The organism is Bacillus sp. J14TS2, from assembly GCF_018333015.1.
Classification (GTDB): Bacteria; Bacillota; Bacilli; order Bacillales; family Bacillaceae_C; genus Lederbergia.
In genome coordinates, this window is sequence record NZ_BORE01000012.1 from 1 (window position 1) to 57,671 (window position 57,671).

General features: G+C 37.6%; 52 protein-coding genes, 2 pseudogenes and 2 CRISPR repeat arrays. Of the genes and pseudogenes, 11 read left to right on the top strand and 43 right to left on the bottom strand.

Translation table 11 applies throughout. The features are described 5' to 3' along the window. Positions 1 to 138: 138 nt before the first annotated feature. The 3 genes from KI375_RS17815 to KI375_RS17825 all read right to left on the bottom strand — a co-directional run bounded on the left by KI375_RS17815 (position 139) and on the right by KI375_RS17825 (position 2,078). Positions 139 to 753 (bottom strand): GNAT family N-acetyltransferase, encoded by a 615-nt coding sequence (locus KI375_RS17815; protein ID WP_212974795.1) that lies wholly within the window; start codon positions 751 to 753, stop codon positions 139 to 141. Between the two features lie 324 nt (positions 754 to 1,077). Next, positions 1,078 to 1,749, bottom strand: a complete 672-nt coding sequence (locus KI375_RS17820; protein WP_212974796.1) for a DUF1129 family protein — start codon at positions 1,747 to 1,749, stop codon at positions 1,078 to 1,080. A 2-nt stretch (positions 1,750 to 1,751) separates the two neighbouring features. Then, a complete protein-coding gene (locus tag KI375_RS17825) occupies positions 1,752 to 2,078 on the bottom strand; it encodes a PadR family transcriptional regulator (protein WP_212974797.1) in 327 nt (108 codons plus the stop codon). Between the two features lie 512 nt (positions 2,079 to 2,590). Here KI375_RS17825 and KI375_RS17830 point away from each other — a divergent pair. Next, positions 2,591 to 3,064: a zinc ribbon domain-containing protein gene (locus tag KI375_RS17830; protein ID WP_212974798.1), complete on the top strand. Its 474-nt coding sequence runs from the start codon at positions 2,591 to 2,593 to the stop codon at positions 3,062 to 3,064. A gap of 165 nt (positions 3,065 to 3,229) precedes the next feature. Here the strand turns inward: KI375_RS17830 and KI375_RS17835 are convergent, their stop codons facing one another. The 7 genes from KI375_RS17835 to KI375_RS17865 form a co-directional block, all read right to left on the bottom strand. Beyond that, positions 3,230 to 3,718, bottom strand: coding sequence for an NUDIX domain-containing protein (locus KI375_RS17835; RefSeq protein WP_212974799.1), 489 nt, complete (start codon positions 3,716 to 3,718; stop codon positions 3,230 to 3,232). A gap of 186 nt (positions 3,719 to 3,904) precedes the next feature. Continuing rightward, positions 3,905 to 4,867: a helix-turn-helix transcriptional regulator gene (locus KI375_RS17840; RefSeq protein WP_212974927.1), complete on the bottom strand. Its 963-nt coding sequence runs from the start codon at positions 4,865 to 4,867 to the stop codon at positions 3,905 to 3,907. Positions 4,868 to 5,148: 281 nt separating this feature from the next. Further along, the gene (locus tag KI375_RS17845; protein WP_212974800.1) at positions 5,149 to 5,613 is read right to left on the bottom strand and encodes a DinB family protein; all 465 of its coding nucleotides are present in this window, start codon (positions 5,611 to 5,613) and stop codon (positions 5,149 to 5,151) included. Positions 5,614 to 6,007: 394 nt separating this feature from the next. Beyond that, positions 6,008 to 6,457, bottom strand: coding sequence for a DUF1569 domain-containing protein (locus KI375_RS17850; RefSeq protein ID WP_212974801.1), 450 nt, complete (start codon positions 6,455 to 6,457; stop codon positions 6,008 to 6,010). Positions 6,458 to 6,639: 182 nt separating this feature from the next. Further along, on the bottom strand, positions 6,640 to 7,155 hold the full coding sequence (locus tag KI375_RS17855; RefSeq protein WP_212974802.1) for an AAA family ATPase: 516 nt from the start codon (positions 7,153 to 7,155) through the stop codon (positions 6,640 to 6,642). 76 nt (positions 7,156 to 7,231) lie between these two features. Beyond that, on the bottom strand, positions 7,232 to 7,747 hold the full coding sequence (locus tag KI375_RS17860; protein WP_212974803.1) for a DinB family protein: 516 nt from the start codon (positions 7,745 to 7,747) through the stop codon (positions 7,232 to 7,234). Between the two features lie 231 nt (positions 7,748 to 7,978). Next, complete coding sequence (locus KI375_RS17865) at positions 7,979 to 8,470, bottom strand: hypothetical protein (RefSeq protein WP_212974804.1); 492 nt, start codon at positions 8,468 to 8,470, stop codon at positions 7,979 to 7,981. A 713-nt stretch (positions 8,471 to 9,183) separates the two neighbouring features. Here KI375_RS17865 and KI375_RS17870 point away from each other — a divergent pair. From KI375_RS17870 to KI375_RS17885, 4 genes are all read left to right on the top strand, one after another. Continuing rightward, a complete protein-coding gene (locus KI375_RS17870; protein WP_212974805.1) occupies positions 9,184 to 10,674 on the top strand; it encodes a carboxylesterase/lipase family protein in 1,491 nt (496 codons plus the stop codon). Positions 10,675 to 10,943: 269 nt separating this feature from the next. Continuing rightward, positions 10,944 to 11,399 (top strand): DUF2269 family protein, encoded by a 456-nt coding sequence (locus tag KI375_RS17875; RefSeq protein ID WP_212974806.1) that lies wholly within the window; start codon positions 10,944 to 10,946, stop codon positions 11,397 to 11,399. Between the two features lie 144 nt (positions 11,400 to 11,543). Next, positions 11,544 to 12,119 (top strand): TetR/AcrR family transcriptional regulator, encoded by a 576-nt coding sequence (locus KI375_RS17880; protein WP_212974807.1) that lies wholly within the window; start codon positions 11,544 to 11,546, stop codon positions 12,117 to 12,119. A 69-nt stretch (positions 12,120 to 12,188) separates the two neighbouring features. Next, the gene (locus KI375_RS17885) at positions 12,189 to 13,736 is read left to right on the top strand and encodes a serine hydrolase domain-containing protein (RefSeq protein ID WP_212974808.1); all 1,548 of its coding nucleotides are present in this window, start codon (positions 12,189 to 12,191) and stop codon (positions 13,734 to 13,736) included. Positions 13,737 to 14,258: 522 nt separating this feature from the next. On the opposite strand, the gene KI375_RS17890 is transcribed toward KI375_RS17885, so the two are convergent. Next, entirely contained in the window at positions 14,259 to 14,903 is a 645-nt protein-coding gene (locus KI375_RS17890) for an N-acetylmuramoyl-L-alanine amidase family protein (protein ID WP_212974809.1), read from the bottom strand. A 153-nt stretch (positions 14,904 to 15,056) separates the two neighbouring features. After that, positions 15,057 to 15,959 carry a D-alanyl-D-alanine carboxypeptidase family protein gene (locus KI375_RS17895; RefSeq protein ID WP_212974810.1) on the bottom strand — a complete coding sequence of 301 codons (903 nt, stop codon included), beginning with the start codon at positions 15,957 to 15,959 and terminating at the stop codon, positions 15,057 to 15,059. Between the two features lie 647 nt (positions 15,960 to 16,606). On the opposite strand from KI375_RS17895, the gene vanR reads away from it, so the two are divergent. Then, the gene (gene vanR / locus KI375_RS17900) at positions 16,607 to 17,314 is read left to right on the top strand and encodes a VanR-ABDEGLN family response regulator transcription factor (protein WP_212974811.1); all 708 of its coding nucleotides are present in this window, start codon (positions 16,607 to 16,609) and stop codon (positions 17,312 to 17,314) included. After that, positions 17,307 to 18,410 carry a sensor histidine kinase gene (locus KI375_RS28010; RefSeq protein WP_374706867.1) on the top strand — a complete coding sequence of 368 codons (1,104 nt, stop codon included), beginning with the start codon at positions 17,307 to 17,309 and terminating at the stop codon, positions 18,408 to 18,410. Before vanR ends, KI375_RS28010 begins: the two co-directional genes overlap by 8 nt. A 128-nt stretch (positions 18,411 to 18,538) precedes the next feature. On the opposite strand, the pseudogene KI375_RS17910 reads toward KI375_RS28010, so the two are convergent. The 13 genes and pseudogenes from KI375_RS17910 to KI375_RS17970 all read right to left on the bottom strand — a co-directional run. Next, a pseudogene (locus KI375_RS17910) lies at positions 18,539 to 18,927 on the bottom strand (chromosome condensation regulator); the annotation flags it as partial. 369 nt (positions 18,928 to 19,296) lie between these two features. Further along, entirely contained in the window at positions 19,297 to 19,500 is a 204-nt protein-coding gene (locus KI375_RS27485) for a GNAT family N-acetyltransferase (protein WP_244852807.1), read from the bottom strand. Between the two features lie 355 nt (positions 19,501 to 19,855). Then, on the bottom strand, positions 19,856 to 20,308 hold the full coding sequence (locus KI375_RS17920) for a DinB family protein (RefSeq protein ID WP_212974812.1): 453 nt from the start codon (positions 20,306 to 20,308) through the stop codon (positions 19,856 to 19,858). A 732-nt stretch (positions 20,309 to 21,040) separates the two neighbouring features. Then, positions 21,041 to 21,895, bottom strand: a complete 855-nt coding sequence (locus KI375_RS17925; protein ID WP_212974813.1) for an aldo/keto reductase — start codon at positions 21,893 to 21,895, stop codon at positions 21,041 to 21,043. Positions 21,896 to 22,257: 362 nt separating this feature from the next. Further along, positions 22,258 to 22,504 (bottom strand): annotated as a pseudogene (locus KI375_RS27820) (DMT family transporter); the annotation flags it as partial. A gap of 93 nt (positions 22,505 to 22,597) precedes the next feature. Beyond that, a complete protein-coding gene (locus KI375_RS17935) occupies positions 22,598 to 23,341 on the bottom strand; it encodes a hypothetical protein (RefSeq protein ID WP_212974814.1) in 744 nt (247 codons plus the stop codon). A gap of 34 nt (positions 23,342 to 23,375) precedes the next feature. Beyond that, entirely contained in the window at positions 23,376 to 23,963 is a 588-nt protein-coding gene (locus KI375_RS17940) for a TetR/AcrR family transcriptional regulator (protein ID WP_212974815.1), read from the bottom strand. 247 nt (positions 23,964 to 24,210) lie between these two features. Next, positions 24,211 to 26,013 (bottom strand): glutamine--fructose-6-phosphate transaminase (isomerizing), encoded by a 1,803-nt coding sequence (gene glmS, locus KI375_RS17945; RefSeq protein ID WP_212974816.1) that lies wholly within the window; start codon positions 26,011 to 26,013, stop codon positions 24,211 to 24,213. A 560-nt stretch (positions 26,014 to 26,573) separates the two neighbouring features. Then, complete coding sequence (locus KI375_RS17950) at positions 26,574 to 27,110, bottom strand: class I SAM-dependent methyltransferase (RefSeq protein WP_212974817.1); 537 nt, start codon at positions 27,108 to 27,110, stop codon at positions 26,574 to 26,576. A gap of 165 nt (positions 27,111 to 27,275) precedes the next feature. After that, positions 27,276 to 28,004, bottom strand: coding sequence for a twin-arginine translocase subunit TatC (gene tatC, locus KI375_RS17955; protein WP_212974818.1), 729 nt, complete (start codon positions 28,002 to 28,004; stop codon positions 27,276 to 27,278). A gap of 11 nt (positions 28,005 to 28,015) precedes the next feature. Beyond that, the gene (gene tatA, locus KI375_RS17960) at positions 28,016 to 28,237 is read right to left on the bottom strand and encodes a twin-arginine translocase TatA/TatE family subunit (protein WP_212974819.1); all 222 of its coding nucleotides are present in this window, start codon (positions 28,235 to 28,237) and stop codon (positions 28,016 to 28,018) included. Positions 28,238 to 28,251: 14 nt separating this feature from the next. After that, positions 28,252 to 29,967, bottom strand: coding sequence for a GMC family oxidoreductase (locus tag KI375_RS17965; RefSeq protein ID WP_212974820.1), 1,716 nt, complete (start codon positions 29,965 to 29,967; stop codon positions 28,252 to 28,254). Positions 29,968 to 29,984: 17 nt separating this feature from the next. Continuing rightward, the gene (locus tag KI375_RS17970; RefSeq protein WP_212974821.1) at positions 29,985 to 30,776 is read right to left on the bottom strand and encodes a gluconate 2-dehydrogenase subunit 3 family protein; all 792 of its coding nucleotides are present in this window, start codon (positions 30,774 to 30,776) and stop codon (positions 29,985 to 29,987) included. A gap of 214 nt (positions 30,777 to 30,990) precedes the next feature. Here KI375_RS17970 and KI375_RS17975 point away from each other — a divergent pair, with 214 nt between their 5' ends. From KI375_RS17975 to KI375_RS17990, 4 genes are all read left to right on the top strand, one after another. Beyond that, positions 30,991 to 31,350, top strand: a complete 360-nt coding sequence (locus tag KI375_RS17975) for a DoxX family protein (RefSeq protein WP_212974822.1) — start codon at positions 30,991 to 30,993, stop codon at positions 31,348 to 31,350. Between the two features lie 295 nt (positions 31,351 to 31,645). Next, positions 31,646 to 33,907, top strand: a complete 2,262-nt coding sequence (locus tag KI375_RS17980; RefSeq protein ID WP_212974823.1) for a DEAD/DEAH box helicase — start codon at positions 31,646 to 31,648, stop codon at positions 33,905 to 33,907. A 174-nt stretch (positions 33,908 to 34,081) separates the two neighbouring features. After that, on the top strand, positions 34,082 to 34,957 hold the full coding sequence (locus tag KI375_RS17985) for an Abi family protein (RefSeq protein ID WP_212974824.1): 876 nt from the start codon (positions 34,082 to 34,084) through the stop codon (positions 34,955 to 34,957). A 244-nt stretch (positions 34,958 to 35,201) separates the two neighbouring features. After that, positions 35,202 to 35,393 carry a YbxH family protein gene (locus KI375_RS17990; protein WP_212974825.1) on the top strand — a complete coding sequence of 64 codons (192 nt, stop codon included), beginning with the start codon at positions 35,202 to 35,204 and terminating at the stop codon, positions 35,391 to 35,393. 98 nt (positions 35,394 to 35,491) lie between these two features. On the opposite strand, the gene KI375_RS17995 is transcribed toward KI375_RS17990, so the two are convergent. The 18 genes from KI375_RS17995 to KI375_RS18080 all read right to left on the bottom strand — a co-directional run bounded on the left by KI375_RS17995 (position 35,492) and on the right by KI375_RS18080 (position 57,627). Next, positions 35,492 to 36,280 carry an alpha/beta fold hydrolase gene (locus tag KI375_RS17995; protein ID WP_244852809.1) on the bottom strand — a complete coding sequence of 263 codons (789 nt, stop codon included), beginning with the start codon at positions 36,278 to 36,280 and terminating at the stop codon, positions 35,492 to 35,494. A gap of 90 nt (positions 36,281 to 36,370) precedes the next feature. Continuing rightward, a complete protein-coding gene (locus tag KI375_RS18000) occupies positions 36,371 to 37,129 on the bottom strand; it encodes an ABC transporter ATP-binding protein (protein WP_212974827.1) in 759 nt (252 codons plus the stop codon). 65 nt (positions 37,130 to 37,194) lie between these two features. Further along, the gene (locus tag KI375_RS18005) at positions 37,195 to 39,786 is read right to left on the bottom strand and encodes an ABC transporter permease (RefSeq protein ID WP_212974828.1); all 2,592 of its coding nucleotides are present in this window, start codon (positions 39,784 to 39,786) and stop codon (positions 37,195 to 37,197) included. Positions 39,787 to 40,224: 438 nt separating this feature from the next. Beyond that, positions 40,225 to 40,833 carry a sugar O-acetyltransferase gene (locus KI375_RS18010; RefSeq protein ID WP_212974829.1) on the bottom strand — a complete coding sequence of 203 codons (609 nt, stop codon included), beginning with the start codon at positions 40,831 to 40,833 and terminating at the stop codon, positions 40,225 to 40,227. Positions 40,834 to 40,946: 113 nt separating this feature from the next. Continuing rightward, entirely contained in the window at positions 40,947 to 42,356 is a 1,410-nt protein-coding gene (locus KI375_RS18015; RefSeq protein WP_212974830.1) for a DHA2 family efflux MFS transporter permease subunit, read from the bottom strand. Positions 42,357 to 42,548: 192 nt separating this feature from the next. Next, a complete protein-coding gene (locus KI375_RS18020) occupies positions 42,549 to 43,541 on the bottom strand; it encodes an LLM class flavin-dependent oxidoreductase (protein ID WP_212974831.1) in 993 nt (330 codons plus the stop codon). Further along, positions 43,541 to 43,843, bottom strand: a complete 303-nt coding sequence (locus KI375_RS18025; RefSeq protein WP_212974832.1) for a DUF3219 family protein — start codon at positions 43,841 to 43,843, stop codon at positions 43,541 to 43,543. Before KI375_RS18025 ends, KI375_RS18020 begins: the two co-directional genes overlap by 1 nt. A gap of 391 nt (positions 43,844 to 44,234) precedes the next feature. Next, positions 44,235 to 44,810, bottom strand: coding sequence for a Uma2 family endonuclease (locus tag KI375_RS18030; protein ID WP_212974833.1), 576 nt, complete (start codon positions 44,808 to 44,810; stop codon positions 44,235 to 44,237). A gap of 148 nt (positions 44,811 to 44,958) precedes the next feature. Beyond that, a CRISPR array of direct repeats spans positions 44,959 to 45,577; the repeat unit is 32 nt; unit sequence ATTTCAATCCACGCACCTAAGTAAGGTGCGAC. A 167-nt stretch (positions 45,578 to 45,744) separates the two neighbouring features. Further along, a complete protein-coding gene (cas2, locus tag KI375_RS18035) occupies positions 45,745 to 46,035 on the bottom strand; it encodes a CRISPR-associated endonuclease Cas2 (protein ID WP_212974929.1) in 291 nt (96 codons plus the stop codon). 9 nt (positions 46,036 to 46,044) lie between these two features. After that, a complete protein-coding gene (cas1c, locus tag KI375_RS18040) occupies positions 46,045 to 47,076 on the bottom strand; it encodes a type I-C CRISPR-associated endonuclease Cas1c (RefSeq protein ID WP_212974834.1) in 1,032 nt (343 codons plus the stop codon). Further along, the gene (cas4, locus tag KI375_RS18045; RefSeq protein WP_212974835.1) at positions 47,073 to 47,732 is read right to left on the bottom strand and encodes a CRISPR-associated protein Cas4; all 660 of its coding nucleotides are present in this window, start codon (positions 47,730 to 47,732) and stop codon (positions 47,073 to 47,075) included. Before cas4 ends, cas1c begins: the two co-directional genes overlap by 4 nt. Then, positions 47,722 to 48,582 carry a type I-C CRISPR-associated protein Cas7/Csd2 gene (gene cas7c, locus KI375_RS18050; protein WP_212974836.1) on the bottom strand — a complete coding sequence of 287 codons (861 nt, stop codon included), beginning with the start codon at positions 48,580 to 48,582 and terminating at the stop codon, positions 47,722 to 47,724. The genes cas4 and cas7c overlap by 11 nt, the downstream gene beginning before the upstream one ends. Positions 48,583 to 48,584: 2 nt before the next feature. Beyond that, positions 48,585 to 50,492 (bottom strand): type I-C CRISPR-associated protein Cas8c/Csd1, encoded by a 1,908-nt coding sequence (gene cas8c / locus KI375_RS18055; protein ID WP_212974837.1) that lies wholly within the window; start codon positions 50,490 to 50,492, stop codon positions 48,585 to 48,587. A gap of 12 nt (positions 50,493 to 50,504) precedes the next feature. Then, a complete protein-coding gene (cas5c, locus tag KI375_RS18060) occupies positions 50,505 to 51,212 on the bottom strand; it encodes a type I-C CRISPR-associated protein Cas5c (RefSeq protein ID WP_212974838.1) in 708 nt (235 codons plus the stop codon). Between the two features lie 88 nt (positions 51,213 to 51,300). Beyond that, positions 51,301 to 53,727 (bottom strand): CRISPR-associated helicase Cas3', encoded by a 2,427-nt coding sequence (gene cas3, locus KI375_RS18065; protein ID WP_212974839.1) that lies wholly within the window; start codon positions 53,725 to 53,727, stop codon positions 51,301 to 51,303. Between the two features lie 360 nt (positions 53,728 to 54,087). Next, positions 54,088 to 54,840: direct repeats of the CRISPR family, unit length 32 nt; unit sequence ATTTCAATCCACGCACTCATGAAGAGTGCGAC. A gap of 274 nt (positions 54,841 to 55,114) precedes the next feature. Continuing rightward, positions 55,115 to 56,698: a PTS sugar transporter subunit IIABC family protein gene (locus KI375_RS18070; RefSeq protein WP_212974840.1), complete on the bottom strand. Its 1,584-nt coding sequence runs from the start codon at positions 56,696 to 56,698 to the stop codon at positions 55,115 to 55,117. Positions 56,699 to 56,904: 206 nt separating this feature from the next. After that, positions 56,905 to 57,294, bottom strand: a complete 390-nt coding sequence (locus KI375_RS18075; protein WP_212974841.1) for a hypothetical protein — start codon at positions 57,292 to 57,294, stop codon at positions 56,905 to 56,907. A gap of 87 nt (positions 57,295 to 57,381) precedes the next feature. Then, positions 57,382 to 57,627, bottom strand: a complete 246-nt coding sequence (locus KI375_RS18080) for a DUF6429 family protein (RefSeq protein ID WP_212974842.1) — start codon at positions 57,625 to 57,627, stop codon at positions 57,382 to 57,384. Positions 57,628 to 57,671: the final 44 nt, after the last annotated feature.

Consider the following 57,671-nt stretch of genomic DNA (forward strand, 5'->3'; position numbering starts at 1 on the left):
CATATTGATCATCCTTTTTTCCTCTCTCCATGTAGAATAGATAGTCACTTTCTATCATAAGAGAGATTGATAAAATTGGAAATCAGTGGCTCATTTTTATGTGATCGAACCATTTAAAAGTGGCTCATTTTTAGATTATCAAATACAATTGTCCCATGAGGTACTGTATAGTGCAATCCGCCCCTGACTTTGTATTTCAGCAGCCCAAGCATTTGCAACATCTATCGCATATGCTCTTCCACGGAATTTTTCAAGTGTTGCTAGACTTGCCTCAGCCGCTTCATTAGTCTGCCTTGCACTACAACAAATCGAAACAGCTGTTTCCCTTTCAATAATGGCAAAGCAAGGCTGTCTATATTCAAGCTCGTCGACGATATGGGGAAAGTTTAGCTTCAGACAATCTTTATTGGATTCGGTTATTTGTATGGCATTCGTTAATCTCCCGCTCACATTCGGAAATAAGAATGCAGGTCCAGTCCAAAAATTACTTATTTGTTGGACTCTGCTTAAAATGCCAATTACTCCTCCTAGGTCGACACCAGTGTCTGGATCAATAACTTGTTCCAGCTTCTTTATTATGCCTTCATCCGGTCTGTTTGAGTATCTTACTACATTACCCAATCGAGTGCCGCCAACGAAAATATATGGTGCAGTATCGTATGGAGGCTCATTCACAGCTGTCATTCGTTTTTTATTATCAGTTTTAAACAACACGTTTACATGATGTTCCATCAATTCGATATCAGATAACAATAAAACATCTCTCCCTTCACACCAGCTAACCCTCTATTGTTAAAGCGGAATGTTTTGAAAGAATGGAATGGTCATTATTAGTATTGATAGGGATCCCGCAGACATTAAAGTTATGATTTTACGACCATTCGTCTCTTTTGATGGCTTTACAAGCTCCCGGGATATTGCAATCCATATAACAATAGAAATTATTGCTACTATAACATTAGTATACATATTTTATATCTACTTTCTTCGCTTTAACCATATTTCCCTCTAATTTTTAGTTGTATCAAAACTTTTATGAATCTCATACTATTTTAAATTAGCCTATTTTGTTGAATATCATGATTTCCTCTTTTTCACGATAAAATGGAATAACCACAGAATTGCTCCCAAAATTATAGATACCCACCAATTGAAGGTAAAAGATGGCCCAATATCAGGAGTGAATTTTGCTATCACTAGGACAACCGCCATACTTGCAGCAGCAAATAGTCCGACCTTAAGCATGTTCTTTTTAAGACTACGTTTTTCATTAAATAGGGAACTTTTTGTTAGCTTCAACATAAACCAAATATTAATAATAATAAAGATCCCAATAGCCAACGCAACGACTGTTGTCCCGAACAAGTTAATATCAGTATTTACTTCTGTAAATTGAGAGAATGAAACTAAGATAATGCCACGAATAATAAGTAACCAACTAATTATATTTACTACGATTCCACCAACAAATGGAATAATATTTCTCTTTTTTTCTTTTGGTAAAAGTTCAATGATTTCATCTGTATAGGAAAGAGGATCATCTCCAAATATATCTTTAGCTGTTTTTCCCTCTTTCTGTCCTTCAATCAAATGGTCAAGCATTTCCATCAACACTTCTTCAGATTGCTGTTCAGATAATGAAAAGTGTAAACGAATATAAACGAGCAAATCATCGTAGTATGCTTCGTTTTCTTTCGTTAATAACTTTCTTTTTTTATTGTTTTCTTCTATTAATAGTTTTGCATCCAATTTTAGTTCCTCCCTTTTAATAATTCATTGACAGGGGCTGATATCTGTTGCCATTCCTCAATAATCGTTTGTAATGCCCCCTTCCCATCATCCGTCAAAAAGTAATATTTGCGATTCGGTCCAAAATCTGATGGTCTCATTTCGCCACGAATGAATCCATTTTTCTGTAGTCTTAATAAAACAGGATAAATCGTCCCTTCGCTTACATCTTTGAGACCAGTCTCCTGAAGTTTTTTCGATAGTTCATATCCATAAACAGGCCCCTTTTCGATGACTGCCAATACACATCCATCAAGAATTCCCTTTAATAGCTGGCTTCTTGCCGACATATACGTCCCCCTCTCCACCTAACTTGCTATACATGATAGCAAAGTAAAAATCAGCTACTTGATTATACAAGATAGCAAATGAATAAACTGCTACTTTGTATAACAAAGTAGTTACATTAAGTGTATACTCTTTTTTAGTATCATGTCAAATACAAAATAACTTAATTATGATTTTTAACTTCAAAGAATTACCTGATATAAGGTAAACATATAATTAGCTAACCTCTATGAACCATTCGTAGATTCGTGATGCGTCGCTTTTACCTGTGTTCAATTAAAAATCTTCGTATTGCTTTAAAATGAAGTGCAAATCCATATTTTACAGTAATAAGAAAAGTCCATTGTCATTTTCCAACCATAAGGAAAGATAAAATAATGATAGCTATCATTATCTCAATATTTTTCTTAATGAAATGTTCAGATTCTCTGATTTGACGCACCTAAAATGCCACTGTCAGTTGCTTTTATTTGTCTATAGAAATAGTATACTTAAGTTGAAGGAGGCAATGACTATGGGAATGAACAAAGGACTAAAGGATTTACGAGTTGCTCATAATCTGACTCAAGAAGCTATGGCAAAAAAGTTAATGATCACAAGGCAAGCCATCAGCAGGTGGGAAAACGGGGAAACTGAACCTAATATTGAAACACTTAAAGTGATTTCAAAGACCTTCAATGTTTCCATTAATACTCTTTTGGGCTCTCCTAGAGCGCTCATCTGTCAGGTTTGCGGTATGCCTCTGGAAGAAGATGAAAGCATTAGCAAAGATGAGAGTGGCCATTTCAATGAAGATTTCTGCAAATGGTGTTTTGTGGAAGGAACACATCAATATGATGAAGATAATTTTGATGAGCTTATTGACGAATGTGTGAAAAATATGCTGCAAATCAATCCTGAATATCAGGAAAAACAAGTAAGAATGATGCTAAAAGAAAACCTTCCTAAACTTAAATACTGGCAAAGAAAAAGAGCCCCCATAGAGTAACTCTCTATGGGCATTTCTTTAAAGTTCAAGTCATTTCGAATCAAATACTCGAGACCAGCGCTAATAAGTGTATTCAGTTACATAAGTTATTTTTTTACACCGTTTACAAATTACAGTTTGAAAACCTGTCACCTGGACCAGCATTAGACCCTTTTACAGCAATTACTATTTTAATATTATTTGCCCGTTAAGATTAAAAATTCTTAAGTCTTCAATCGTTTCACGGTACAGACTGGGGATCTCTGGTAAATCATCCAAAGAGAAAAACTGAGCATCCAATGTTTCATCAGTTTCTTTGAGTATCTTTCCTGACCATTCTTCAACTAAAAATACAATAGCAAACATCTTATTATCATCGCCGTATCCATTAGTATATTCATAGTCAGGTCCCGTATACATTGCAATAGGTTTAGCTGAGATTACATCAATCCCTGCCTCTTCTTTTACTTCCCGTTTTAAACAATCATATATTGATTCGTGTAGTTCAAGACCACCTGCAGGCATCACCCATTTACCATTATCTTTTCTTTTCACAAACAGTATTTTTCCCTCTTCATTTTGAATAATTGCTCTTGCAGCAGGAGCAATGATCATTTGATGACCGATCTTTTCTCTAAGGCCACCTAAATACGAATCCTCCCATGCTATATACATTCTAACAACCTCCAAGAAATAAACAGTTTTTACATCTATATCTACTATTTTAACAAAATCCTGAAAGAGCGTATATTGAAAATTCAAAAAAACCACTTAACTCTTCTTCTCTTCCTTGTTACATTTATATCCATATTCGTTTATAAAACTATTAGAAATTTCCCACAGCTAACTTCAGAAAAGTTATTATACTTGATGAAACTTTATTAATTCCGACAAAATTTCAACTAGTCTTTCCTTAAAACTTATTGGCTCAATAATCTGAATAGATTTACCATAGGATAAAAGTAAATAAGGCACATATGTATGCATCATCTTTTTTCCGATGAGGAACACTGCTTGATTTGAGGTCCGTTGTTGTAAATAATGCCCTAAAAACCAATGTTGACAAATATCACTCAACGTCCTTGCATTGCCTGTAATAACCAATGAAATCCCTTCTTCCTCATCCTCTATATTGGGAAGAAGATTTTTCATAAAAAAGTCACGTGCTGAAAATTTTTCTGGCAGGTTAAACTTATTTTCGGTTAGCATTAGACTTTTAATTCTATCTATTCTAAAACTGCGAACATCGTCCCTAAGATGACAAAATCCGATTATATACCATTTATTATTCCAATAAATAATTTTATACGGGTCAAGCATTCTATACCTTGATGGCTCCTCGCGACTTTTATGGTATAGAATTTGTACAGAGTATCCGTCGGTTACGGCTTGTTCCAACTCTTTTAAGAAAGGTGCCATAGAAAGAGAACTTAATCGATTTATTACTTCAAGACTGGTTATATGCTGGTTTACCTTTGTTTCCTGTTCATGATTTGAATAATTACTTAACTTTGAAATTGCCCTATTTAGTGCTTCACCTCCATAATATCCAGCTTCTTCTGCAAAAACAGCAGCGTGAAATAATGAGGTTTGCTCCTCAGAATCAAAAAAAAGAGGAGCTTCAATAAAATTGTTCAATAAAGTATATCCACCATTATGCCCCGAGTCTGAAATGATAGGTACACCACTAGTCGAAAGTGTATCTATATAACGATACACCGTCCTTATATTCATCTCTAGCTTCTCTGAAATTTGTTTCGCAGTGATTTTTTCACCTGAACTAAGCATCCAAAAAATTGCTAATATAATGTCAATTTTAGGCATATCAATCCACCTTTTTATAGAATGATTATTTATTGCCATGTTTTATTACCTAAAAATCATTAATTTCGAGAAAAGTTTTGTGAGGTACTGTCAGCAATTTGATTTTATCAGTCTCCTTTATTGATATCAATAAAATAGACTTTATTGAAACATAATTGAATAATGTGTATCTATCCCAATTTAATCCTTGGAAAAAAACAGCTCTAATAAAAGAGCTGCTTTCTTTTTAGTTTCTAGTTTATAGGTATTAACCACCGTCTTTATTCCACTCATCTCGGGAATTATCTGTCATAAAACGCAGGTGGTTCAATGCTTAGCATCCGCAAATATATATACCCCTGGCCACGATGATGTATTTCATTTTCCAGCGCATATTGAAGGCGTTCAATATGGGTTTGCTGTCCTCCAAAAAATGGATCTTTCTTCTTTATTGAAAGAGTTTCTTCTGTTACAGATGGCCACAATTCCTGAGTTTGTTTACGCACATCCTTGCAGGCCGTGAGCAGTTCCTCTTTTGTCAAAACTCCCTCATAAGCGTTAGAATACTCCCATTCATCCAATGCAATCCCACGCATGTATGCCTTTTCGATATTCAATATCTCAATCACCATTTCTGAAAAAGGTCGAAGTGGTTCGACAGGCTTGTACTGAAATAATCGTTCTTCCGGGAAGGCTTCGATGATCCGGATCGTCAATTTTCGATTGCCCTCCAAAATTTCCATAAACTCTTCCTTTGAAATCGCCAATTTACTCTCTCCTTTTCTGTATTTTAGACTTGGTATACTTAGATTATATAACAGTTCCCCTGACAAACCCTGTCAGTAAAGTTCATTTTCTAAAAAAACTATTCAAGTTTACTAATTACTTGACCCTCCTCGTTCTTTATTTCACCAACTCCATTCTTGAAAAAATTCCCCTCTGACTTTGGCAGTTAGCATAACTAAAAAGCAACCTTAAATCCTTCTAAATATTGGATTTTTGGTTGCTTTAGCTTGTCATATTACCGTTAATTGCTTTCCATTAAAGGAAAATGAATATGTGAGCAAAGTTAAAAGTGCATTATATGCATTATCATGAAATAAAGACGAGATGTTTTCTTACTCCTCGTTGAACAACTTTATTTATATTTCTAAAAAAGAACTAAACTCTAAACTGTTTTAAATGATGATCAAGATGCTTGTAAATCCCTTTTCCCCATTGTTCGGAAGTAAGCTTGCCGAAAAAAGCATGAGGATGAGTGGTACATTTCTCTGGCCCATTCTTTTGGAACGTTATAATTTTCTGTTTCAGTTTTTCCCTTTCTGTTTCAAAATCCTTTTCATCTGTAATCAAAATGGTTGGAAGGGTGGACATATTATGGGCTAACGGCTTGTCATTATAAAAAATGGGTTTGACGAACTGTCCTATTACTATTCCTAACCACCCTCTTTTCGGAAAAGAAATTCCCATTGCAATATCTTGGAACGATGAGCAATGGGCTAACATTTGGGCAACATTCATTTTCCCCCATTGGGGTTTTGAATTTGGGCTTAACTTGTCAACCCGGTTTAAAATTTCCTCTGTATACAACTGATTGAAAATATTTTTCATTTGCGTATCTCCCTCGCACCAACCTACTGTTTCTTTAAGATAATAACATTTTTCCGATAATCTTATTCCAGTAAATAAGCCATGTAAAGATAAGGCATACTGACTTTTCAATCAGTCTAGGGGGAATTTTCTTCCCCCTACCATACATGCGTATACATATGTAGCTTTAGAATAGATCTTGATCAATTCTTACTGTTGCTGGCTTTATCTTCTTCTCTTTGGCGAACAATCTCGTCAACGACATGTTTGATCGGTGCAGTGGCATCGATTATAATTCCGTTTTGCGGAATGTCTTCCTTTGTTTGGTGTAATCGTACAATAAGTTCCCGTTCCGATTTCTTTCCACCCCACTCATTTTCCGGTCTTTCGTCAAGTCGCTGGTTCAATGTATCAAGGTCGACCTCGAGAACAAACACTCCGTCAAATAGATCTATAAATTTCGAAAAGTTCCTTGAACCACCACAGAAAAATGTTACCACCTCATCCTGGTTAGCGGCCAAAGCTTTTACTTTATCTACATGCCAAATGTGATGCTCGTGCGTGAAACCATTAGTAGGTGTACCAGTTTCCGGATCGCCTTGATAAGCCAATTCACGATCACCATGAATGGCATGGTAGCCGCGTCGCTGCAATTCATTGCAAACCGATGTTTTACCAGTGCAGGAAACGCCTTCAATCAGATAATTCCTCATGCCCATGACTAGATCCTCCATTATAAGAAATATAACAATAAAGTGGTTTAAAACCTTAAGTTTATTTTAAAAATATCTCCCTTTACCCCTTCGCTTGAATCTCATAAAGATACATAATATAATCCGTCGGTACGCTAGGATAACCCTGCTGCCGAATCATAGCGGTAAGGTTCCCGCGGTGGTAGGTACCATGATTGACCAGATGCTGCACGATTTCTGAAAGATAGGTTTCCAATCGTCCGTATGTCGGATGTTCCGCAGTTATAGGTTTGTCCATATCTTTTTGACTATTGAATAGAGCTTTATACAGTTTAACTTGCTCTGCATACAAGACTTCCATTTCTTCGAGGCTCTTATCCTTTGACTTTTCATGCTCCAGTATTATGGAAGATTGAATCTCATCCATACTATTCTCCCGCATTACACCAAGGTATATGGTTTCCGTCGTATACATATGAACAAATGTCTCTGCAATTGAGGAAAAAACACTTTGGACTTCTTGGGTATAAACGTTAGTTGGCAGATCCTTTAGCCTTTCGAAAAATCTATTATTCGCCCAGATATGATAGTCATACAGCTGTATGGCATGATGCTTCATTTAAATCTCCTCCTTATTTTCATCTTTTTATAGCTTTGTCCCATTATACAATCTCTTCCCTGACAAACTCTGTCAGGGAAGTTGATTTATTTCTGCCTTATTCAACAATCTAGCACTGTTTAGTTACATATCATCAGCTATTTTATAAAATAACTTTTTTATAGGATTTAAATAACTTCATAAAAGCGCTAGTTCGACTAGTGGGACTTTTTTCAAAGAGGACCGAGCATTTTATTCCACTTTGCGCCGATTTGTAAAAATATAGATAGTTAGAATGATACAAACAAGTAATAACAAATGAAAAATAGTATGGAGAGTATTCGGTACTATTCCGTTCATGACAGGTAAGAAAGCATGAGTATTGCCAAACATAATCGTATAACTTTCTATCTTTTCCTCAGCACCAATCCCAAATAAATAAGGAGCCCACCATGACATAATTGCGCCTAATAGGATACAAGATGGATGAACGATCAACCAAATTTTCATCCAAATAGGGTATCTTTTTCCGATAAAAAACAGTACCCCTCCCATTAAAAGCAATACTTGAAGGACGTTAATCATTGTTCCGGCCAATATTTCATTATATGACTGAACTGAGGCAATAGCTTTAGGATCATTTAATGCTCCTAAAGGAACCAAATCCTGTAATATCATGAATAGCAATATAGCAGTGTATCCAAAGATTAGAAGTTTCTCAGAAAGACAAATATCCCTTTCCATACATCTCCCTCCCATCTGATTATTCAAACTATTCCCATCTTATCGTGATACGGTTTATTAGTAATGAACTTTAGAAGTATTTTAATTTAAGCCTTAAGGCTTAGAAATAGAACAGTTTTCCTAATTTCTTATTCAGCAAAATGATCTGTTAGCTGTATAACCCCATATTACTTCTTCTGCACGAAAAATCCCTGTGGACAAATCATTTAATACTGTGTTAATTTCTCATAATAAATCTTCTCCTTGATAAGATTAAACAAACGAAGCTATCACTACCCACTATAAGGAATTAAAAAACAAAAATGTAGAGGATTTTCCATTTCTGATTGCCTTTCTTGTTTTAAATATTTTAGATAAAAGTCAAATTCCTGTACGTTAAGAGTTTTGGCTTTTACTGTGTCAAATTTATTTGAGTTTCCCCTGCCCTCAACCTTCGATGTTCACATCAGGGAGGGATTTTCATAATAAGTCTTTTTTGAACAAATATGGAAAAATACTCTAAAGTGATATTGACAGTGCAGTAAGCTATGTGATTAAATATGAATGAATAAAAAAATATTCATTCACGAAGAGAGGTTGAAGACATATGGATATATAATGAAACTTTTTTACATGTGATTAGGATTTGATTAGAACAAAGAGATTCAAAAATGCGAATATTAGAGAAATAAGTAAAATCAACTACATCATATTAGATAAAGGAGTTGCTTTCTATGGGAAACGAATCATGTATCGTACAAACTTCACTTGGATCATTTCAGGGGGTTCGAAGAAACGATGTCATCCAGTTTTTTGGGGTTCCATATGCCGACGCACCCTTGGGGGAGTTTCGCTTCTCTCCAACACGTCCCGTTTCTGCTTGGATGGGAATTCGGGATGCAAGCATTCACGGTTTCATTGCGCCGCAGCCGCCTTCTCCATTACGTCAAGCCATCGGAGAATCATCTGAACCGCCTCAAGGAGAAGATTGTTTAACGCTCACAATCTCGACGCCTAACATCGATCAGGAAAAACGTCCTGTTGTCGTTTGGTTGCATGGAGGACATTATATGACCGGCGCTGGGTCGCTGGATTGGTATGATGGAGCGGAGCTTTCTAAGGATGGAGACATCGTTACTGTTGGCTTTAATTATCGGCTCGGTGCTTTTGGATTTTTGCATTACCCGGGGGTTAGCGACGGAAAAATGGGGATTTTCGATATCCTCACCGCTCTAAAATGGGTTCAAGAGCATATTGCGGATTTTGGTGGCGATCCTGATCAGGTTACAGTCATGGGGCAATCTGCAGGAGCCCATGCCATTATGTGTCTATTGGCCATGGGTAAGGCGCGAGGTCTTTTCCAAAGAGCGATTTTACAGAGCGCGCCCGCAAGTCTCGCTCCATTATCAGAAGCAAAAGCATTGGAAAATGGAAGCCGGCTGCTGGATATCTTGAATGTGAACCAGAGGGATCCACAAGAAATTATTGCTCAATTGAACACCATGTCACCTACCCAGATTATACAAGCTTCGGGAAAATTGACACAGGAAATTACACGTTTTGGTCAACTTACTCTTCCTTTTATGCCTGTTATTGATTCTCTTTCTACGACGGATCGTTTTATTGAAATGGCTGCAAAAGGTGCTGGTGAAGCAAGTATTGAGCTCATTGTGGGTACCAATAGAGAGGAAGCAAATATTCTTTTGGGGAACATAAAAGACGTCGATCCAGCATTGGTTAGCGAGCGTTTTGTTGCTTTAACAGGGAAAGAAGAAGCCATCGAGCGGTATCGCTGGCGGCGACCAGGCAGTACGCCTATCGGTCTAGTATCTGATTTGCTTACGGACTATACGTTCCTGCTCCCCTCTCTAAGTTTAGCAGAAGCAGTTCATAAAGCCGGCTCACGTACTTGGGTGTATCAGTTGGACTGGGCACCACTTGGATCGCCTTTTAAAGCCTGCCATGGCATAGAACTGCCATTTATATTCGGTAACTTCGAAGCATACAAGGATGTCCCGATATTGCAAGGGGCTGATCTAGAGGTTGTTGCTGATTTAACAACTGCGATTCGAAGTGCATGGATTGGATTTATACGAACTGGCAATCCCGGTGTTTCCATCCCATGGCCATTTTATGAGCCGAATCAGAGACAAACTATGCGATATGCATCCGTTATTGGTACTGTGGGTGATTTAGCTGAAATAAATCGCTTCCTTACACATTAAATAAACCAGAGATTACTCGATTACTAGAATCACCGCAGAAGTGCAAGGCAGCCATGACGACTTTTCCTCGATTGCTCTAGTATACACAGCAGTGGGGACAGCGCGTGACACGTATTAACCATCGGGTCAAGAAATGAAATAACATAAAATGCACAGACAGGAAGGGAAAAACTAATAAAACCCAATAAATAATTCATATCAGAGGAAATATCATTTCAAATATAAGTTATAACTTATATTTGGAAAATAGTAATGAAGGAGGGGAATATATGCATCAATTATACATTCTTTTATTGGGAATTCATATTTTTGCTGCCATCATTGGATTGGGACCAGCTTTGGTATTTAATCGAATTTTAAAATCAGCCGAAAATATGGATGAGTTAAAAAATGCTCATAAAATCATTGGAAAACTGAACCCTTTATCGAGTATCGGCTTTGGCTTACTAGTAATCACCGGCTTATTGATGGGGGTTATGAATCCATCATTGTTTACGACAGTTTGGTATTTAATGGCATTAGGCTTATTCATCATTTTAGGGATTTACAGCTCGTTAACCGTAGAACGTAAAATGAAGTCAATGTTGATTATTTCCGAAGAACATGTTGAGATAAATATTCCAAAGGAATATAAAGAATTATTGAAAAAAAAGACACCTCATGATTGGGTCCAAAATGCACTACTCTTAACTATTTTCATTTTGATGATTTTTAAACCTTGGTAGTTAAAAATAAGCAGTTCAAGGTAATCGTCAAACAATCCTTACTTTGCTTCCCACTGAAATCCGTCGGGATTGACAGAACGGTCAGCTGTGTGATTAAATGTGAATGAATAAATAAATATTCATTCTAAAAAAGGTTGAGGATTAATGGACATAAAATCAAACATTTTTAAATGCGGTAAGGATTTGTTTAGTACAAAAGGGTTCAAAAAAACGAATATTAAAGAAATAGCTGGAATGGCTGGCATTGGTGTTGGAACATTTTATAACTACTATACATCTAAAGAACAACTGTTTATCGACATATATATCCAAGAGAACGAAAAACTCAAGAGCCGGCTCATTGAATCAATTGATTTAGATCAGGAGCCTGTGAAACTAATCAATCAACTTCTCATGGAGAATTTCGAGGCGATTCGTGCAAACCCTATATTAAAAGAATGGTATAGTCTAGATTTTTATAAGGAACTTGAGCGATACTACAGAAATGAAACAGGCAAAAACATTGATTCTATTCGCAGCTTTTACTTGGACTTACTTAAGAACTGGAAATCTCAAGGGAAAATTAGGGAAGATATCGACGAGGAGCTTTTGCCAGTTTTCTTCGATTCATTGATTAGCATCGATACGCATAAAGATGAAATTGGCATTCATCATTTTCCACAAGTTATGCATTATTTAATTGAATTTATCATTCAAGGACTAACCAATCATCATAAATGATGTGAGGTTACTATACATCATGAATGAATTTAAAAATATTCATTCATAACAAGTCAGGGTGAAAGACAAATGAAAATCAAAACAATCATTTTTTGTGGTATGTTCATTTTTCTTCAATTTAGTTCAGCACAAGCTGATGACATACAGAATGAACAATACGAAGATCCCGTCTTCTCCAAAGTAGATACGTATATTGCACGTGAAATGAAGCGGCAGCATCTTCCGGGGCTGTCCCTCGGGATTGTAAAAGATGACCATATCCTTTATCTCAAAGGATATGGCCATGCCGATCCATCTGGTCGTCCTGTAACACCTGATACTCCTTTCGGATTAGGTTCGATCAGCAAGTCACTTACCGCTATGGCTGTTCTGCAACTTGCAGAGCAAGGAAAAATTGACCTGGATGCTCCTGTACAACGATATCTCCAAGGATTTCAGTACCAGACTGGAGACAAAACAAAGGCTAACAGTGCCAACACTATTACAGTACGCCATTTGCTTAATCAAACAAGCGGGTTTTCGCAAATTTCAACTTTTAGCAACACCCTCTCAAGTCACAATGATCAAGAGGCGTTGGAAAAAAACGCAATGTCTTATGCGGAACAATTTTTACATGAAACTAACATAAAAGAACACTCTTTCCAATATTCGAACGCCAATTATGTACTGCTTGGCTATATTGTCCAACAAATAACTGACCAGTCCTATGGTGACTATATAAAAGAACATATTTTTAGACCCTTATCTATGAACAACAGTTTTATTACGCATGATGAAGCTATTAAACATGGGCTAGCAACGCCTTACCGCAGAATATTCGGGTACAATGTTGCTTACGATGGCCCCTATATTTATATTCCAGGAGACTTACCGGCAGGTTATCTGTATTCTAGTGCAAAGGATATGAGCCATTATTTGATTTCCCAAATAAACGGCGGCCAATTTGAAGACGATACACTTCTTTCATCAGAAAGCATACAACTAATGCAGACCGAACCTATTCCTGGAACGTATGCCATGGGTTGGCAGTCAGATAACGTAGGCGGTTTTCCTGTTATCGGTCATCCAGGCGGCTCGATAGGATTCCAATCCCAAACATGGATAGTCCCAGAACAAAAACTAGGAGTAATCGTATTCGCCAATGTGCTTGACGCTATCGATACTGATTTACCCAAAACAGATGTTATTACCACCACTCACATCGCTTCGGGGGTTATAAACATATTGAATGATCAGCCGATTGAAGAAACGGGATTAAGCATTCCTCAGAAATACTTGCTTGTAAACGTATTAATGTTATTACTTAGCGCATGGCTGTTATACACGATTGCTCGAACTGCAAGGCGCAGTCTATGGAAGTGGGATTCTGGAAATCTTTACTATTCTGAAGTTTCTTTCAGGGTTATATCGAAAATCGTTCTGTATTTTGCAAGTCTGATGATAATCCTAATATTGAGTATGACTCAAGTTGTGCCAATATGGCATATTGCAACCATCTATCAGCCGGATGTCATTCTTTGGGTGAAGATCATGGCTGTACTACTTGCTCTGAAAGGATGCATAGAGATCATTCGATTGGTACGGTCGATTAGGCAAAAATATTCCATCAATCCTTAAATATTGCGCTCCTGCTATATCTGTGAAGCATGAATATGGATTTGAAAAATCGCGATATTTGTACAAAAGATACGATCTTAAAAGGGACTATTTTGATCAAGCTTTTTTCAAAAACATCTTCCACAATAGTTAAAGGTGGCGACTCCTGCGAGATTTAGTGCACCTCGCGGAAGGCGTCCGCCTGGAAAGGAATCAAATGTGGTCGAACGCTATACCGTAAAATGGGCGCATTAATTGAACAACAATTTTCTGGAATTGGACAGATTATGTTGATGTTGGAACGGAATTGAGGGTTATGTTCATGCGATCGATAAGCCCTATAAATGAACAACCCTCCTAAAGCTAAAGTTGATAAAAAATTGATCGGCAGCGAAGAACTTCTGTTTTTGTGGAGTATAAGCATCTGTATAGAAGTAATTATAATTGGAAAATCGAAAATAGTGTGAAAAGAGGGTTAAATGGTACCCTCCTTCATACATTATTCCGTACATCCCCTTAAAAATCTTGCTCTAAAATACCTTGTTATTTCGAACTTTCTTTGTACTCCTTAATCCCCTCAACAATTGAAGTGGCAATGCCTGATTGAAAATCGTCAGTCCACATTTTGGATTCATTCTGAGGATTTGTCAGATACCCTACTTCTATAAGAGCCGCCGGCATTTTTGTATCTTTTACCACAAATAAATTCTGCTTCTGTATTCCTCTATCCTTAAATCCAGTTGCTTCTACCACATGCTTCTGTATAACCTCAGCCAGAAGGCGTGAATTCTTATGATAATAAAATGTTTCCGTACCCGAAACATCGGGATCTGAAAAGGTATTTCCATGAATAGATATAAATAGATCCGCATTTAGTTTATTGGCATATTTAGGTCTGTATCTGCTTTCCTGTGAAATATAGCTATCATCCGTTCTTGTCATAAAAACTTCAATTCCAGATTCCTGCTTCAATAGTTTTTCCACCTTTTTCGACAAACTTAAGGTGAAATCTTTCTCAAACTGGCCGCTGACACCTGTTGCCCCATTATCTTCACCGCCATGCCCCGGATCAATAACAATCTTTAAATCAGTATTACTTTTATGATTATTGTTGGGAGTACTTATGTTAACCACTAATATTAGGATTAGTAATACTAGGGACAATGTAATAAATACTATCTTTTTCATACTTATTCCTTCTTTGTTAAGTCGTCTTGATTACATGTACTATAGTTGTTCAATAAGCTTCGGTGTGCTGATCATGAAACACAGTCACAATTACACCACCAACATTATCTCCAGATATCTAATTAAGCTCTGTAAAAGTGACACCATATATTTTTACAATTCACTAGACTTGATTTTTTTATACAACTTTAGCGTATCCGCTATTTGCTTATTATTTGGATGACTAATGTCTTTTAAAGGGGCCCCCATGACGATACTTATATATTCCCGGTCATCTACCACCCCAAGTGTTGCCCAACATTGTCCAGCTTCATCCGTTGTACCTGACTTTCCACCAATAATTTTAAAGCCATTTTGCTTTTCTTTATTAAGGGACTCAAGAACAGTGGATTCTAACAAAATTCCATCAGGATGGTGTGTAGTTGACGATGTCTGGAATGTCTCTTTTGTAAAAACCGCTTTAAAATCTTCATTATTTAATGCGTAATCTAAAAGCTTGCCTAGGTCAGAAGCTGTCGTATACTGATCTTCATTATGAAGACCTTCTGGACTAGTATAATGTGTGCTATTCAATCCTAGTTCAACAGCCTTGTCATTCATCATTTGAACAAAATCTTCCACACTTCCTGCCACATGAACAGCAAGGGAGTTAGCCGCTTCGGCACCAGAGGGTAACATCGTTCCATATAAAAGATCTCGATACGTTACTGATTCTCCAGCATTAAAACCCGCCATCATAGCGTTGTTTTCAAACATTTCACTTTGCGTTTCTGTATCTATAGGAGCAATTGCCGATAAGTCGTCAATATGCTCAAGTGCTACAATCGTTGTCATGATCTTTGTAAGCGATGCTGGATATGTCTTAGATTGCGCATTCTTCTCATACATCACATTTCCTGTTTCTCTATCAAACACAAAAATATATTCACTGGAGTATCCTTCTGTACTAAAAAAGGGAAGTTCCTTTTTTATATCTAAGTCCATTTTGTCTGCCACTCTAAATAACCCGAACACTACAACAGTAATGATCAGTACTATCGCTAAAAACCTTCTCATATCGACTCTTCCTTTCACCAACTAATTCACATAATTATATATAATGACTAAATTATTTCTACCTGCTTACTTTGCCCTATATTTGTCTGTTGGATTTTCTCGTTGTCACCTCTGTATCGAAATCAATGAAAAGAGCAAAATAAAAAACTCTTTGTCTGTACTTCAATTGTACTAAAACAAAGAGTTTTGGTTATTTGTTTTTCTTTAAGGAATCTATACGATTTTATTAATAAAATCTTACGAAATTCCTACGAAGCACTCAGTAACGTAACGATCAATTCGATCATCTCATTAGCAGTATATGCCATAATGCTTCCACCGTTTTCGTATCACAAGAGGTATCGAGTAGATAAACTGCTCAAAAAGATGGCAGATTCATAAGCTGTCTTATCTGCTGGCTAAAAAATTTATTCATTGCCTCTTTTAGTAAAGGAATGATTAGTTTATCAAGCTGTTGACTACAATTAACTGGCGGTGCTAGTATAATTTCATGAACGTCGCTTCGTTAAGTTTTTATAGGAGATTGGCAATACTAGTAATAGCTGATAAAATTGTCAAATGAAGAAATAAATACTATAGGTTCCTGTCAAACCTCGATAAAATATCAAATATTATAAATAGCAAGTGTTAAAAAGAAGGGTGAGAGAATGCCAACAAAAGTTTTGGTTGTAGAGGATGAAACGGAAATTGCAAATTTAATTGAAGTATACCTTACGAATGAGGGCTTTAACGTTCATAGATACTCTAACGGAAAAGATGCATTAAAAGGTATCCAAACTACTGCTTTTGATTTAGCCTTACTAGATATTATGTTACCAGAAATAGATGGTTTTACGCTTTGCCAGCGTATTAGAGAAAACCATCATTACCCTGTTATTATGCTTAGTGCAAAAATAGAGGATATCGATAAAATTACCGGTCTAACGCTTGGTGCAGATGATTACATTACGAAACCTTTTAACCCATTGGAAATGGTCGCCCGGGTAAAAGCTCAATTAAGAAGGTACAAGCGATATAACCATACAGAAGCAAACGAAAACATAGAGTCAGCCAACCCAGAAATATATGATTTTGCCGGATTGTACATCAACAAAGTCAATCATAAATGTCTCCTATACGGCAAAGAACTGCCCCTCACCCCTCTTGAATTTTCAATCTTATGGTACCTATGTGAAAATAAAGGCAAGGTCGTTTCATCTGAAGAGTTATTCGAAGCCGTTTGGGGAGAAAATTACTTAGATAACAATAACACGGTGATGGCCCATATTGGTCGTTTGCGAGAAAAGATGAAAGAGAAGGCTAGAAACCCGAAATTTATTAAGACAGTGTGGGGAGTTGGCTACACCATTGAATAATCAAAATTCAAGCTATTCAGGAAAAGACTTAAAAAGAGCTATCATTGATAAATTCTCTTTAATGGTGGTTCTGTTCACAGGCGGCTTAGTGTTAACTTTTTTATTTGTAAAATTCGTTCTATCACTGTTCACCTGGTATGCTGACAATTTTGTATACAATGTTCTGCTTAGTCCGATTAATAAAAATCCTATTTTGTTTCTTGCTTTTTGTTGGATTATCGGGTTTATCATCATTGTTTTAATCAGTTGGAAAAGGATTATTTATTATTTTGATACCATTATAGAAGCAAGTAATGAATTGGCTTCCTCAAATGAGGATCTCATTAGATTACCGCGGGAACTTAAACAGGTGGAAGATCAAATGAATCAAATTAAACAAAGCTCGATTCAAAATCATAGATTAGCGAAGGAAGCTGAGCAAAGAAAAAATGACTTAATCGTTTATCTTGCCCATGATCTAAAAACACCGCTTACCTCAGTTATTGGCTATTTAACCTTACTTTATGATGAACAGGAGATTTCAAATGAGCTACGCCAAAAATACACATCCATTTCATTAGATAAAGCCATTCGTTTAGAAGATTTAATTAATGAATTTTTCGAAATCACTCGTTTTAACTTAAGCAAACTAACCCTTGAGCTAAGTCATGTGAATGTCATTAGAATGTTTGAGCAATTAACCTTTGAGTTTCAACCACTGCTTAATGAAAAAAAACTAGCATTTCAGCTCATCTCTCCTGACAAGCTTGATATAAAATGTGATGTGGGGAAAATGGAGCGTGTATTTGATAATATTATCCGCAATGCAGTCAGCTATAGTTTCCCTGATAGTACGATCACCATTGAAATTAAAGAGGAAAAAAAGGGCGTTAGCATTCGGTTCGAAAATGAAGGATATACCATCCCTGAAGAAAAAGTAAACCGCATTTTTGAGCAATTTTATCGCTTAGATTCCTCACGGGCCACCAATACAGGCGGTGCAGGCCTAGGACTTGCTATTGCAAAGGAAATTGTGGAACTCCATCAGGGAACTATTTCTATTTTGAGCTCAGATGATAAAATTGTATTTAATATTTTTCTTCCAATCCTTTCGTAAGAGTTTGTAGGTAGGATACACTTTCTAGCTTGGTTTGATATACCTGACAAGCTAGAAAGTGTTCTTTTATTTGTAACGACGGAAGCTAAGCTTTTTAAATTCATTGAAAACTAATGACTAGGCAGTTGGATGCCATGCCAATCGCTTACATCGCATTGACCATGTTCATTCAAACCCACAGCCGCCACCGTTCCGTCAGATTTAAGACCAAGGGTACGGCGCCACCCCGCCGCAACTGCTTCAATATCGAGCCAGTCGCTTACACTGCATTGATCATGCTTATTCCAGCCTACAGCTGCAACAGTACCGTCAGTTCTAAGACCAATTGTATGAGCATTTCCCGTGTTTGTCGCCATATGAACATTACCAGCCGCGATTGCCACAATATCGAGCCAGCTGCTTACATTACATTGGCCATATTTATTATCACCCACAGCATCACTGTTCCATCAGATTTAAGGGCAAGGCTATGACGAGGCCCCGCCGCTATGGTATCTTTGAGAAAGGACCTTTTCAATTTTTCTCATCCCTTTCTTAGACGCTGTTTTTATTTAATAGTTTGACACGCTTACAGTCTAGCGTGAATTATTTTTTTATGTACATTCAAAAATGGGGTGTAATCCGTGTTTCTCATTAACGTCATAATCGCCAGACTGTTTATGCGGAGCAAGCTGATAAATTAAAGCTAACGATCCAACACACAAATAAAGTTTAATCAAAAATACCTCACAGACCAATATTTTATGGTAAATAAGAAGAATCCATTTTGAAAAAAAGATTGATCAAGCTGGATTCTTCCCTTGTGGATTAGTATGCGTTTTTTATAAAAAGTTTGTTCATTTTATAACTGCGACCTTCAGCAATCGCGTATTACGATTTAATTTCTTTAGTTAAGAGTAAGAACAAACTCCTCAACTTCTTTACCACGTGCATTTGCATACCCGCTGTCTTCACCTGTAATCGTAAATCCACATCTCTTTAAAACCTTTAATGATCCAGCACTGTCTTTTGCGGCACGGGCATAGAGTGGGCGAACTGTAATCTGTTTTAAAAATTCCCGTAATGCACCTGTTGCGATTCCCTTTCCCAATGTTCTTTTCCAATCCAATAGTTAATTCTGGCTCTCCGAACTGCTCGAAATATGCGACATAGGCGACCACGGTGCAATAATATCCTCATTCGTAAGTATTTTGTTCCAATGTTCAGTGAAGCTATTCCAATCATTTGGATTCTTACTAGTAAATGCAGCCATTTCGTTTGCTTCACTGACCTGCTGGTGTTTTAAAAAACAGGAAGATCGTCCTCAATCACATTTCGAAGTCCCCTTTGCCGCTCAACTTCATTTTTTTACAAGCATGTTTTCCCGTTTAAATATAATTAAAAGCCTTTGACAAGCAAATGTTCTTGAGCCTTGGAAGGGGCTTTTTCCCTTCATAGAACAATAATTAGCGAAAAAACGGGACTTCCTTCGCTCCTATCATACGTGTGTAAACAAATAGTTGACCTTTATGATGAATTTCGTGATCATACATTGCAATAAGATATCTTTTCTTTGCCCCTTGAAGTTTCGGGTGTGATGAATTGTTTTCTGCTTCCAAATCTGCATCAGTCAATGATTCATATGCAGCCTTTGTTTTTTCCGTGAAGTCCTTTACAGCTTTACGGACATCTCCCATCGTCTTACATTCAGGAATATCCGGTGGAACAAAATCTTCTGTTGTGACCATTGAAACGAATACATCATTCCATCCAGCAATGTGTAACGCCAGTTCACCAAGTGCCATAGCATCTTCCCATGGTCTGAAATCAATATGTTCGTCATCGATGGATTCTAACAATTTCTCCAACACAATACGGTGTTGTAACCATTCATTCATCATTTGATTTGCCTGTCCCATAATAATTCCTCCCTTATTAAATCTTCCATCTCACTTTTCTTCATTTAAACCTGATGCTGCGTCATTAAATGGCCGTAGCTTGAGAAACATCTTCAAATATTTCTCCAAGTTGAGCTATCAGCAACAATTGCTTTACGCACAGGATGAAGAAGTATATCAGCTTATCCTTTCAATCAATTCCTCCCATTATATTATCATTTTATAAAATGATAATATAATGTTTAAACTATATTGTCAATGTTGGTTTCCCTTACCTTTTTCTATCTCTATAAAAAGAGATTCAATGAGCTGGCCCAACGCGTCCCACTCTAGAACAAGCAAAAGTAACATTTATGAAGTGAAACTTTATTCAGTGTTTTTTTCATCCCCACTGATTAGTAAGGATCGAAGGCTAAATTCGCAACATCCTGTTGGCAGACTCAAACGCGACGTCCTGTCGCTACGCCCTTTGTGACCTGCGTCCTGCAGGCACAAACCAATCGAGTATTTGACTTTCAGTTGTCCCCACTTACAGTTCTCGTTTTTACTTCGATTTCTTGAAGTGGGGGGCTTACTGCAGTTAATTCGGGATAAAAAGTGGGCCTGCTTAAAACAGACCCACCTTTTATCTATCACTTAAATATATCTAACTGAGATAGTGTGTTTTTTAGTTTCAAACCGAATATCGATGACTATATATCAGAAACCACGTTTCTTCATCGAATACAATACGATGTTTACACAGTGTCCTGTCTATACATATTCGTGATATTCGTTGGGATCCTGCCCTTCTACACGACCTGCTTCCCCTTTATCCAATGAATCAATTTTTTCAATATCCTCAGGGGCTAATTCAAAGTTGGTATTATTGATATTATCTTTTTGATGAATTGGATTACTAGATTTGGGAATAGCAAATACGCCGGCCTGATAATTCCAGTTTAAAATAATCTGTGCCGGAGTTTTATCGTATTTATCCGCAATTTCTTTAATAGTGGCATTTTTCAGCACGTCGTTCAGATACCCCCGGCCAAAAGGACTCCAGGCTTCAGTACGAATACCCCGTTTTTTATTTTCTTCAACCATACGGTTATTGTTAAAATACGGATGACGCTCCACCTGGTTTGTAGCAGGTGTCACACCTGTTTCTGCGATAATGTTGTCCAGATGTTCTGGTTCGAAATTTGAAACACCGATCGTTCTGATTAATCCTTGTTTTTGAGCATCCACTAAAGCCTTCCAAGCTTCTACATATTTGCCGTCTTTGGGATTCGGCCAATGAATTAAATACTTGTCAAAATATTTTAGTCCGGTGCGGCGTAAAGATTCTTGAATAAAGATAAATGCCTTGTCATATTCATGGTGAGAGCCGGGCAATTTCGCACTGATTAAAATTTCTTCTCTGGGTAGTGCAGATCGACGCACAGCTTCACCGACAATTCCTTCATTGTTATAGTTTGTTGAAGTATCGATTAAACGGTAGCCTAGGTTTAAGGCGTTTAAAATTTCAAATGTACCCTGATCACCGTCAATACCAATCGTGCCTAGTCCCAAAAAGGGAAGCACTGAACCATCATTTAGAATAAAACCGTTATTGTCAATAGTCAAAATCTCATCTCCTTTAAAATTCTTGTAATGTAAGCTGAAATTGATAGAAAAAGGTATTTCCTTCATGTCTGCCAATATGAAACCAACAGACTATCTTTACCAAACAGTAATTCCGTTTAAATAGCTGCCGGTCAATCGTCAAACTCAGGCCACATTACCAGTATTTCATGTTTTCACCTCTCACTGAGGTATCCATAATTATTTATACCCGATTTTAAAAAACCTACACTAATCGCGACTTCTGTCGCTAATCCTACAAGTTCTTGATTACATTTTTAAACCACTTATCGACTTTAGATATTTTTTTGCTTAGATATAAAAACACCTCTTTAGACAATAAAATCCAAAGGGGTTATTTAAAGCAATTCACCACAAATGTCCCCCAACCATATATAAATAGGTTGGCTAAAGAACAAAGCTAATGGAATACCTATAGGAGAACCACTAACTAATAGTGTGATAGTTAAGAACACTACTCCTACCACGAAAGAAATCATAGAAGCAAGAAAAGGGGATATCACGAACTTCCTTAATTGAGCATTAATGATTAATGGCTGTTTGTCCTGCAAAAACAGCTCCAAAACTTATAGCTAGAACTATTGAAAACATAAAATTTCACTTCCGGTTTAGCCTATTCCACTAAGGTATTGTCTATCTCAAAACTAAAAAAGAAATTTTAAAACAACCGTATTGTTTGGGGCTTCACTTCAAAGATACTGTGTCGTTATTACCTTTTATCCATTGTAGCCAATAAGAAAATTCACATGCTAAATGCATTTGATGTGATTTGATAATACTTGTGGGCGCAAGTGCAGGAAATTCAACAGAAAGCTTAATTTTCATTCCTGTTCCTGTATCTTTAATTTGGTGGCGAACGCCTCCGATAACTGTACCGTCTTTCATCCGTGCAACACCTACTGATTGATACGCATAAGAATTGTCTCTTAGTGTTTGTAATCCCGTTTCATCTTCGAACACAATGAAAAATTGAACAGGTACAGGAGAATTCCCAGTCGTCTCAATAACTTCCAGCTCATTTTCTCCTAAAGGTCTTAATGCATAGTGATCAGGACAAGCCGATAAATTCACCCGATTGTTTTCAACAGATGGATTTAACATAAGATTATCTATACCCTTGATTGCTTCTTTAGCTGTAATTCCGTCTACATAAATTTCTGTTTGAGAAAACTTCCGTCTATTCCCAGATAAAGCAGCACCCATACGCATAATCATTTCGCTTAATTTCAATTTAGATTCCAGTTGGTTATACATTTCTTGATAACTATAGTTCATCTTAAGATTGGTAAGCTGATCAATCATTCTATCCGGATTATTTATTTCAGAACTTTTATACCCTAATACTTTAAAAACTTTTTTTATACGTTCTCTTTTCCATTGTGTCAATTGTTCGTTTGTAATGTTTTTTCCGTCGATACAAATTTTCATATAAATTCTCCTTTTTCCTAAATCACTTACTTTTTTAAACGTCTTCTTTCTGATTGTATTTTAATGTGGTTAATACCAAATTAATCATTTCTTTCTTAATACCATCATTCAGGTCTAACTTCTTTGAGTGAGCAACGCTACTGAGTCCGTATAAAATAAATCCAGAGGCTAGAATTGGGTTATCGATATTGAAAATCTTCGTTCTTACTCCCTCTTCAAGCACCTGCTGTATTAGTGGCTGCATCTGCATGAATACTTTTTGCTCGAGCTTAAAATGTTGTTCTGTTTGAAACGAATCCTCATTTTTATATGGGGCTAGTTTTTCAATAAATGCCCAAAATGTCTCTAAGGATTCTGTCATCTTTTGCATAACGGTCAATTTATCAGATTTAAGTATTTGTTGGATTTCTTCCATATTTTTTACAATAAAATCATTTAAGATTTCATCAACAAACTCTTCTTTAGATTTAAAGTAGTAATAAAATAATCCCGTTGCTACACCCGCGCGATTAACGATATCTTTTATGCTAAATCCTTTTACTCCAGCTTTCATATAAAACTCAAAACCAATATTCATTAACTCTTGGCGTCTTACGTCTGGTTCTTTTGATATTCTCTTCATAGTCCATCTCCTACTGTATCCTTTTCGACTGAATTTAATTCAATGATACCTGACTGAATATAGTTCAGTCAACTGTTATAAAAAACCACTCATTTTGAAAATAAATGAGTGGCGTTAATTTCCTTGTTTGTTACTAAACAATATTAGCTCGATTGCGGAACAAAAAAATCTCGTTTAAAGTGAGATTTTTAATCAAACTTTACTATAAAAGATCAATCTTTTTTATAAATCTCCAAACAACCGCACCCTACTCCACTGTCACACTCTTCGCCAAGTTCCGTGGTTTGTCGATATCACAGCCTCTGTGAAGGGCGGCGTAATAAGCAATCAGTTGAAGTGGGATTACAGATATAAATGGTGTTAGCCATTGATGTACTTCCGGTAAGCTGTAACGATGACCGGTGCTATGAAGTCCCTCCATTGTGATTAGGCAGGTATTCGCGCCACGGGAAGCCACTTCTTTTACATTGCCACGAATGCTTCCGCTCACGTTTTTCTGTGTGTCAAGAGCGATGACTGGTGTCCCTTCTTCAATAAGGGCAATGGTTCCGTGCTTGAGTTCTCCACCGGCAAAGCCTTCTGCCTGAATATAGGAGATTTCCTTTAATTTAAGGGCACCTTCAAGACAGACGAAATAATCAAGGCCACGGCCAATGAAAAAGGCATTTCTTGTTGTATAAAGAAATTCTGTGGTGATTTTTTCAAATTCTTCTTTTGCGTCACATAAAGATTCCATCGCGGTTGCGACAAGTGCAAGTTCCTCTAGTAAATCAAATCCGACTTGAACAGGGGTTGTTTGTGCTATTACATAAGAGAGAATGGATAAAACAGCAAGCTGAGCTGTATAGGCCTTTGTAGAGGCAACAGCGATTTCTGGACCCGCATGTAAAAGTAATGTGTAATCCGATTCTCGAGAGAGTGTGGAGCCTGCTACGTTTGTAATTGTCAAAGAAGGATAATTCCATTCCTTTATTTTCACAAGCACTGCACGACTATCCGCTGTTTCCCCACTTTGCGAGATAAAGATAAAGAATGGTCTTTCAGAAAGAAGAGGTGGATTGTAGGCAAATTCACTGCCAATATGAACTTCCACAGGGATTTTTGCCATTTTTTCTATTAAATGTTTTCCTACTAATCCAGCGTGATAACTTGTGCCTGAAGCAATGATATACAATCGATCCGCTTCATGGATTGCTGAGACGATACCATTCGCGATGGACAAATCGCCTTGTTCATTTTGATATGATTGAATGATTTTTCTAATAACAGCGGGCTGTTCATCGATTTCTTTTAGCATATAATGCGGATAGGTTCCCTTTTCAATATCATTTTCATCAAAGGCTGCTTGATATGGCTGGCGTGTCACTGTTGTCCCATCAATTGTCTGGATAAGTCGCTGATTTTCTTTCACCATGACAATCTCTTGATCCATTAATTCAATAAAAGAATCGGTGACATGAAGCATCGCCAGCGCGTCACTTGCTACAACATGAAAACCTTCCCCCACACCTAATAAAAGCGGGCTTTTGTTTTTCGCGACAAAGACCGTATCCGGTGTCTCTTGATCAAGCATGGCAATCGCATAAGATCCTTTTAATAAAGGTAAGGTTTTACGAAAAGCCTCGATTGTTGTAAGTCCTTCTGCCGAAAATTTATCCACAAGCTGAACAATCACTTCTGTATCTGTATCACTTTTAAAAGTCGCTCCTGAAAGGTAATTCTCCTGAAGCTCTGTATCATTTTCAATCACACCATTATGGACCAAGGTGAATCGTCCAGAAGCACTTTGGTGAGGATGAGCATTCTCCTGGCTTGGTACTCCATGTGTCGCCCATCGTGTATGCCCGATTCCCACCTGGGCTTCTATACTTTCATCCACAACTTCACGTAACTTCGCGATTCGTCCCTTTTCTTTAAAAACTTGAACACCCGTCTCATTCATCACAGCGATTCCTGCAGAATCATAGCCGCGATATTCAAGTTTTTCCAATCCTTTTAATAAAATTTCTTTCGCCTGTTTACTTCCAATATAGCCGGTAATTCCGCACATTTTCAGTTCCTCCTCATAGAAGGAGGCAAGCAGCATGGGGGCATACTTACCCCCTTCTCTCTGATGTTTATCTGTATGTGCACATGATCCTTCCTTTGTCCACCTGAGTCACCTCGATGTTTTAAGAAAGATCATTCGACTGTGTGTCCCAGCCGGGAGGCATCCGCCGAAGATTCGATAACCTCCACCTCGTCAACTAATCCTTTAAGATGCTGTTCAAAAAGTCCGGAGAAAATGACCCTAATGCTCGAAGGCTTCGCCGTCTCGAACTTTTACAGTGTCGATGTTACTGATAGGATGTCGGCGCCTTTAGCCGACTTAGCCCTATCCCCTTTTGAACATATCCTCTAGATTTCGATCGTGATTAGTTCTGGCGCTTTATTTTTGAAAACCACTATGCTCCTTTCAATTTTTAAGTAGAAAACAAAATCTATCATACTATATTACTTTTTAATTGGTCAAGATGTGAAGAAAAATGACAAAATATTTTTATCTTCCAGCATTCGTTGTGCGGCATTTTCATAACCAAGTAATAATGCTCAATGTATGACAGATTATTCCTATTTTGGTTTTGTAGCCGTGACACAAACCACTTGGGCTGGCGAGATCTCTTTATATCGAATCTTAATTTGACGGAATCCACTCATTCTCATATTCGTTCTAATCTGTCTTCCAAACTGTTTCGTTTTATGGAGTCGTGCATCTTCTTGGCGCGGCTGCATCGTAATCGCTATTTTTCCACCTGGCTGAAGTGCTCGATAGATGTTTTCAAGACTTGCCTGTTTATCTTGCCATAATGTATAAGTATTCACTGCCAATACTCTTTGATAGCTATTTCGTCGCAGGTCTGCTTCTGAAATATCACTTATAACTAATCTAACCTGTCCTTTCTCCACCTGAGTTTTCAGTCGACGGGTCGCCTCATCCTTCATCGCTTTCGAAATATCGATACCATCAATTTGAATGTTTTGATAATGATTTACTAAATACTCCATACTATATCCAGGCCCATAGCCTACTTCAAGGATATGATCTCCTTGGCGAACTTTTAATTGTTCAATCGTCCATTCATTCAGGGTCTTATTTTCTGTCGCCATTACTTTTCCAACAAACTTTCCAAGCAACCCTTTGGGTAGTTTAAAATCCTCTTTATTGCCTTCAACATTCTACTCACCCTATCTATATTATTATTTCCTCTATTCCCCAAAAGAAGGGTTCGTAATACAAAGAATCCCCCATACAGAGCACGAGGGATTCTTCTTTTATGTTTGCGGCAATCGATCCGCATGTATCGCTTTTTGTTGCTTTTGGAAGACGATTTTTGATAAGCCTATTCCAATCTCATATAAGATAAACAGGGGGATTAAGACAATCAATTGGGATACGAAATCCGGTGGTGTAATAATTGCAGATACGATCGCTAAGACAACATAAGCATACTTCCGAGATTTTGCTAATTGTTTCGGTGTTAAAATTTCAACAGCAGTTAAAAACATTAACACAAAGGGAACCTCAAACAAAAAACCCATCGGAATCGTTGTCATTAGTAAAAAGGAAAAATAACTTTGGGTCGTGATCATCATCTCAAAATTGGTTGTTCCTAGGTTCAGTAAAAATTGATACGAGAACGGAAAAACCACATAGAAACCGAATAACAACCCACCTACAAAACTCAAAAGCATCGCCGGAATAAATTTTAATGCCTTCGCACTCTCTACATCTGTTAAAGCGGGGCGAATAAATTTCCATAGTAACAGGCCAATAAAGGGAGCAGACACCCCTAAACTCAGACTGCCTGCTATCCCTGTGTAAAATCGAATTACATCTAATGGCCCTAACATCGTCAGCTTTTGTTCTTTGGTAACGATTGGAATCATTTTCTGTGTAAAGATCAAAAAGGCAACAAAACAAACAGTAATAAAAAGAAGGGAGTATATGATCACCTTGCGTAGTTCGCCGAGGTGATCTGTTAATGCTCTTTCTTCATCCATATAAGAAACCTCTATTCTTTCGTTGGCTCAGATGCCGCCTGTTCTACTGAAGGAAGTTTCTCCTGTTTTTCTGTTCCTTCCGAGCCCATAATTTCATTTGCTGACTTTTTAAATTCTGATAAAGTTTTACCAAAGGCCGCGCCTATCTCAGGCAACTTCTTCGGTCCAAATACAATTAAGGTAATGATGAGGATGATAATTAATCCTGGGATCCCTATCTGTTGAAAAAACATAGTCGTACTCCTTTCTAGGCTAATTGACCACCTTTTTTACTATATTCAATAATCCCTTCTGCAGCCCGGTAGGCTAAAGCCCCAACAGTACCAGTTGGATTGTATCCGCTATTGTGGGCAAAGGAAGATGCTCCAACAACAAATACATTATCAGCGTCCCACATTTGCGAATAATTATTCACTGCGGAAATCGATGGGTCATCCCCCATAACCACGCCCCCAACGTTATGTGTAGTCTGATAAGGAACAATATCATAATCTGCTAATTTTCCGGAGCTCTGAATCGTATCTGCCCCCATTTCTTTCATCACTTTATCACTTTGTTTATTGAGATACTCATATAGATTTCGATCCTGGCCTGTAAAATTATATGTCATTCGGAGTAGCGGCACCCCATACACATCTTTATAGGTAGGATCTAAATCCAAATAATTATAACGGTATGGCATGGATGCTCCCTCATAGCTCGCCGAGATCGTTCTTGTGTAATACTTAATCGATTTTTGTTTAAATTCCTTCCCCCATAAAGGCGTTCCAGGTGGGACAGGATTATTTCCAATTGGTCGATAGCCAGCTTGAGTGACCGCAAGAGAACCACCATGGATAAAATCAAGATCACTATGATCAAAATTATCACCATTAAAATCGTCGACCACTTCACCAAGGGACCCAGCACCCATATAAGAATTAAAACGTTCTTTCTCAAAAAATCCGGTTGTGCCTGGCACCATTTGATAACAATAATTTCTTCCAATTACCCCTTTTCCTGTATCAGGATCATATGGTTGGCCAATATTGGACACGAGTAAAAGTTTATTATTATTCATTACATAACTTGTTAGAACAACAACATCAGCAGGCTGAATATATTCCTCTCCCTTTAAAACATCGATATATCTAACCCCTGTTGCTTTACCGCCTTCATGAATAATCTCCAACACATTGGCATATGTTCTTAGTTCAAAGTTCCCGGTCTTTTTCGCTGTCGGAATAACCGTGATATTCGGACTTGTCTTGGCCCCATACTCACAGCCAAATCGTTCACAGAATGCACAATATTGACAAGCATTTATTTTTTCACCATCCGGATTCGTATAATCCTCCGACAAATTGGCAGAAGGCATGGAAAAAGGATGAAGTCCCATTTTTTCCGCTGTCTCTTTAAATTTCTTCGTGATAACGGTCTTTTTCATTGGCGGAGTAGGGTAATCTGCACTTCGTTTCCCACCTAAAGGATTCGGTTCACCAGATAAACCACATGTTTTTTCAAATTTATCATAATAGGGTTCTAATTCATCATACGTGATCCCCCAATCTTGAATGAGGTAATCCTTTTTAATCTTATTTTTCCCGTATTTTTCAATTGTTTTCGATTTTATTTCAAAATCATAAGGCAAAAAGCGAAAGGTATGTCCATTCCAATGAATTCCTGATCCTCCCACACCTTCACCAAGAAGGAACGACCCTAATTGACGCATCGGCAATGCCCGCTGATCCTGTTTATTTCGAAAGGTAATGGTTTCCTTTGACATATCCTGCATCAGATCATAGCGCATAGCATACCGTAATTCATCATGGACCATAGAGAAGTCTTCAGCATTCCGCTTATCGCCACCCCTTTCCAGCCCAATCACATTTAAGCCCTCTTTGGCACATTCAGCGGCGATAATTCCGCCTGTCCAGCCTACTCCAACGGTTACTACATCTGTTTTCGGTAAAGTTTTTGCCATATCGTGATCATCCTTTCTTAGCCATTCGATTCTTTCTTTTTTGGAGCCGGCATATGAGACGTTAAACTAACTGGTTCTATTTCTAGAAAATCAGTCGCTTCGATTTTATCCAAATAACTCATTTGATTTCCTGGGAAACCTTTCATCTTCCAGCCTGCCATATCACGGTTGCCGCCATAAAGTGGATCGGCATATACACCTTCTAACACAGCCATTCGAAATAAGGTAAAGAAATCATTTGAAGTTACTCCCTTCATTTTGACCTCGCCTTTTTCGAAATCAGTTAAAACCTTGTCTTGTTCGTCGTCACTTAATTCTGTGAATTTTTTCTTATATTTTTCTTGACTATGGGATTGGATTTTTGAAATGCCTTGGCTAAAAATCTCATTTCTTCTTAAATGGGATTGGAATCCTTGTGTTTCGATTCCTGGATAGAATGGACCCATCATATAATCACGTGCATTATTTCCCCATGTACCCGCTAATTGGTGATCAATATAGTAAGGTACATCTAGATCAATCGCCCCTGGGCCAAGATCATCTTCCGGAAAAATACGCTCCGCCGCTTGTGAAAGAACGGTAAATTCTTCTGGATTTGAAAAATACATCATGGCACGTTGATAACTTACCTCAGGACCTTTACCTGAATCTTGCTCTGGTGAAGTTTGTCCTTTTTGATTTGTTTTAAGCGTTTGTTGGGTAATGAGCCCCCCTAGGACGCCCCCTCCAACAACACCTCCAGCAACGTATCCACCTTTACGAATAAACTCTCGCCTTGTCAAGCCCTTTTTATCTTGTTGATCACTCATTTGCATACTCCTTTCAGTGAATGTTAAAAAGTATTATTTACAATATCAGGGAAATTACGCATAAAAAGAGAAGAATTTTACAATAAAACCTAAAAACCTAGTTCGCTGGAATTCAGGTTCATAAATGGGGATACAAATTTTCAGGTCCTGTTTGTCCAAACAGCTGCATACAATGGAGATATACGAAAGAAATATGTAAAAAAGGGGAGCGGAAATGACTCATTTACCGTTAAAATACCTTCGTTATGTGGTTGCCTATGTGTTTATCGTCTCAGGTTTAATGAAAATAGTAAGTTCGGAGCTTGGGAGCTATTTTATCCAATTAGGATTGCCTTTTCCCGAAATCACATTGTATATCGTTGCATTTACCGAATTGATTGCAGGTGTTTGTCTCTTATTCAAGATCATGCCAAAGCTTGCAACCATTCCATTAATAGCAGTCATGATCGCGGCCATTGTGATCACGAAAATCCCGATCCTCTCTACAGACTTTATGAAATTCCTTTTTGAAGCAAGACTCGATATTACGATGCTTGTTTTATTGATTGTTTTGTATAAATTGGAAATAGATTAATTTTAGGGGCTGAGCCGCATACAATTGAAAAGGCTCCCCCCTTACCTTGTCCACTAAAAAAAGAAGAGAGACGCTACATATCTTGATGAATGTATATAGAATTAGGCTCAGCTGATCAAATTCAATTTAAGTAAATTAACCTAAATTACTCGCACATTGAACTGATTTAAGTCAAGTTGTAAAAAAAGACATATTTTCTGGCTGATTTTTTGATTATAAGATCCTTCATGGCTATATAATTTACGAAAATTGAGTATAATAGAGAGATACTTCGATTTAATAGAGGGATCCATAAATGCTTGATTATGAAGAACTACAAAAAGAAAATAAATATTTGAAAAAGTTAATGGCTGAAATAATGCATCATCAAAACATGGATGATTCTCATAGAATACTAACCAAAAGGTCTCCTTTATCAGAGAAAACACGGCTTTTAAGGGAGTTATTTAAGGGCCGCAATGATGTATATGCACTTCGCTGGGAATCAAAAAGTGGAGAGAAGGGTTACAAACCAGCTCGCCAAAAATCCCATATAAAATATGACCAGACTCAAAACCGAAAACATCTTCCCCTAACAGATCAGGTATTAGTTGAACATATGAAGGGAAAAAAGACAATCGGCATTTACCCGTTGTTAAAAAATGAAACATGTATGTTTTTAGCCATTGATTTTGATAAAAAAGAGTGGAAAAAGGATGTTTTGACTTTTTGTGAAACCTGTAAGGGATTAGATATTCCTTATCATGTGGAAAGATCTAGATCAGGAAACGGAGCACATATTTGGATTTTCTTTTCCTCCCCTATCTCCGCTAAGACGGCTAGAACATTAGGTATGACCCTTTTAAAAGAAACAGCAAAAAACAAAGCCGAATTTCAATTAGAATCTTTCGATCGTTTATTCCCAAACCAAGATACGATGCCAGATGGAGGCTTTGGAAACCTGATCGCATTACCTCTGCAAAAAGAACCTGGGCAAAAGGGAAATAGCTTGTTTATAGATGAAAATTTCACACCTTACCCAGATCAATGGTTATACTTATCAACAGTTCGAAAAATGACCAAAGAAGAGATTGACCGTGTCATATATTCAAAATATAGATCATTGAGTGATGAGGAAAGCGGGCTCAAATATATCTCGAAAACTATCCATATTACTCTAAAAAATGGTATTTTCATAAAAAAAGCGGAACTGCCTTCAACTCTTTTAAAAGAGATCATAGGTATCGCTTCATTTAGTAATCCACAATTTTATAAAGCAAAACAAAACCGTTTTTCTACAAAAGGAATCCCAAGAGTTATCGAATGTGTTGATGAAGAACATGAAAATCTTATTCTGCCACGAGGATGTTTTCAAGACCTACTTGATCTGTTCAATAAGCATTCTATAAAAATGGAAATTACAGATGAACAGTACGCCGGAGAGATCATAAATGTGAAATTTCAAGGTGCTTTATCGTCTCAACAAGATGTAGCCGTAAAAACATTGCTAGAATATCAACAAGGTGTCCTTTCCGCTACAACAGGATTCGGAAAAACCGTTTTAGCAACTTCAGTTATCGCTGAGAGAAAGGTTAATACGCTTGTGATTGTTCATCGTACACAATTAATGCAACAATGGGTGGAAAAACTTGCGGCCTTCTTGAAAATACCAACAACTGATATTGGACAAATTGGTGCAGGGAAGAAAAAAATAACTGGATTTATTGATATTGCTACAATTCAAAGCTTAAATTATGGAGACAAGCTAAAATCATTTATTACTCAGTATGGTCAAATCATTGTTGATGAATCCCATATTATTTCAGCTGTTACGTTTGAGTCAGTCTTAAAGAAAATTCGCCCACAATACGTTTTAGGTTTAACAGCGACACCGAAACGGAAAGATGGCATGCATCCTATTATTACGATGCAATGTGGACCTATTCGCTATCAGGTTGATGCAAAGTCACAAGCCCAAGTTCGCCCATTTATTCACCGTTTAGTACCGAGGAAAACAAACTTTCAAACAAAGAAAACAAATTTTAAAGAGGTTTGTGAGGAATTGATTTTAAACGCTGAAAGAAATCAACAAATCTTTGATGATGTTTTAAAATCTTTAGAAAAAGGACGATCACCCATTATTTTAACCAATCGCCTTCTTCATTTGGAAATTTTAACGAAAATGTTTCGGGGATTCGCAAAAAATATTATTGTGTTAGCAGGTAATATGAAGAAAAGGGAACAAAAAAAAGAGCTAGAGAAGCTATCTGAAATCCCTAATCATGAAGAGCGCCTCATTATTGCAACCGGGAATTATATTGGAGAGGGCTTCGATGATGCACGTCTTGACACATTATTTTTAACAATGCCGATTTCTTGGAAAGGCACTTTGCATCAGTACGTTGGACGTCTTCATCGAGAATATGATAGCAAACAGGAGGTTCAAGTTTATGATTATGTTGATGTCAACATTCCGACTTTGCAAACCATGTATAAGAAGCGTTTAAAAGGGTATAAATCAATAGGGTATCTTAATAATGATGAAGAATCTGCCTCAGAACAAATGAGGTTGTTCTAACTGTAAAAAACAGTTAATCCATCGGTAAAGCTTCATGCTCTAAAATTTGCTATTTTTGTTCAAAAAGTTTTTTGACAATTACCATGACACATCGTATAATAAAATTAACAGAACCCACCACGCCTCTTAGCAATGCGTACCAAGGTGGGACTTTTTAATATATGGGGTTATTAAATGAGACCTAATAAAAATGGAAGAATAAAGAAACCGACAACACCTCAGGAACAAATTGAAATTTTTAAAAACAAAAGTCTGAAGATTAAAAACAATAAAAGGACTATTGATATCTTGAGCCGAATCAATTATTACCGTTTTACTGCGTATACACTCACTTTAAAACATAATGAGGTGTTTAAAGAAGGCACAACATTCGAAGATATTTATAGCTTATATGAATTTGACCGAAAATTGCGTGCCTTACTAATAGGTAACCTTGAAGTTATTGAAGTTGCTTTCAGATCTCAAATTGCTTCATTTCTCGCGCATACATACGGATCGATGGGATATTTGAACGCCGAAAATTTCATTAATCCATTCTATCATGAAGATATGGTTAGGCAGCTAAATCTAGAAATCCTTCGAAGTAAGGAAGTATTTGTCAATCACCATAAAAGAAAATATGATGGTATGTTTCCAGTGTGGGTAGTTATAGAGGTTACATCATTTAGTTTGTTATCTAAAGTCTATTCAAATATGAAGAACAGGGATAAAGCCACTATAGCAAAGAAGAATTATCAGATACCCTATGAATATATTAAAAATTGGCTTTATTCATTATCGACACTCAGAAACATCTGTGCCCACTATGGCAGAGTTTATAGTCGGCGATTGCCAATCCATCTAAAAATTGATGAACCTGAACGAAGAAAAGGGATCAAAGGGGATACTGTATTTGCTGCTATATTTATAATGGGGAAGCTAATGTTAGATAAAGGAGAATGGGATTCTTTTATAATTTCTTTAAGCGCTTTGCTTGAAAATTATGAAGTGGTAAATTTAGCCGAATTAGGATTCCCTGCAAATTGGGAAAAATTACTACGCTCTTTATAACGGAAGAGCTTATTTATTATCGTTGAATCTTTTCAGCGTAATATTGGAATAAAAACTCTCTAAACTAGTATTTTCCGTCCTACTGAACCACGTATTATGAATTTCAAAGGGGACGAACCTAATGAGTCCTTTTACGCCTACAACAAGAAATCACCTTCACCAATGGTAATTTATTCAACCAATATAAGTTTTATGAACGATGGGAATAATAACCGAAAATATTACCTTGAAAGGGGTACTTGTTTTGGGAGCAATTGAACGAGGTGGATACCTTTTTGAACCAGAGCACAGTGTGATCGCTCAAAATGGCGCCGTTCATGTTTATAAAGATGGAGAATTTGTAGAAGAAATTAAATTTTCCTTTTCCGGGAAATATCCGGAGCTTAACCAAATTGAAGAGCTGGTTGAGGAATATTGCGTTGAAAAAGGGATCTAAACCTAGAAACAACCAACGCGATCGCCTTACCCGAATAAGGTTGAAAAACTATAAAATGGTGAGAGTGCTCCTAGACACTCCCACCATTTTGTCAATCCCTAATTAATTTCATGCAAATGAAGCCTTTGTAATTCTTTTGGGAGTGGTTGTTGGTTTATCCATGCAGCCAATGTTTGATTAAATAAATCGGGATTCACTAGAGGGATGCCATGGCCTACTTTTGGAAAGATCATTCCTTTGCTTTTAGGATGAGCAGACACAAGGTCCTCAGCAGATTTTCGCATCATGTTCTTTTCTTTTTCCCCGATAGTCACTAAAATTTCTGCTCTTGCTTTGGGATAATTCTGTGGAATGGCATAGTTCATATTTTCTTGCAATACCCGGATCAGCATTTCCGTTTTCATTTCCTTGCTTTCTTGAAAATATGTCTCAAAATTCTCCTCATCGATATATAACTCTTTGGACTGAAGTTGCGCAAAGGCACGGTTTTTCACCAGAAATGCAGTCGATTTAACCATTGGACGAATAAAACCACGTAATAGTGAATTCGGTCGAACGAGCGCACTATTTATAACGGCATAATCAATCAGTTCAGGCTCTTGATGCAATATTTCCACTAGTATTTGTGCCCCTAGTGAAAAACCCACGGCGATCACTTTTTTATTCGATCCTCTCATTTTTATCCATCTAATCAATTCTTCTGCGGATTCCTTAATCGAAAAAACACTCTCTTCTCTGCTTCCACCATGTCCTGGCAAATCAGGAATAAGCAGATGGTATTCATTAAAATAGTCTAATTGTTGATTCCACATCCAACCGCTCACCCCACCGCCATGTATGAAAACAAGCAAGGGTCCTGTTTGATCCCCCGCCTCTTTTACAAACATACACATCTCCTCTCTCTCCTCAAAGTCAACCCACTTGTACAAGTTGAGCTTAGGCTAAATTCTTCGCTCTTCAATAATTTTACCCTACTATCACTTTACTGCAAGCTGATCGAGTACACATTTGAGTCGTTCCTGTTCATCCTCAAACTGGGCATGCTGACGCCATTTCTGCTCAATGCTTCCATCTTTTATATAAATAATGCGATCCGCATGTGCTGCTACAGTGGGTTCGTGCGTAACAAACAAAATCGTTTGCCCATAACTCTCCCTCATTTGCTTGAAAAGCTGTAATACTTCCTCTGTCGTAGTCGAATCTAGATTCCCTGTGGGCTCATCTGCTATGAGGAGAGCGGGACGATGGATTAGAGCTCGGGCAATGGCTACTCTTTGCTGTTGCCCGCCCGAAAGCTGGCTGGGAAAATGCTTCCGTCGCTCATATAGGCCAACAAACTCTAGTAATTGTTTGGTCCGTTGCAAAATTTCTTGCTTTTTCAAACCAGCAAGGACAAGGGGAAGGGAAACATTGTCCCATGCCGTAATCCCATGTAACAAGTTAAAAGATTGAAAAATAAATCCCATTTTTTCTCTGCGAAATCGAGTGGAGTGTGGTTCATTGAATAGTAAGTGGTTAACATTTTTGCCTTCAAAATAGATATCCCCTTCGGTAGAGCGTTCCATTCCTCCTAAGATATGCATTAGTGTCGATTTACCAGATCCGCTCGGGCCCATGATGGCGACAAATTCTCCTTTTTCAACTTGGAAATCGACGGAATGCAACGCCACAACACGATTCTTCCCTAGCTCAAATGTTTTGGACAGATTGCTGATTTCTAAGAATGCTTCTGTCAATCTAAAAACCTCCCTGTCTCATAAACTCCATAGTGCAACCCCATACTGAAATGGAACACAGCGTGCTAATCAGCTGTTTTAAATACATCCATAATATGCATTCGCGCTATTTTTCCTGCCGTAGGTATTGTTGATAGCAAGGACAATCCAATCAGTATGAGATATAACACACCCCCATTTCCAAAAGGGATATGGCTAAAGAGCCCCTTAAATCCACTCGAACTATTGTATATTGAAAAGAGTAGAATAATTGCCGTTATTGTACCAATTAGTAAAGATAGAAATGACAGGATAACTCCTTGCCAGGCGATTAACTTCATCATTTGCATGGGGGTTAAATAAATGGAACGCAAAACGGCATATTCGCGTCTCCTTGCATGGATTCCTGCATTAAGTGCGTTTAGTACACCACCTATACCAGCAACGGTTATGATAATCGTAATTCCTTGCAGCATAGCTAGGGCCTGTTGATGTATAGTATCAAACGCTCGAAGCGAGTCTGCCGGCTGGATCCAACCCATCTCCGGATATTCTCGTTGTAAAAGTTGAAGATGTTGCCTCATTTGTTCGTCATAACCATCTTTCATCTCCACTAAAATTTGATCTAAATTACCAGGCTGAATATCAGGATGGCTTTCAGTGATTAATAATTGATTCAGTTGGAATTGATCCATCTCGTCAATAATTTCAACTATTGTAACAGAAGTGGATTGCTCATCGACAATCAATGGTAGAGAATCGCCAATTTGGATTCCTAGTTCATTGGCCATATCTTGCGGCAGAACGCCTGCATCCTCTACTAGGTCATCTGGCAATGAAACTAAGTCCCATTCTGCCAATGCCTGAAAATCTGTTACACCGTAAAATATTAAATGATCTCCACTTGTGGAAGGAGCTTGGGTATCGTGATCATTTAACCTAGCAGCGTGAGAACTCGGTAATGGTAGAACCTTCTCCACCGCTTCTACTTCTTCCATTTCATGCTTTACATACCACGGCATTTCAGCAGAAGGAGTTACATGAAATTCTTGTTCTGCACTGATTAAAAAATCCGCTTGTAATCGTTCGGCATCAGAGGCAGCCTCAGGAGGCTCCACCAATTGAAACAATGTAGCAACAGGAATATATACCATTATCACAAGTGCCATTAAGATTACGGAAAACAGTTGCGCTCTTTCTACCACTAACCTTTGCGCTGATAATCGCAAAAAACGGCTTATCCGCCATTCCGGTAACAAAGTGAACCATCGCAATAAGGCAACACTTAACCAAACTGCTCTACTTAATAGGGCGATGATCAATAGTAGTCCGCCTATCATACTGAACAACACTTTCATATTCATCTCTGTAATACTAGTATTAGTATCCGAAAGCAAAAAACTAGCTAACCAAAATAATAATCCCATTGCAGCAGAAATGATCCACCATATACTTCGATTACTATGTGCAACCTCACTATCCAATGATTCACGGAAACTCTGTACAGGCTCCGTATGACGAACCTTCCTGACAATTCCAAGGGAAGCTAATAGTACAACCAGCCAGGCTCCAAAGGCAATGATTCCCATTCCTATGCCACCACTTGATCGTGCTTCAACGATAAGCTCTAAATCTAATAACCTAGAAGCCCACGCCACTCCTTGGCCACTAAACAACCAAGCGAAGACAAAACCGACTAATGAACCAATTGCTCCGATAATCGCCCACTCGTAAATGACCATTTTCATCAGTTGCTCAGGACTCCCACCCACTGCACGAATAACGGCCAGCTCTCTTAATCGTTCTTGGTATGTTGTTTGCATCATACCGTAAACCAATATCATACTGGCGATAAAGGCAATGACACTTATAATATAGCCAAGCACACGCCAAAAAAGGTATTGTTGTCCTTCTTCTTCCCAGCCTTGAAGAGCATCAATGCGCACATCATTTGGCAGTTGACTACTTAAATCAAATAATGCGATATCCCTATTCACCCCAGGTTCTAGCTCAATCAGTACAGGATTAATTGTTTCTGACAGTCCCAATACTTCTTGTAATGATGGTAAATGAAAGAATACCCAATCATCTACAGCTTTCTCGGTTCTGTTCGTTGGCTCTATAACCTCAGCCACTTTCCAAGTGACATTTTCTCCGCTAAGTAAGTCGATTGTGATGGAATCAGATACCTTTACATCCCAGTGATCGGCCAAAGCTTTGGATATAGCCACTTCATAGTCTGACAAGTCTTGCTCAAATTTGTAATACTCCTTTGTAAGCTTTGCATTATCAACGCCAACATAATGAAACGCTGCATCCTCTATGATAGCGCTTTGATTTTTGTATAAAATGCTGCTCGTCATTTTCCCTTCTAATGCTAGACCGACTGAATGAATTTGCTCAAAGTGATTGATCTCTTCCAGTATGGAAGAATCTAAACCACTCCATTCATCTCCAACTGTAGGAGGAGGTGAACTAATTCTACTATCTGCAGAACCATATTCATTTTCGAATCGTTGCTGCAAATCTTGATTAAACATCATATGTAACTGGAACATGGAACATAATAAACCAACACTTAAGGCGATGGCCAAAATCGAGAATAAGGTTCTTCCTTTTTTGACCAGCAGCATTTTGAGGGATAATTGCCATAGCTTACTAACCACTATATTTTCCATTCCCTTCTGCAAAGGAATTCTGATACCAATATCTCTGGTTCTCCTTTGAGACCCATTAATTGCTTAAATATTTAATCAGCAAGCTTGGAATTTAGGTGAAGTGAATTGGTCGCTTCCCCTTCAGTCAGCTAGTGAAAACGCTTTATAAAATAAAAACTAATTACAAAACTAATAACGCAATCACAACAATTTCTGTTTCGCGCATTAGTTATACTATCTCTCCGGCTTTTGAAAAACTGACTTTTACATCCTTTTGTTAAATTTTTAAAATATTTAAAAAGTATAAGTTAGTGTTAATTGTATAAGCAATCAAAAAACAGAACAATAGTACTTTGGTTTGTTCCCTCAATATAGGTAAATTTACACACACAATAAAATAAAAAAGAAGAGAGAAAGGGGATGAGTTTTTTTACCCTTTCTCTATCTTTATTTTTTAATTTAGAGCTCTTCAGTCTCAATTTTCATATTTCTATGATAAAATTTCAGATCATGCTCATTGATTTCTCGCACAACCCTGCAAGGACTTCCTACTGCAATGACATTAGCAGGAATATCTTTTGTGACGACACTCCCAGCACCGATTACTGTATTCTCCCCAATTCGAACACCAGGAAGGATAATAGCACCTGCACCAATCCAGACATTATCCCCGATGACGACTGGCAAATTGTATTGTGCCGCCTTCCGTCGTAATTCCGGATGAACCGGATGGGTTCCAGCATCAATGATCACATTCGGACCGATTAAAACATTGTTACCGATATGAATGTCTGTATCGTCTACCAAGGTTAAATTGAAATTAGCATAAACATCATTGCCGACATGAGTAAATCGTCCCCAGTTTGCATGAAGGGGTGGCTCGATATACACATTGTCTCCTACTTCAGCGAAGACTTTCTGTAAAAGCTCTTTTCTTTTTTCAACTTCTGAAGGTCTCGTTTGATTAAAATCATAGAGCACCTCCATACATTCTGTTTGTTCTTTTAATAAACCTTCATCATTGCAGCAATATAGCTTGCCATTGTGCATCTTCTCTCTAATATCCATCTGGTTTTCTCCCCCGACTTCAAACGTTTGTCCTATACAATCGTCTCACTTTATCTGTCGTTAGACAATTTCATTATACTAAAGATTCTATAGATTTTATATTAAGCTTTTCCCTAATGCTGTCTTGTTTGCGTATCAAGATTTTGCTGCGGCTTTTTAATAAAGAATGAAAGTACAAAGCCCACAACGGCGAAAATCCCTGCTACTACAAAGGACATATTTACCCCATGAATAACACCATTTATACCTTCATCAGGGCGAGCTGCTGTCGACATAATTGTAACTAATAGGGCTGTGCCTACTGCACCGGCGACCTGGCGCATCGTATTATTCATCGCTGTACCGTGGGGGATTAGATCTTTGGGGAGCTGATTCAGTCCCGCTGTTGTCACAGGCATCATCACCATCGCAATACCAGCCATCCGGCAGGCATTTACAATCGCTAGGTACGCAAAGGTTGTCTGGTCATTAAACATGGTGAACATAAAGGTCGTGATAATAAGAATCGAGAGACCCGTAATCGCTAAGTATCGTGCCCCAAATTTATCAAATAACCTTCCCGTTATGGGATTAGCAATTCCCATAATAATAGCTCCAGGCAGAAGCATTAGACCAGAATGAAGCGCATCAAAACCAAGCATGTCTTGCATAAAAAGTGGAAGAACGACAGCTGCACCAATCATGGAAAGAAATGTCACCATTCCAAGTGCTGTCGTGAGCGCAAACGTTTTATTTTTAAAAACGCGGAATTCCAGCATCGGCTGTTCTAACTTCAATTGTCTCAAAATAAACCATACTAAGGCGATAGCACCAATGATCATAGCAACGATCACATGCATACTTGTCCATCCTCCGCTACCTGCGGAACTAAACCCGTATAATAACCCACCAAAACCAAGGGTTGATAAGATAATCGAAATAATATCCACTTTTGGGAAGGTCCGTTTCGTTACATTTTTTAGTACCATAAAAGCAATCAAAATGTCGATCAAAGCAATCGGTAGCACGATATAGAAAAGACTTCTCCATGGGAATTGTTCCACCATCCAGCCTGACAAGGTTGGACCAATCGCTGGAGCAAACGCGATCACCATTCCGAACATGCCCATCGCAGTACCTCGTTTTTCTTTAGGAAAAATTAAAAATAAAATCGTCTGCATTAAAGGCATAATAATCCCTGCTCCAGATGCCTGTAAAATCCTCCCTGTTAACAATATAGGAAAATTGGTTGCCACCGCACATACGGCGGTCCCTAATGCAAATAACCCCATAGCAATAAGAAACAATTTTCGGGTCGTAAACCGACCAATTAAAAAAGCTGTGATCGGAATCATAATCCCGTTCACTAGCATAAACGCGGACTGCAACCATTGAACCGTACTATATTCAATCTGTAAATCCGCCATAATATGTGGCAACGCTGTCGCCAACAATGTCTGATTTAAGATAGCGACAAACGCACCGGAAATGAGGACAATCATAATCGGTGTCTTTTTTATCTGCACTGGTTGTTCAGATGTCATAGTTTCCCTTCTTTCATAAAATAACCTAATAAATTTCGTGTCTCTAATAAATGACTATCCTGTTATTTTAACAGAGTTTTGAATTTCTTCCACCTCGTTTAGGGAAAACATATGAAACAGCCGAGAATTTTTTGGAAATCAAGGGTGAGGGGCAAACAAAAGATAAGATTTATTTCACCTTTCATACTGATTTCATAGAACTTCTTCTGCTATTAATCGATAAGAGTGAATCCGATCTTTTGAGGAGTGAGTGATCGTTAAAATCATCATTTCATTTGTTTTATAGGCTGTTTCTAACTGGCGGAGGGACTCTGCAACCTCTTGCGGATTTCCAATGATCATATTTTGCTTCATGCCATTCAGTTTTTCCTTTTCCGCCTCCGTTAATTCGTAATTTTTGGCTTCCTCAATAGATGGAATCGATTGACGCTTTCCGATATCTGCTTGTATTTGCCAAATCAACCAACTCATGGCCACTTCCTCTGCCTTTTCGGTTGTTTCTGCGCAAACCACCGAAACAGTTAGCAAAACTTCTGGTAACGAACCGCTCCTCTTAGGTTCAAATGAATCTATGTATTGTTGGATAATCTCGCTGCCATCTTCCTCACTCATAAATTGACCAAATGCATAGGCCAAACCATTTCTGGCAGCAAGCACTGCACTCTTTTGACTTGTTCCAAGCAGCCAAGTCTCTGCTGGAATTTGTGGGACAGGTGTAGCAGTCACTTTTGAAAACTCATGGTCTTTTGGGAAATCATGATGGAGAAAATGAAGTAAATCATCAAGGAGATCTGGCATCTTATAAACTTGTTGTAAAAAATTATCTGATAAAGCATTCGTTGCCTCAGCTGATCCACCTGGTGCACGCCCGATCCCAATATCGATCCGGTTCGGAAATAAGGTAGCCAATAAATTAAAAGTCTCCGCTACTTTATAAGGTTTATAATGGGGTAATAGGGTTGCACCTGAACCAATTCGAATCTTACTAGTATGAGCACCAATGAAACTCAGCATCACTTCAGGTGCAGGACAAGCAAGCCCAGGAAGATCGTGATGTTCAGCAATCCAATATCGGGTATACCCGAATTTCTCTCCAGCCTGCGCCAAATTCATCGATTCATACAACGCATCCTTTGCGGATTGATTGGATGAAATCGGGGACTGATCTAATATGCTGATTCTCATCACTGTCTCCTCCTCTCTTCATTTTTCACTCCAAGCAAGCTTACATAATAGTCGCCAACTTCTCCTTCTTTATATAAATTATCCATCGAAGTATAGTACTCTTGAATAGCTCCTCTAAATGTAATCCCTTTTTCAGGAACTTCTATATCAAAAATCTCTTCATATAAAAGCGTAGCAATATCATGATAATTTTCACTTGTTACTTTAAAATTAATTTTAATGTTCAACAAACCATCTTGCCAATTCTCTTTATATTGATCTACATTAATAACGGTATGATTTAGAATGATCTTCGAGACCAACGAACTCTCCTCCTTTAAATAGATCGAGTATGACCGTGAATAAGATATATCCGTAGGTAATGAATAGTATCAGTAGGGCGGTTTAATAGAAGTAAATTGCAGTCCACTTTCAATAAATCTTATTTTCAAACTATTCCACCTCAAACTTACTCTTGCCACTTGATGGCCATAGCTATCTCATCTTATAGCAGCACTGGTTAACTCGATATTTAATGCTTTCCACGCTCTCTCTACACTGCGAGGTAATTTTTTCTAAAGTAATTTGTTAGCTAGGTCTACTCAATCGATTTTACAAAAAAACCGAGTGATAATATATCGCACTCGGGGGAATTTTATAGGCTTACAATTTTCTATATAAGGTTCCAAAATATGCGGAAATTTATGAAATATTCTAGATTCCATTATCTCTAAAAACATCTTTCAGATTTATTGATAAATCATCAACGATCCCTACGTTAATAACCTCATTATTGGCATATGTACCACCCTGTTTATAAAGGTTATTCTCGAGTTTATAAATATCAATTATTTCATGTGCGGGATCAACAATCCAATATTCTTTCACACCCGCTCTTTGATATCGGTTAAATTTAATCATTTTATCTATTTTAGCAGTGGACTTTGATAGGATTTCAACAATTAAATCTGGAGCACCTGAAATGTAATTTTCTTGTATCTTAGTTTTATCACATACAATCATAATATCTGGTTTGACCCATTCATTTTCTTGCGTTACATCCCTTTTTCCACAGAGACAAACATCCATTTCTCCAAGAACCATACATTTTTGGTTTCTAAAAAAAAGATTAAATTCAGTAGCAAGCTCCATCGCAATTGCTTGATGTTTTACATTTGGGGAAGGAGACATATTATAAATTTGTCCATCAATCACCTCATATTGGATATCATCCTCTAATTCCATATATTGAGCATACGATAAAGAATTGCTTTCCTGTGGTAATACCATCATGATCTCTCCTCGTATTCTATATTAAAAAACAAAGAAGTTCTCTTTGAAAACTAATAACAGTACTGCTCTCAAGGATGTTCAAGGAACTATACTAACATAAGGTGCAACGGTTAACTTAAGTTTAGTGTACTTAAGTTGACCAATAATTTCAATCCACGCACCTAAAAAAGGTGCGACGGTGCATACCGGTCTAAAAGACCCATTAGCTTTATTTCAATCCACGCACCTAAGTAAGGTGCGACGTCACGCCCGAGGACATTTCCGACTGGCTTACCATTTCAATCCACGCACCTAAGTAAGGTGCGACATTAAAATTTTCACTCTTAGGATTTTTCCAGTTATTTCAATCCACGCACCTAAGTAAGGTGCGACAAATGCCATCAAAGAAAGTGATCCATATTTATTTATTTCAATCCACGCACCTAAGTAAGGTGCGACTGCATCAGAGACCGCAATCTCACATTGCTCATTATTTCAATCCACGCACCTAAGTAAGGTGCGACGCAAGTTGAACAGGAGGCTATGTAATGCAAACGAATTTCAATCCACGCACCTAAGTAAGGTGCGACTTTATGTACTTATTAATGAGATTCAATTTTAGTATTTCAATCCACGCACCTAAGTAAGGTGCGACCTATTTAAATGTTCGTGTTTAGGTCGTTTTTTAATTTCAATCCACGCACCTAAGTAAGGTGCGACGATATCCAAACGGCTGTTAAGCAATATCAGAAAATTTCAATCCACGCACCTAAGTAAGGTGCGACAGCGATTTTTTAGAAAACAGTCCTAAAAAAGACTAATTTCGTCGAAATCTCATTGTATTAAAATATTAATTAAATAAAATTCAATCAAAACATGTAATAATGCACCTCTAAAGTATTAAAAACAGGTGCGAATCCTCCAAAGAATTCATGTGCGCATGGCATTCGCACTAAAAAAACAATGGTCCTTCTATATCAATTGATTCCTTGATTCCAATATGTTCAACTTTCGTCTTATAATTATTTCCTAACCGATAAAAGCGAAGACTATCCTGATTTTCATCAATAATATTAGCTAGTTCAAATTTTAAAGTTGTATATTGTGTTGTATCTACGACACATTCAAACACTGAATTTTGGACTCTTTGCCCATAATTTTGACAGGTCTTCGAGACTTTGCGCAATCTCTTTCTTCCTTCTCCACTTGTTGTGCTCACATCATATGTAATTAATACTAAGATCTCTTTCACCTACTTCCATAGAAAAGGAGGATACTCGTCCAAATCATTACGTAAATATCGTGATAATAATATAGCTTGAGCATGGGGGACGAGTCCCCATGTAATTTTTTCACCTAAAAAAGGATGGGTGATCTTTTCCTGCTTTTTATTTTGCCATGATGCTAAAAATCTCTTTCTCGCATCATCTGTCATAATCACAGCCCCATTTTCTTTCTTTACAAAATCACTTTTATTGATCACTTTTTTATTAATCAACGATAATACGAATCGATCTGCATAGACACCACGGAGTTCTTCCATGACGTCAAGGGCTAAAGATACCCTTCCAGGCCGATCTCGATGTAAAAAACCAACATAAGCGTCCAAACCCACGCCTTCTAAAGCGGATGCAACATCATTCGCTAAGAGTGTGTAAGCAAGAGATAACATAGCATTGACATTATCTAAGGGAGGTCGGCGTGAACGAAATTTAAAATAAAAATCATCTTTTTGCTGCAATATCATCTGATCAAACATTTTATTGTAACTAATCGCAGCCTGTCCTTCCCATCCTCTTAAACTTTCAAGATCTTCACATTCTCTAACAGATTGAATAATAGCTGATAGTGATTGGGAGGTTTGCTTAAATTGAGCTACATCCACTCGCACAGGATAATCCCTGGTCATTCTTTCCAATATCCATTTATTATTGTATATTTTTCCTATAATAAAGTTACGAGCGATCAACGCAGATGACGTCTCATCATCTGAAATACGATATTGTTTTTTCCTTAATACCACATTTCCTCTACTTTCCCCTATCACTCTTGCTAGAAACCTACCATTCATTGTCATAAAAACTATTGAAATATTCCTATCGGCACAATACCCCATTAAAGCTGGACTAGCCCCAGTATAACCAAACGATACAATCGATTCTAAATTATGAAGGGGTAATCTACCTAGTCGATCGTTCTCTTTTAAAAGAACAATATTATCTCCGTCCAGAGATAAATAAACATCTGGTTGCATCACAAATAATGTATTAAGCAATTTTCTCATTCTTTTATTTTCCCTTCAATATAGCTTCTTACAGAGCGCTTATTCATTAAATTTGGCAAACATATATTTTGAAGAGAACAACTTTTACAGAATACACCTGTTTTCACTTTTGGTGTATGTCTTCGCTTATAATAATCATGCATTTCTGCTGTTATCCTTTTAACCTTATCCTTAGTTTCTTTTGTTAAAGGAATTTCCACGCGATGCTTGATTTCATTATAGTAGAGGTACCCAGTGTTTATTTCACAAAGTAGCATTTCTTCCAAACACATCGCCTGGGCGGTCAGTTGGAAAATATCTGATTCATTCTTTTTTGGCTTACCTCGCTTATACTCAACGGGATAAGGGGAAAACTTCCCCTCAACGCCATTGAGCTCTATCCCATCTTGGTCTTTTATAAACTCGACTACATCACAAACACCCGTTATGCCAAGTTCCTTTGATTTTACCGGCATCGCCCTAACAATTAGTTGATTTCCCCGTTTCTCTCTAATAAAAGGTTGATCCGCTTTTTTATGTAAGTGTTGGCCCTCTACTGTTTTTACATTTTCTTCCCATTGTTGTTCTATATGAATAAGGGCCCATTGCCTCCTACAAAATTCAAAGTGTTGAATACCTGATAACATAAGGTACTGATCTTCATCATTATAGACCATCTAATATCTCAACTTTTAAACCTTCTAAATCACTTAAAGTAACAGTGTAATCCTCAAATTTTTTTGGTTCCTCAACATTCGCTTTTACATTAAGTGAACGGTGCACTTTAGCTGATGAATATTGGCCCAATTTGGAAGAGTGTTCCCACCAATATACCTTATTGATTTCCATACTCCCTTCAGGACGTGCCGAAGATGAATCGTTTTCAAATAATGTAACAAGTGCCTGCTTAATTTTGTCTGCATCCAAATTCGTAAATTCCGTTTTTTCAGCTAACTGTGTATTGATACTGCCGTGAAAGACATATACGCCAAAATCCACACGATGCTTCATTCCCATTGTGTCTGATCCTCGATCTTTTCCTGGCTCAGAATTAACACTTTTCGTTATCTGCATACTCGTAATGTCAATAGGATCAACACTCGTAGCTGTTTGTATGGAAACCGGTCCTCGTACACCAACGGAAACACCTTTGCCGGCGCCACCTTTAAATGCAAAAACTTGCCCAAAGCTCCTTACATCAATCCATTCGTTACAAGCAATTGTTGCATACTGTTCCACAGCATTATCTTTTGATTTTAGTGCTTTTATAAGCTCTTCCTTTGCTTCGGCCCGTTCTCTTAAGCTACTAAACTGATCTACTCTCCTGTCATTGGACTGAACAAAAATAGGCTCTCCCATATCAAGCAAGCGATTTCTAATTTTTCTTTTAAGAGCTACATCGGAAATTTCTCCATACCCATCATAATTTTGACGTGGTCGATTCCCATTCAAAGGGTCTCCATTTGCATTTGCCTTTGTTACAGATAAAACAACTGAAAAATCGATTTTATGATCTAAAACTGCCATATTTAGTTCTCCTCCCCATTTTTCACTTCTTCTGTTGCTGTACCCCTTTTCTGATACAACGCCTCTCTTTGACTATAAAAACCCAATAAATACTTTCCAGACAGAGGTCTATTGTTAAAATCCTCCATTTTAATTTTTGCTCCCACTTGATCGATTAATTTATTATAAAACCATACTCGTTCCCCTAGACGTGCTTGGTATGGTTGTAAAGCTGTTTGAATTGTCTTCCACGTTCTTTCGGGATGTTGTGAGAAAGAATTCATATATCTGCGTGCATTTGTGGCCCGTTTATCACTTGAATCTAGTGCGTTTCTTTCTAGTACATCTGCGATAGCAAGAAGACGGCCAAATAAATAATCACGATCCTCATTCTCAATATCCAATGCCATGGGGTATCCCTCCTTTTTCTCAATTAGAGATTTATTGATTAATGCACAAGCAATGCTTAATGTCTTTTCCCATTCCCAATTCTCCATTGAAATCGGATTAGAAGCCCTTTGATAAGCACTTCTAATAATATCCTTAGGAACTTTTTGACCATCCACGATGCAGGGCAACATTCTCTCCATCAAACCCTTGATCACTTTATCATTACCCCTAGGTCCATACGCAGCAAATGCTATATCTTTGGTAGCCGGGGCTCCGCAAAATTGGACAAATTCATTTTGATCATTTTTTCTATATCGATGGAGCCATGTACAAGTAGAATGCCACTCTTTTAAACGATCTAAATAGAGTTCTTTATCTATATTTCGGTAATATAGCACAGCCATCCGACCGGTTGTTGCTGAATCTAACACCAAAATATTGACTTTGGACAGCTGTTTAAGATCATTTTTATAGCCATCAATGGCCTTTGCAATTTCATTAGCATATTCTTCAAGTGTATCGGATTCCTTTTTAGTTCGTTGGATATTCGGATGAATCGAAAAGCTATCAGTAGTTAGATCAGGGACAAGGGAAGCATCATTTCCCCAAACAAGAAAAACTCGTTGATCAACCATTTTCCCTTGCTTATTAATCAGCCATTTTAATGCATTATGCGCTTTTTGCGACACTTCATAACTGATGCTGGCGGCTTCATTCCCTTTATTAAAACGACCTCTAAATGTAAAACCGCTCATATCATTGGCTGAAATCAATTTAGCTTTATCTGCCGCATTTCTAATTTTATTCGCATGCCTTTCTGTACTCGGCTGACTCTCACCCGTGACAAAGCAAAGATCTTCCTCACCTAACATCTCTTGATAGAAGCGTACAAACGAATCAAACATCTCTTTGTCTTCCCAAACTTTGGTTAAAATTTGGTTAGGGGAGTGTATATTAAATCTGACAAACGCACTTTCCTGATCCCCAGCAATGACTGTGAATATTTTAGGTTTTTCTCCATGAAGTTCTTCATACTTTTTATCCCACTTATTAATTAATTGGTCATTCTTATCCAAATACAAAACTTTTTCTCTCACTAAATCCTGAATTAACTTGCCTTCACCTAAGTATTGATAAATTGCCTTTACTTTATTGTTTGCATACATAGAATTCGCCCATTCCTTTAATTGGGCAATATAGAAAGTAAAGGGTTCTTCTTTCTTTATTTTTCCACCGTAAGCAACAAAGTCCCCAGCCACATAACTTAACTTATCATGTAATGGATAAGGGGCTATTTTTGAACCCGCTCGACTTGCAGAATCATCTGTACAGGGGATAAGAGTACTCGCATTATTTTTTTCTACCACTTCAGCGGAATGAAATTCTCCATCCTCAGTGATAGTAACTTCTATATGAGCATTCTGTGTTGTATGGGAGATCGGAAGAAGAGTATACTCTTGGCCATTCTTTCTCTTTTTTATCTCCCCGACATGATCAGTATTTGCCTGGTATGTTTCATATAAATTTAATAACCAACTCACTTGTTCACCCCCTTAATCTAAACTTTTTAATAGAGCGTCAACTGATTCCACATTTGCTTGATCGAAATGTTTTGGTTCCATCTCTCGGATTTTTCGTATTTTGGTGCATTCCCCTGGTTTTCTAAATTCAATTAAGCCATCTTTCATGATTGGATTCCATAAACGTACTTCCATGTGATTTCGTCCTGTTTCATCTGGATAATTTATCCCATGAACCATTGTTCCTAAATGAATCTCTCCATCATAATCATCGTAAAAACCTTTTCCCTCACCAAAAACACAAGGCTCCACATAGGCTTGGCATTCCCGAGTTCCTAGGAAAACATCTCTTCGTCCGCCCGCTTTTAATGAGCGCTTCATTATGTTGTGGTGCTTGTGTTCATTACGATCAAAAGCCATATCTGGTCGGTGATCATTAAATTCAAAATGAGCCAGGACTTGATACCGAACATCCCGTAAATACGTATAATTCGCAAGTGTGTTTCCACCCCCATATTCAATGGGACGGATTCCTTTAGATTCCATTTTTATAGGATTCATAATCCGAACCTTATCCACTATCATGACAAGAGTCGGTTTCCAGTAAATACTTTCTACAATTCCCTTTAACGCTTGGTATGTCGGCACCTGATAGGATAACTTCTCGCCACCTAGTTTTGTTAATGGATCCGTGAAAAGAGCATACTCTCCATACACTTCAAATTCTATTGAATTTCTCACATGTTCACCTCCCTTCAAGTTCTAAGCTAAGTTGCCGCCTTTATAGCGTCGATTGAAAGATACAATATTATATACGGAAAATAGGTTTTTACCATGCCATAAAGTCAAACTGACTGTCATTTTGTATTTCCAATCCGAATTCTTCACTGTATGCTCCCTCCTTTAGAGCCATTATTTTCCCATCAAATAAGGAAACCAGCCCTGCATTTCTATTGATTAGTTCTTTTTCATAGGTATAAAGATTAATTGTATATTGTTGCGCCTTTCTCAGTAATTGCGTTAGGTCATCTATTTTTTGCGCCCCAACTAATTCAGCGATGATCTCTTTTCCTTTTCCAAATGGAACCAATACGGATGTAGTGTTATTTTCAATCACATGGAAATTCTCTGCTGCAGTAAGATATCCATTAACAAGAAAAAGTGGAACAGGTTCTCTGTTTTTACTAATATATGCTCGATGAAAACTGTAATTTTCTCTGGAAGCGGTCAGAATTTCTGTCATATCCTTCTTGAATTTCGGAATTAAATAATCTAAATCAGTTCTTAGCTCTGTGTAAAATTCTTGAAAATATCTTTCCATCGCTTGATTGGAGAGGACATTCCCTCCATGGTTTCTTTTATCCTTATTAATATCAATAAGAAGCCGTTTAGAAATTCTTTTGCCAACTTCAATTTCCTTTAGATGCTGCAATGCTTCTTCCTCGTGATCAATCACATACACATTTTGCAGTCCTGTCTCCCCATGACGATTACACCTTCCGGCTGCTTGCGCTATTGAATCAAGTCCAGCTAAAGAGCGTATGACACATTGAAAACTCACGTCAACCCCAGCTTCAATTAATTGAGTGCTAACACAAATAACAGGCTCTTTGGCTTTTAAACGTTGTTTTACTTCTTCTAAGATTTGACTGCGATGGGCGGAACACATAGAAGTACTTAAATGATAAATCGGCACACCTGATATTTCTTCTTTTAATTTTGTATATAAATTTCTTACAACCGTTTTCGTATTTAAGATAAGCAAGATGCTTTGAACCTCGTTCATTTTTTCATTTACAAACTGGACAAGAGATTCGTTGTTATACGTTTTAGTGGTGGCTTGATCTATTATTTCGACCCTTTTAAAAGCATCGACAACCTGATCCAATTGATTAATAATTTCCGCATCAGAATTTACTTCTAATTTTTTCTCAACATAATCTAATGCTGGTTGAGTCGCTGTGCAAAGTAACATGCTGCTATTCCCATAAATTTTCAAAAAGTTTACAGCATGGTTAAATAAAGAAACACATTTTGTAGGAACTTTTTGTACTTCGTCAAAAATAATGACAGAATCACTAATATTATGGAGTCTTCGAATATTCCGACTGCCCTTAGCATAAAATACATTTAAAAATTGGACCATTGTAGTAAATATGATAGGGGCATCCCAATTATCTTTTGCCAGTTTTAGTTTTTGTTGTTCGTTTATGAGGCCATCTTGAAATTCATCATTATCATGTACATCTTCTATAACATTAGAATGATGTTCCAAAATGTTTTCTGAATCCTTTAAGATCCTTCTTACTTCAGCGGCATTTTGTTCAATAATCGAGGTATAAGGAATTACATAAATAATTCTTTTCTTCTTATGAAGCATGGCGTGTTTTAAAGCATAACGAAGACTAGCCAACGTTTTTCCTCCGCCAGTTGGAATTGATAGCGTATAAATCCCAGATGGCTTCTCGGCAAAGGCATCACATTGTTCCGACATTTCTGTTCTTAGACGATTGATAGGGTTGTTTGCACTTCCATCCTCTTTGAATGCTGAAAGCTTATTCATTAGTCTTTTATAATAGATTTCAAATAACTGATCATGTTGAAAAGATTCTATTGATTGATTTTCTTCAAATAATCTTGTATTCGTTCGATCTGCATCAATCAACATACTAAAAATAAACTTTGTTAAAAACATTAATTGTTTCTCACTATTTTCTGGTAAATCTTTAGAAATAAATTTTTCTAATCCCATAGCCGCCTGATCAACATAAGCATGAAAATCCTTTTCAGAGATAACTTTTTCAAAGAAAAGCTCTTTGGTTTTGCTGAAATCCATTAATTCTTTATCTCGTACTCTCTTTAGATAAGGAGACTCTAAATCTGGATTTAAAAAATCCTGTAAATATGAATGGTGGGAAATTATTGCATTCCCGACAATCTCCGCCACAAGTCCCTTAGTTGGAGTAATCTTTTCATTTGTATGAAGTAATTTATATAGCAATTTCCCACCTGCTGTCGAATGATCGACACTCCCTCGTTTTGGAGCATTTTCCGGGTCGTAAACCGCTTTCATAATGTAGTCTCGAAATTCATCCGTATATTTACCTAGATCATGGAGCAACCCCGCAAGTCCCGCAAGATGTTTCACACCTATTTTTTCTCCATAATCTTCTGCTAATTTTTTCACACCTAATAGATGCTCTTCAACAGTTTGTATTTGCTTATCAAACTCCCGAATATGTGCGATATAACTCATTTACTTCCTCACCTCTTCAATATATAGGGATATTATACTACTTCTATAGTTATACTTCTGTATTTTTCTACAAAATCCTTCAAATAATTGGAAATTTTTTGCTTAACAATACGTAATATTTCGATTCTCTAACGATTATAAAGAAAACACAAATAAATCCTAAGGTACTAACTAGCTAGTATACTAGTTTTCTCAGGATCAATTTTAAGACTATTTACGGATATATAGGAGACGTATATTTTTTTACTTTCATACCTGCGAGGAAATACAGACTTATATTATTGTGAGGCAAGGTGCTGAAGATGACACCCATGAAGAGTGCGGCAAGCATCTTCAGGATCAATAAACTGTATCCTTAACATTTCAATCCACGCACTCATGAAGAGTGCGACCGATCTTAGTACTCTGTCTTGATACAGCGCCTTATTTCAATCCACGCACTCATGAAGAGTGCGACGGCATACAGCGAGGTGATTAAGGTTCCTCATACAATTTCAATCCACGCACTCATGAAGAGTGCGACTGGGATGCAAAAAACAGACATGGATTGCCTGATATTTCAATCCACGCACTCATGAAGAGTGCGACGATGGTTGATGATCTCCCAAATAAGGTAACTCATATTTCAATCCACGCACTCATGAAGAGTGCGACATGTATACATATAATGACCCCCATCATAATGTAAATTTCAATCCACGCACTCATGAAGAGTGCGACTCTCGCTGGTGCCGGATCACAGATTGGTATGACTATTTCAATCCACGCACTCATGAAGAGTGCGACCAAATCGATCTTTCTCCATTTCTCGATCTTTATATTTCAATCCACGCACTCATGAAGAGTGCGACGCCACTTTTTCCGATTCTGCATCCCACGTGTTTTATTTCAATCCACGCACTCATGAAGAGTGCGACGCTCAATACAGATACGTGTCTATGATAAGTTGGAGATTTCAATCCACGCACTCATGAAGAGTGCGACTTAAAATCGGAAATACGTTTCACATCTTTCTCAATTTCAATCCACGCACTCATGAAGAGTGCGACCCAACAATCGTCTTGTCAATACTAAAACCGATATTTCAATCCACGCACTCATGAAGAGTGCGACGGCGATTTTAGGCAAAATTTAGCTCTTAAAATGAGTTTTTTGCCCAAAATGCACTTAATTTTATAAAGTTTCAGAGAAAACTTTATAAATAGTGATAAAAAGAGTAAAAAAGCGAAAAAAATTGGTGCGAGTCTCCCGGGATATTCATGTGCACTTGAGGTTCGCACTGTAAATTGAATTCCTTACTTGAATATTTTTATCTCCCCGGACTTTTTCAATTGGCAACAGCCAATCTCTTTAACTTTTCATTAAAATAGTCAATTCTAATACACTCTCACTCTACTTCAACAATCCCATTATTGTCTACAATCTCCTGCTTCTTTCTCCGCACCACTTTATTCGCAAATAGGGTAATTAGTAAGGAACAAGAAAACGTGACGAGCATGGAAATGATAAAGCCTACCACATTATCAGATGCAAATGGAGCGACAAAGGAAGGGAGGTAAGCTGTTCCTCTAACATTAAAGAGGCCAACTAGCGCTCCACCAATTCCAGCAGAAAATAGAGCTCCACCAAAAACAAGTTTATTGGAAAACATAAAAGGATAGGCGGATTCTACGAAAGTTCCGAAACCTAGATTGATCATAAAGCCAGGAGCGGCGATAGCGGCTTCACCCTTATCTCGGGGAGCGATGATGTTCGCAAGGTTAATCCCGGCAGCAACAATGACTAATGAAACCATATCGACAGCGCCTAAGAAACTGTTTCCGCTCTTTTCCATTTCAAGCAATACGATGGGCAAAATCGCAGCATGATAGATTCCGCCAAGGATCGCCGGCCAAATTAATAAGCCTGCTACTGCACCAGCAAGAACGGGACTAAAGGCTACAGCCTGTTCAAGCATGAGTTTTATGTAATCGCCAAGCATTAAGGCTAATGGTCCAATTAAATAGAATACAAGTAGTCCTGATAATATTCCAGAGAATCCTCCGGCAACAATATTGACGGTCGTCATTGGAAAGCGCCATTGCACACATTTAAGAAATAAAAATTGGACGAGCAATCCCGCTCCAATTCCACCAATCATCCCACCAATTATGCCTCCATCAATTGATAATACTCCGGCAATAATGCCCGCAACGATCGATACTTCATCCAAATCAGAAACCTGCTTTGCTGCAATTGCCGCAATCACAACAGGCAAAGCTTGCAATAATAGATCAAAAATTTCACCTAAGCCGGACAATCCGGGAATTTTACTTAATGCAAGAATCAGTGCTAATGCGATAAAGGCAGGCAAAGAAGCCATCATAATCCCTCTAATATTGATTCTTTTAAATGGATTCCCCGACTCAGTCTCCGAAGGTCCCCCGATGACTGGTTGATATTTGCTTCCCCAGAATTTACTTAAAGAAGAAACAAAAGAGACCGCTCTTGTGCGACTTGTTGTCCCCGTTGTACCAGATGTTGAGATTACATTGGCTCCTTTTGATGCTGTGATGGCCATCGATGTGCCACCTGTCCCAACAATGGGAATCTTCTTTTCGGCAGCAGCTAAAACCGCCTCCTTATTACTCCCTACTGGATCAATACTCATCGTAATCAACCCATCAATGTTTCCATTTCGGATGTCTTCGGCAATCTCACTATCAATTGAAGCAGCCTTATCATTTACCTCTTGCAAAGTTCCTTCAAATATTTTAGTTGGCTTTGTTTCTTGAAGTGTATATAGGCCAGCTTTCGTGTGTTTTTTCGCTGTATCCATCGAAACTTCGGCTCCAATAAATTGGACTGCTCTTATATGAATGTCAGCTGAATCACACTGAATGAATATTTCCGATAGAAGCTTCTCAGGGTCCTTCCCGCCTAAATTGTATAAGTTTCCGCCACTACTCCCTAAAATCGCTATATTTTTCACGGGTGCTTTCCCCTCCCTACAAACGAAAATCTGTACGTCTATTTACTACCTTGTTAGCATACTAAAGTAAGAAAATATACATAAAGTATAAACCTGAAAAGGGAAAATGAAAAGAAGAGATTTACGTTTATTCTTCTGTAGGGAGAAATCCTGTTCTAAATTAAATCAGATAGATAGAAGGAAATCGCTTTTACAATTAAGAATTTCTATTCCCTTAGATGATTTGCACCCTTTTCCTCCCTTTCCAAGCTTTCCCTTCTTTCTATTTCCTCCATCTCCTCATGAGTAATCCCAAGAGGCGCACCACCTGTATATCCTGCAATAAAGGCAAATATTTCATCTGAATCATATTCCATCGCTAATCTCTTGTTTTCTTCATTTTTCTTTCGTCTCCTTCTTCTTTCCTTTCTTCGTTCATTGTGAATTTTTCTTTTTTCAACCCATTGTTGTACTTCTTGTTTTTCTTCAGGAGTAATCTTTACGCCTAATTGTGTAAGTTCATTCATTGCGTTTTTCAAATTGAGCCCGGAATTTTTTGAATAGGCCTTTACGATATGATCTCCATCAATTTTTCCGATCCATTCCTTCGTCTTCATAAAGGCGCTCTTTTTTTGGGCATTCCCATTAATTCGCCTTTTAGCTTCTTCTTTTTCTTCATATCCGTATTCATTGTCTCACAATACTCAATTATTCTTAGTTTCACCAAAGTACTTTTTCATTAATTTTTCGGCCTCTTCAATACCGTCATTTGTTAAATAAACAGATTTAGCGCGAATACTTCCCCTAATAAAATCCTCATCAGTAAGTTCATTTAAAATATCAAATGGATAACCTTTCCAACTTCTGCTCATTTCCTGAGACAGTTCATCCTCTTTCCATGATGTTAAGTATAGCAATAACAAAGTAAGCTCTCTAATCTTTTCCTCCATTTTTCAACCCTCTTTTAATAATCATGTTAAGCATGGCTTTTAAA

Bases quoted from the DNA above. Each gene is read 5' to 3' on its own strand.
- KI375_RS17885 (WP_212974808.1), top strand. From the start codon at position 12,189: ATGAAAATCAAAACAATCATTTTTTGTGGTATGTTCATTTTTCTTCAA.
- KI375_RS17895 (WP_212974810.1), bottom strand. From the start codon at position 15,959: ATGAGAAGGTTTTTAGCGATAGTACTGATCATTACTGTTGTAGTGTTC.
- KI375_RS18020 (WP_212974831.1), bottom strand. From the start codon at position 43,541: ATGAGAATCAGCATATTAGATCAGTCCCCGATTTCATCCAATCAATCC.
- KI375_RS17920 (WP_212974812.1), bottom strand. From the start codon at position 20,308: ATGGGACAGGCAAATCAAATGATGAATGAATGGTTACAACACCGTATT.
- KI375_RS17870 (WP_212974805.1), top strand. From the start codon at position 9,184: ATGGGAAACGAATCATGTATCGTACAAACTTCACTTGGATCATTTCAG.
- KI375_RS17970 (WP_212974821.1), bottom strand. From the start codon at position 30,776: ATGAGTGATCAACAAGATAAAAAGGGCTTGACAAGGCGAGAGTTTATT.
- KI375_RS18030 (WP_212974833.1), bottom strand. From the start codon at position 44,810: ATGGTATTACCACAGGAAAGCAATTCTTTATCGTATGCTCAATATATG.
- glmS (WP_212974816.1), bottom strand. From the start codon at position 26,013: ATGTGCGGAATTACCGGCTATATTGGAAGTAAACAGGCGAAAGAAATT.
- KI375_RS17985 (WP_212974824.1), top strand. From the start codon at position 34,082: ATGAGACCTAATAAAAATGGAAGAATAAAGAAACCGACAACACCTCAG.
- tatC (WP_212974818.1), bottom strand. From the start codon at position 28,004: ATGGATGAAGAAAGAGCATTAACAGATCACCTCGGCGAACTACGCAAG.
- KI375_RS17950 (WP_212974817.1), bottom strand. From the start codon at position 27,110: ATGGCGACAGAAAATAAGACCCTGAATGAATGGACGATTGAACAATTA.
- KI375_RS17890 (WP_212974809.1), bottom strand. From the start codon at position 14,903: ATGAAAAAGATAGTATTTATTACATTGTCCCTAGTATTACTAATCCTA.
- KI375_RS17995 (WP_244852809.1), bottom strand. From the start codon at position 36,280: ATGTTTGTAAAAGAGGCGGGGGATCAAACAGGACCCTTGCTTGTTTTC.
- KI375_RS18015 (WP_212974830.1), bottom strand. From the start codon at position 42,356: ATGACATCTGAACAACCAGTGCAGATAAAAAAGACACCGATTATGATT.
- KI375_RS17975 (WP_212974822.1), top strand. From the start codon at position 30,991: ATGACTCATTTACCGTTAAAATACCTTCGTTATGTGGTTGCCTATGTG.
- cas3 (WP_212974839.1), bottom strand. From the start codon at position 53,727: ATGAGTTATATCGCACATATTCGGGAGTTTGATAAGCAAATACAAACT.
- cas1c (WP_212974834.1), bottom strand. From the start codon at position 47,076: ATGAGAAAATTGCTTAATACATTATTTGTGATGCAACCAGATGTTTAT.
- KI375_RS17855 (WP_212974802.1), bottom strand. From the start codon at position 7,155: ATGGGCATGAGGAATTATCTGATTGAAGGCGTTTCCTGCACTGGTAAA.
- KI375_RS17940 (WP_212974815.1), bottom strand. From the start codon at position 23,963: ATGAAGAGAATATCAAAAGAACCAGACGTAAGACGCCAAGAGTTAATG.
- KI375_RS17825 (WP_212974797.1), bottom strand. From the start codon at position 2,078: ATGTCGGCAAGAAGCCAGCTATTAAAGGGAATTCTTGATGGATGTGTA.
- tatA (WP_212974819.1), bottom strand. From the start codon at position 28,237: ATGTTTTTTCAACAGATAGGGATCCCAGGATTAATTATCATCCTCATC.
- KI375_RS17840 (WP_212974927.1), bottom strand. From the start codon at position 4,867: ATGCCTAAAATTGACATTATATTAGCAATTTTTTGGATGCTTAGTTCA.
- cas7c (WP_212974836.1), bottom strand. From the start codon at position 48,582: ATGGCAGTTTTAGATCATAAAATCGATTTTTCAGTTGTTTTATCTGTA.
- KI375_RS17880 (WP_212974807.1), top strand. From the start codon at position 11,544: ATGGACATAAAATCAAACATTTTTAAATGCGGTAAGGATTTGTTTAGT.
- cas4 (WP_212974835.1), bottom strand. From the start codon at position 47,732: ATGGTCTATAATGATGAAGATCAGTACCTTATGTTATCAGGTATTCAA.
- KI375_RS17865 (WP_212974804.1), bottom strand. From the start codon at position 8,470: ATGGAAAGGGATATTTGTCTTTCTGAGAAACTTCTAATCTTTGGATAC.
- KI375_RS18010 (WP_212974829.1), bottom strand. From the start codon at position 40,833: ATGGATATTAGAGAGAAGATGCACAATGGCAAGCTATATTGCTGCAAT.
- KI375_RS17850 (WP_212974801.1), bottom strand. From the start codon at position 6,457: ATGAAAAATATTTTCAATCAGTTGTATACAGAGGAAATTTTAAACCGG.
- KI375_RS17875 (WP_212974806.1), top strand. From the start codon at position 10,944: ATGCATCAATTATACATTCTTTTATTGGGAATTCATATTTTTGCTGCC.
- KI375_RS17860 (WP_212974803.1), bottom strand. From the start codon at position 7,747: ATGAAGCATCATGCCATACAGCTGTATGACTATCATATCTGGGCGAAT.
- KI375_RS17980 (WP_212974823.1), top strand. From the start codon at position 31,646: ATGCTTGATTATGAAGAACTACAAAAAGAAAATAAATATTTGAAAAAG.
- KI375_RS17935 (WP_212974814.1), bottom strand. From the start codon at position 23,341: ATGAAAATTTGTATCGACGGAAAAAACATTACAAACGAACAATTGACA.
- KI375_RS18075 (WP_212974841.1), bottom strand. From the start codon at position 57,294: ATGAAGACGAAGGAATGGATCGGAAAAATTGATGGAGATCATATCGTA.
- KI375_RS17965 (WP_212974820.1), bottom strand. From the start codon at position 29,967: ATGGCAAAAACTTTACCGAAAACAGATGTAGTAACCGTTGGAGTAGGC.
- KI375_RS17830 (WP_212974798.1), top strand. From the start codon at position 2,591: ATGGGAATGAACAAAGGACTAAAGGATTTACGAGTTGCTCATAATCTG.
- KI375_RS18080 (WP_212974842.1), bottom strand. From the start codon at position 57,627: ATGGAGGAAAAGATTAGAGAGCTTACTTTGTTATTGCTATACTTAACA.
- KI375_RS18005 (WP_212974828.1), bottom strand. From the start codon at position 39,786: ATGGAAAATATAGTGGTTAGTAAGCTATGGCAATTATCCCTCAAAATG.
- vanR (WP_212974811.1), top strand. From the start codon at position 16,607: ATGCCAACAAAAGTTTTGGTTGTAGAGGATGAAACGGAAATTGCAAAT.
- KI375_RS17835 (WP_212974799.1), bottom strand. From the start codon at position 3,718: ATGTATATAGCATGGGAGGATTCGTATTTAGGTGGCCTTAGAGAAAAG.